This is a genomic window from Myxococcus qinghaiensis, from assembly GCF_024198215.1.
Taxonomy (GTDB): Bacteria; Myxococcota; Myxococcia; order Myxococcales; family Myxococcaceae; genus Myxococcus; species Myxococcus qinghaiensis.
This window is the reverse complement of the sequence record NZ_JAKCFA010000003.1, coordinates 230,687-287,404: the sequence shown is the minus strand read 5'-3', so window position 1 is coordinate 287,404 and position 56,718 is coordinate 230,687. Positions and strand designations below refer to the sequence as shown.

The following is a 56,718-nucleotide window of genomic DNA, read 5'->3' as shown; positions in this document are numbered from 1 at the left end:
CGCTGATGGCGCCGCTGGCCGAGCGGGTGACGCTCGCCGGAGACCCGAAGCAGATTGGCCCCGTGTCGCGCGCGGCCGAGGGCGCTGGACGCGGCACGCAGAAGTGGCTGCGCGCCAGCGGCCTGTCCCACCTGGAGGACGCGGTGAAGGACGCCGCGCGTCCGGACGTCCTGCTGCTGCGCACGCAGCACCGCATGCACCCGGACATCGCCCGCGTCGTGAGCCACTTCTGCTACGGCGGCGCGCTGGAGGACGGCGACATCGTCAAGGCCCGTGCACAGAAGGCCCCACCCGTGCCCGCCTTCGCGGAGGCGCGCGCCGGCTGGGTGGTGCTCGACGGCCTCAGCCGCGACGCGAAGCGCCTCACCCACGGAAGAGGGGAGACGGGTTCCGGCTATCAGCGAGAGCTGTCCGCCGAGCTGGCCGTGTCGCTCGCCCGCGAGGCCGTGCGCGCGGGCCTCAGCGTCCTGTGCGTCACGCCCTACCGCGCCCAGGCTGCGCTCCTGCGAAGGTTGGGCACGTCCGCCGGGTTTCGCGGTGACGCCTTCAGCGCGTCCACCATCCACCGCCAGCAGGGCACCCAGTATGACGTCGTGCTCGTGGACACCGTGGCCGGAGGCCGGCCCTTTCCGCCGCACACGCTGGTGCCCATGCTCAACGTGGCCGCCAGTCGCGCGCGCGACTACCTGCTGGTGCTCGCCTCCCGAGACGAGGCCCGGGGCGCGACGATTCCGCAGCGTTTCCTGTCGCTGCTGCCGCGCCTGAAGGTCCTCCCCGGCACGCCGCTCCGCCTGGAGCCGCTGCCCATGCCGCAGCAACCGGCGCAGCCTCCGCCCCCACCGCCTCCGAGCGCCCCGGCCACCCTGGGTGGCGAAATCGAGGGCGCGCGCCCCACGCGGCCTCTCTTCACCCAAGAGCAGGTGTCCCTCTTCGAGCGGCGCTTCGACGACGGCCACCACCTGGTGCGCGGCGTGGCCGGCAGCGGCAAGACCTACGTCCTGGCCCACTGGGTGGCGCGCTACCTGCTGGAGCACGAGGACACGCGGGTGCTCGTGTCCTTCTTCAACCGTGCGCTCGCGCCGCTGGTGGACAAGTTGCTGGTGGAGGCCATTGTCCAGCGCGCCGGCCGTCAGCGCGCGCGCGAGCTGCGAGGCCGGGTGACGGTGAAGCACGTGGGCGCGCTGCGCCGCGTGGAGCCCGAGTCCTTCGACGGCGTCTTCGTGGACGAGGCGCAGGACATGGACGCTCGCGCGCTGGCGATGCTCCACGCCCTGGTGCGCCCGCACACGCTCGCCGACGGGCGCGAGGTGCGCTGCCTCCAGTTGTTCATGGACGACTCGCAGAACGTCTACGGCCAGGTGCCCATCGACTCCCTCAAGGAGCAGCTCCCAGAGGGGCTGTCCTTCCGGGGCCGCACCCGCGTCCTCAAGGAGACCTTCCGCGCCACCCGCGACATCCTCGACGTCGCCTTCAACGTGGTGCTGGACCCGCTGCGTCAGCACGCCACCAGCGACCCCGGCATGCGCGAGTACATGAAGGCCGGAGAGCTGGCCCGCGAGGGGCTCCTGTGGCTGCCCGAGGAGACGCTGGAGGGCCTGTACCGCGTGCAGTCCACCGAGCGCGGCGGCGTGCTGCCCCAGGTGCGCGGCTTCGCCTCCGGCGCCAGCGAGGCCCGGCAGGTGGCGAAGGAAGTGGCCCGCCTCATTCGCGACGAGGGCGTCCATCCCGGCGACATCCTCGTCGTCGCGCCTGTGATGCCGTCGCAGTACACGGACGCACTCAACCGAGCGGGGGTGCCCGCGCACGCCTACGGTGGCAAGGGAGGCCGCGACGTGACGGACTTCCGGGTGAGCGGCGTGGACCACGTGCGCGCCACCACCGTGTTCTCCTGCAAGGGCCACGAGTGCCCCATCGTCTTCTTCGCGGGCCTGGACGCGCTGGACACCGTGGAGCACTGGATGGCCGGTGCCAAGGAGCGCAACGCCCGGGAGAACGAGCGCATCCGCCGCGCCATGTTCTACGTGGGCGCCACGCGCGCGATGAAGCGCCAGTACCTCACTGGCGTCCGCGGCGCGCGCTTCCTGCGCGTGGCCACCTCCTACGTGGAGACGCTCGGTGGGCTGTCACCCACGGGGGACAACACGGGCGGCAAGCCGGCCTGAAACGACGAAGGCCCCGACACCGCCTCTTCGCGGTGCCAGGGCCTTCTGGAGCTCAAGGGCTCGAGGCTAGCGCTGGACGGGCCCTTCGACGCGGGGCACCGACGTCACGGTGGGAATACCGACATGCCGGGTGGACCAGAAGGCCAGGCCCGCAAGTCGCAGCACCTTCGCCTTGAGGCTCTCGTGGCCCGTGGGGTCGCCGCCGCCGCCTGACACGCCACCCGGGTCCCCGTCGGTCAGGTCCGCCAGGTTCAGACAGCCCTCCTTCTCGTTCTTGGGCTTGCAGTCGGTGAACACCTCGACGGTGCCGATATTCTTCAGCGGGGGGGGCGGGGCCTGCTGCATCGACGACGTGGGTGCGCCTTCCTCGGACGCGGGCGCGTCCTGCGCGCTTCGGGACGAGGCGGGCACCTGGTTTGTCTGGCTGACGATTTCGTTGCGGCTCACATCGACGGTGAAGAGGGTGGCGCGGTTGGGATTCGTCCTGTCCCGCAGGATGACGCGGACGAACGCCCCTTCGGGCGCGCTGCGCTGAATCTGCTGAGTCGAAGGAACCGTTTCGACGTGGCGGCACGCCGCGACGCTCAGCAGCAGGGGAACCAACAGGAGGCTTTTCTTCATGATGACTTGGAGCTCGGGGTCGAAAGGAGACGACTACTCGAAGAGGAGCACCTGGCGGACCCAGACGCTCCCCCGACTGCGAAGCCAGTCCTGACGTGCATCACGCAGGACGAGGGCTGCGGGGATTCCCGTGCGAATGCGCTCCAGCACCGGCTCGAAGAAGGCGGACGCTTCGGTGTCGGGAATCTCCTGGGTGGCGGCGAGCACCGCTCGCGCGCCGGCCTCCACGAATGCCACGGGCAAGCCGAACGTTTCGTGGAAGTAGGTCGTGCTGTGCGCGGCATGGCAGGCCGCGAGCAGCACCACGGGCCGCCCCTGGAGCCGCTGCCCCTGGACGTCGGCGGCCGTCAGTGCATAGCGGCCGCCCTGCTCCTCGGGAGAGAGCACCAGCAGGGAGCCGTCGGCGACATGGGGGTCGACGACGCCGTGGGCGTGAATCTGCACCTCGGTGGCCTCGCGCATCGCCTGGAGCACCTGGGACGGCGTGGCGGAGGCACCCTTCAGGGTGGAGAGCGCGCTGTCCTCGGCATCCGGGGGACTCCAGGCGCGCAGCGATGGCAGGCGCAGCTCCGCGGGCGCATTCACGTCGGCAACGACGAGCCGGCGCTGGGCATGTGGCGAGGACGCCGGGGGCGGCGGGGCCACCCGGTACGTCCAGGCGAGGTCCGGCGGCAGCAACCCGGGCTTGCCCAGGACGGGCGGGCGCGCCAGCACGTCCACGCTGGGACAGTCCCGCAGTGCGTCCACGAGCTTCGCGGGCACCAGGTCCTCGACGGCTTCCAGGCGCTGGCGGCGGTCCGCGTCGTAGTGACCGAGGAGTCGACCCGACGCATCCCGGGCCACCAGGGCCGTGCGCTCGTCATCCACCGTGACGCCCAGCGCGCAGCGCTCGGGCAGCGCCAGCGAGCGCTCCTCGGCGAAGAGAGCGAGCGCCTTCTCCAGCTCTCCGTGGTGGGCTGCGTCCAGGATGAGCGACGTGTAGCTGTAGACCCGCGCCTTTCGCGCGGTCACATCCGAGGCGAGCAGTGGCTCCGCCTCGGTGATGGCCTGACGCAGCAGGGTCTGCCCCCGGCGCCGGTCCTGCTCGACGAAGAAGCGCCCTTCGATGTGGCGCAGCATGGGGCCATCCCCCGCTGCCTCCAGCGATGAGGGCGTCGAGCGAATCGCCGCCAGTCCGCGCGTGAGGAGGTCCGCGTCGACGTCGCGTCGGGCGTGCGTATGCGCGAGGTCCGCGATGACGAAGGCCCTCGCCAGGGACGGGGGACGGCCGCACTTCGCCGCGTGGTCCAACTGCTCCCGGGCGCCCGCGAAGTCGAAGGTGCGGTAGTACGCGAGCGCGAGGTTCGCGTACGGCAGCTCATGGTCCTCGCAGCGCTCCGGCGTGCGCAGGATGGCTTCCTCCATGTACGCGCGGGCCAACGACAGGTCCCCATGGAAGATGGCCACCTGTCCCAGCTCCTGGATGAGCCGGAACTCCTTGGACCACTCCCGGCCAGCACGTGCGCGTGCGAGCGCCGCCAGTCCGTGCGTCCGCGCCTCCACGGGGCGGTGGAGCTGCCGCTCCACCAGGGACAGGTTCCGCAGGAGCTCCAGGCAGCGATAGCTGAATCGCTGCTCGGAGTCGCAGGCGCGCAGGGCCTCGGTCAATCGCGTCAGGGCCCGGGGGGCTTGTCCTCGCTGGAGGTCCGCCTTCGCCTGACGCTCCTCGGCCAGCAGGGCGAACCAGGGGTCCTTCGTGGCCAACGCGAGCGCGCGATACTCCGCCTCGTGCTGACGCGGGTCCGGCACGAAGAGCAGCGCGCCCAGCAGGATGTCCTCTTGCCGTACCTCGCGCAGCTTTGAGATCAGCGTCTCCCGCGCCGCCGGGGCCAGCTCGCCTCGCGTGAGGCGGACGTATTCCTTCGCCAGGGGAGCGCGCGCCTCGAAGTCCACCCGGGCGGCGCGGCGCAGGGCGTCCTCCAGGTGCGTGCCTCCGTCAATGCGGTCCAGCTGGAGGGCGAGCGGGCGCAGCACCTCCACGCGCTCGATGGAGGAGGCGGTGCGCACGGCATCGTAGAAGCACAGGCGGGACAGGCCCGGGTAGCGCTCCACCTCGGCGGGGGAGGGCACGGCGCCTCCGGCCACCATGTCGTCGCAGTGCTGCTTCGCGCCCTTCCAGCCCTTGCGCTGCTCTCCCTCCAGACTTCGCAGCTCCGCGGCGCGCTGAGCGGCCTCCTCGCTCCAGCCCGGCTCCTTCAGCGCGGCCACCTGCTCGAACGCCTCTGCGGCCTGCAGCGACAGGCCGAGGGCCTTGAGCGCCAGCCCCCGGTTCCACAGGGCCTGTGCATGCTGGGGCCGCTGCTTCAGCGCGCGGTCCGCCAGCGTCAGGGCCTCTTCCGGGGCGCCCCGCTGGAGCGCGAGGGCGGCGCGGTCCGAGTCCAGGTCCGGCGACGTCTCCAGCTTGTCCAGGAAGGCACCGGCCTGGGCCGGGTCCCCGCGCAAGAGGTACGCGGAGGCGATGCCCCGCTCGTCTCCGGCCTCCTCCAGCTTCGCCAGCTCCCTCAGTGACAGCGCGCGAGGCTTGTCGCCACCGCTGCGCATCACCTCATAGGGACGGTGCCGGTCCGCGCTCGGATGGGTCAACCGGGCTTCGAGCGTGCGCCCGGGAGTCTGACCCAACCACAGCTCGGAAGAGTCCGCCGACGAAGCCGGCCGCGTCACGAGCACCCACGCCGCCAGGCCCGCGGCCAGCGCCAGCGGCACCACCATCATCCAGGTCCTTCGCCGCTTGAGGGGCGGAGGCGGAACGAAGGCGAGGGTGTCACCAGATGCGTCGTGCAGCGCGTCGTCCGCGAGCAGCTCCAGGGCGAGCAGCTCCTTCATCCGTGTCTCGCACGGGTGGCAGCGGGTCAGGTGGTGGCGGAAGTTCTCCGCGTCCACCGGCGCCAGCTCGCCGTCGATGAAGGTCTCCAGTCTGTCGCACAGCTCATTCATGGTCTGGCCCTGCCCTCACTCGAGGCGGCGCCGGGAGCCAGCAGCCCCCGCAGAGCCTGCCGCGCCTCGCTGAGCCACCGCCCCACCGTTCCCTCGGGTGCATCCAACTGCTTCGCGATGGCCCGATATCGAAGTCCGGCCACGTGCAGCCGGTACGCCTCTCGCAAATGCGGCGGCCGGAGCTGTTCGATGGCGCGCTGGAAGTCGGCCCGCGTGACTTGCTCCCATTGCTCCAGCGGCACCGGCTCCCCGGACACCTCCTGGTCCTGCACCACGCGCAGCGACGGCGCCCCCAATACCTCCGTGCGTCTGCGCCGACAGTGGTCCAGGAAGCGATTGCTCAGCGTGGTGCTCAGCCACACGCTCACCGCGCCCGGGTTCTCCGCCACCAACCGGTCGAAGTTCCGGAAGGCGCGCTCGAGCGTCTCCTGCACCAGGTCTTCCGGGTCGATTCCACCCCCGGAGCACAGGCGCCGGGCAAGACGCAGCAGTCCCGGCCGGCGCGAGCGAGCAAACGCATCGAACTGTCGGTGCTGCCCGTCGTCCATCGTGGCGCGAACCCCTACACCCATCTTCTCATGTCGTTCCACCGGTGGAGCGCCCCCTCCGCTCGATTGAACGGGGCCGGGGGTTTCCCTTCGGGGGTGAGACTGTGACGCGACGCGTTGCGGGTGGGTGCGGGTAGGTTCCCCTGGGTCAATTCCGACAGGACGCGACGATTGCGGGCCAGTCGGTGGTGGCGGGAAGGCGGCCCTCGGCGTGCTCGGGACGTCCTCCGCCCCGGCCCCCGGCGGCCTCGGCGGCGCGCTTGAGGAAGGCCCCGCAGCCGAAGGAGGAGGAGGCGCCCCGGGAGATGAGGACCGCGAGGCCGTCGGCGGTGCGGCCGCCCAGGAACACCACCGCGTCGGGACGGGAGGTGAGGCGGGTGGCCACGGCGCGCAGTTGCTCGGGGCCGGCGCCGTCGAGCACGGCGACGAGGGTCTTGTCGGCGGACGCGTCGAGCTGGGCGGCGAGCTCCACGGCGGTGTGCTCGGCCAGGCGCGCGCGGGCGGCGCCCAGGGCCTCACGGGCCTCGGTCAGCTCGCGGCGCAGCTTCTCCACCACGGTGGGGACCTCCGCGGGGCCGCACGTGAAGGCCCGTCCCATGGCGCGCAGCGTGCCCGCTTCTTCCCACAGCTCGCGCCGCGCGCGCGGACCCGCGGAGAAGAGGACGCGGCCCTTGCCCTTGTAGCGCTCCACGCCCAGCACCCGCACCATGCCCACCTGCCCGGTGCGCGTGCAGTGGGTGCCGCCGCAGGGGGACACGTCGAAGTCACCCACCTGGATGACGCGGATGTTGTCCGTCACCTTGGGCGCGCGGCGCAGGGGCAGCGCGGCCAGCTCCTCGGGCGTGGGGAAGAAGGCCCGGATGGGGAGGTCGGCGTCGATGATGGCGTTGACGTGCGCCTCCGCCTGGGCCACGCGCTCTTCGTCCAGCGTGTCCTGGTCCGTGTCGATGGTGCACGTGGCGCCCAGCCGCGAGGACACGGTGGCCGCGCCCGCGATGTCCAGCAGCGCGCGCGACAGCATGTGCTGGCCGGTGTGCAGCGACATGTGAGCGCGGCGTCGCTCCGCGTCCACCAGGCCCTCGAGCGCCTCGCCGGGGGCGGGCAGGGGCTTCGTGTCCGCTGCGTCCAGCAGGTGGTGCACGGTGCCCGCGTCGTCCACCTGCACGTCGCGCACGGCCCGGCCTCCGAGCACGCCGGCGTCGGCCATCTGCCCGCCGGCCTCTGGATAGAAGGCGGTGCGGTCCAGCACCACGGAGGGCGCTCCGTTCCACGTGCCGTGGGCCACGACACGCGCGGTGAAGCGGTGGAGGAACGGGTCTTCGAAATAAAGGCGCTCGGTGGACATGGTGCGCGGGAAATAACACGCCGCTGAAACTCGCGCGGCCCGGCCGTCACTATCCGTCCGCGAGGGCGACGAGCCCCGCGACGCCCGGTCTCCCAGCAGGAGGCCCGTCGTCCCCACCCATCCACATCCCACGAGGTCCTCCCATGAAGTCCCGGGTCTCCGCATTGATTGCGGCCGCTGTCGCGTTGTCTTCGTTCCATCCCGCCCTCGCCGGTGACGAGCCCAAGCCCGACTGCGACAAGGAGCCCAAGGTCTCCCGAGCCACGAACAAGCTCATCGCCGCCACGCCGCGCGCGGAGGCTCCGGCGCTGGGGCCCCAGAAGGCGGCGGTGACGGTGGAGGTGTGGTCCGACTTCGAGTGCCCCTTCTGTTCGAGGGGCGCGTCGGTCGTCGAGGGCCTGCGCGAGCGGTATGGCGACAAGATTCGCATCGTCTTCCGGCACATGCCGCTGCCCTCCCACGTGGACGCGAAGAAGGCGGCCATCGCGGCGATGGCGGCGCACGAGCAGGGCAAGTTCTGGGAGATGCACGACGTGCTCTTCGACAACCAGCGCGCGTTGGACCGGGCCTCGCTGGAGAAGTACGCGAAGGGGCTGGGGCTTGACCTGGAGCGCTTCAAGAAGTCGCTCGACACCAAGGCCTGGGACAACTACGTGGAGGCCGACTTGGTGGAGGCGCAGCGCCGGGGCATCGCCGGCACGCCCACGTTCTTCATCAACGGCACCGGGGTGACGGGGGCCCAGCCCCTGGAGGTCTTCGCCGGGCACATCGACGCCGCGCTGAAGCGCTGAGGCCCGGCTTCAGGCCGCGTCCGAGCGGGACTTCGTCGTCGAGGCGGAGGGCGGCGGAGCCCCGGGGAGGTTGGGGAGGTCCAGGTCCAGCGGGATTCGCGGCAGGCGGACGGTGAAGCAGGTGCCGCCCTCGGGGGAGCTCTCCACGTCGATGCGGCCCTGGTGCGAGGTGATGATGCCGTGCACCACGGCCAGCCCCATGCCCGTGCCTTCGCCCGCGGGCTTGGTGGTGAAGAAGGGCTGGAAGAGCCGGGCCTGCACCTCGGGTGTCATGCCGAGGCCCGAGTCGCGCACGCACAGCACCGCCTCGTCGGCCTCCATGCGCGTGGACAGGTGGATGCGGCCTCCGCCGGGCATGGCCTGCGCCGCGTTCATGAGCAGGTTCACCACCACCTGCGCGAGCTGGCCGGGGCGTCCCAACAGGCGCGGCAGGTCCGCCAGCGTCACCTCCACCTCGCAGTGGGACTGCACCTGGGTGCGGGTGATGCGCAGCGCGACGGCGATCTCCTCGTTGAGGTCGTACTCCTCCAGCGCCCCCGGGTCCCCGCGCGCGAAGCGTCGCAGGTCCGCGACGATGGCGACGACGCGGCGGATGCCATCCGCGGTAGCGGGGAGCACGTCGTCCACGTACTCGTTCAGCTCCGGCGGCAGGTGCTTCAGGGCGCGCAGGTCCATGAGCAGCGCGTTCACGTTGCTCTTCACGTAGCTCATGGGGTTGTTGATTTCGTGCGCCACGCCCGCCGCGAGCATGCCCAGGCTGGACAGCCGCTCCTGCTCCCGCGCGCGGCGGTGGGCCAGCTCCAGCTGCGCGTGCGCCTGCGCCAACTCCTCGTGCTGGCGCGCCAGGCCCCGCAGGGCGTGGTGGGTGAGGAACACCCGTCCCTCGGAGATGAAGTACGTGAGCAGCGACAGCAGCACGAAGCAGGCGGGGAGGAAGGGCGGACACCCGTCCACCAGCGCCGCGCCCGCCACGAGCACCAGCAGCAGGATCAACCGCGCCCGCGCGCTCGAGTCCGCGAAGTAGTCCACCCACAGCGCGTTGAGCGGCAGGTACAGCCAGACAGGCAGGGCCCAGTCGCTCGCCATGCCGTAGAAGATGGTGGCCAGCATGTTCATCGTGAAGCGCACGGCCTCCACGAGACGGGTGTGGCGCGAGAAGAAATCCCGCGCGAGCACCAGGTTGGCCGAGGTCACCGCGACGAAGCCCACCGTCACCAGGACGACGAGGGTCCACTGTCCCCAGAGGCTGGAGACAAGCAGGCCGTGGATGAGGAGGCACGCCAGGAGGGTGAAGCGCTTGAGGCGGCTGTTCACCCAGTCCGCGTCGATTTCCGTCTCCGGGGCTTCCGTGGACGGAGGCGGCGTCATGCCTCGCCTACCCCTTGTCGGACCGCGGGGGTCGGCTCCGCGCGCACCGGCAGCTCCAACCTCAGCCGCTGCGGCCCGCCCACCTCCGCGACGAAGGACAGCCGTCCTCCGAAGCGCTCCAGCAGGCCCCCGACGACCTTCAGGCTGTCATCGGCCAGCAGGCCCGCGAAGCGCTCGATGATCTTGACGGCCTGGTCCGCGGGGAACGCGGGGTCGGCCACCTGCACCTTCAGCACGAGCGCCGCGTCCGTCGGGCTCACCTCCGCGCTGACGCCCTGGGGCGCGGCGCGGAACGGCGCGTAGAGCTGCGCGAGCGTCTCGCGGTGGCGCAAGAGGCCGGACAGGTACGTCACCAGCTCCGCGTCATCCCACGGCTTGCTGATGAAGCGACAGATTTCGCCTTCGTTCACCGAGGCGACCACCGACTTGAAGTCGGCGTAGCCGGAGATGATGAGCCGCAGCGCGAGCGGGTGACTGCGTTTGATTCGCTGCAACAGCTCGCTGCCCGTCATCCCTGGCATCCGGAAGTCCGTCAGGACGATATCCGGGCTGAAGGTCTTGAGCCGCTCGAGCGCTTCTTCTCCGTTGAACGCGAGCTGGACGTCGAAACCCTCGCGCCGCAGCAGCCGCCTCAAGGCGTGTGCCACCTGCGGCTCGTCGTCCACCACCAGCACCTTGTATGCTTCCATGACGCCTTGGCTCCTCTGACGCGGCACTCTAGTACGGGGTCCCGGAGAAAGTGTCAGGACCTGAATACTGGGTCAGGCCTGCATCTGCTACAGAGTGGGAGTCCTCGGAATGAATGTGAGTGCGGTGTGGCGCGGCGCCGGTGCCTTGCTGGTGCTCTCGGTGCTGATGACATCCTGCGTCCAGCGGCGGGAGGTGGGGCTGGAGCGGGTGCGGAGAGCAGGCGAGCTCCGGTGGGGCGCGGATGCGCAAGGCGGCGAGCCCTACGCCATGGAGGACCCGGACGTACCGGGACGCATGCGCGGGTTCGAGGTGGAGCTGGCGGACGCGCTGGCGCGGGAGCTGGGGGTGCGCGCCCGCTTCGTGCAGAACGACTGGTCCAGCCTGATTCCCTCCTTGGAGCGCGGCTCGTTCGACGTGGCGCTCAACGGCATCGAAATCACGCCCGCGCGCAGCGGTCGCATCCTCTTCACGCGGCCGTACTTCATCTTCCAGCTCCGGCTGATGGCCCGGCGCGACGACGACTCCGTCACGGGTCTGGCGTCGTTGAAGGGCCGGCGCGTGGGGACGCTGGCCAACTCCCAGGCGTGGGATTTGCTCCAGCGCGAGGGCATCCACGCGGTGCCGTACGAGGGCGTGCAGGAGCCCTACATCGACCTGGAGCAGGGGCGGGTGGACGCGGTGCTGATGGATGACCTCATCGCCCAGCGCTACGGCCAGCCGCGAGCGGTGCTGCGCGTGGTGGGAGACGTGGGGGAGGGCTACTACGCGATTGCGGTGCGGCCCGGGGACGAGGACCTGCGCGCGGCGCTGGACGTGGCGCTGGGGCACATCGCGCGCTCGGGAGAGCTGAGGCAGATTTTCGCTCGGTGGAACATCGACAGCGCGGCCCAGCAGCGGATGGTGGAGTGGTCCGACGCGCAGACGCGCGAGGTGCTCGCGCAGACTCAGACGCCGCACCTGGGCTGGGCGCAGTGGGTGATGTTCCTCCAGGCGGCGCTGGTGACGCTGGTGGTCTCCGTGCTGGCCATGGCGCTCGCGGTGCCACTGGGCGTGGGCCTGGCGCTCGCGCGGCTGTTCGGCCCGCGCTGGCTGGGCCGGCTGGCCTCGCTGTACGTGGAGCTGTTTCGGGGCACGCCGGTGCTGCTCCAGCTCTATGTTCTCTACTACGGCCTGGCGGGCGTGCTGCGGCTGGACGCGCTCAGCGCCGCGGTGCTGGGGCTGGGGTTGAACTACGCGGCCTACGAGGCGGAGGTGTACCGGGCGGGAGTGCTGGCGGTGCCGCGCGGGCAAATGGAGGCGGCGCTCGCGCTGGGCATGTCCATGCGGCTGGCGCTGCGGCGGGTCGTCTTTCCCCAGGCCTTCCGCGTGGCGCTGCCGAGCGCCACCAACGACTTCATCGCGCTGCTCAAGGACAGCTCCCTGGTGTCCGTCATCTCCGTTGTCGAGCTCACCAAACGGATGACGATTACCGCGGTGGATGTTCGCGGTTGGTTGTTGCCGGGTGCGCTGTGCGCGGCGCTCTACCTGGCGATGAGCTACCCTCTGTCGCTCCTGGCGAGGCGGTTGGAAGCGAGGTTGGAACGCGGATGATTGAAGTGAAGGACCTGTGCAAGCGCTACGACGGGCGCGCGGTGCTGGACGGCATCAACGCGTCCTTCGCCCCCGGCGAGGTGGTGGCGCTGGTAGGCCCCTCGGGCGGGGGCAAGAGCACGCTCTTGCGTTGCCTGAATGGACTGGAGCCCTTCGACTCAGGCTCCATCCGCGTGGGGGATGACGTGCTGGAGCCTGGAGCGCTGCGCGCGAGCGGGGCGCGGGTGTCCAACATCCGGCGCCGCGTGGGCTTCGTCTTCCAGCAGTGGCACCTGTTCGCGCACCGCACCGCGCTGGGCAACATCACCGAGGCTCCCCGGTATGTGAGGGGCCTGGACGCGAAGGCGGCCACGGAGCTGGGGCGCGCGCTCCTGGAGAAGGTGGGTCTGTCCCATCGCGAGGGGGCCTACCCGTCGGAGCTGTCCGGTGGCGAGCAGCAGCGGGTGGCGATTGCCCGGGCGCTGGCGATGGAGCCCGAGGCGTTGCTGCTGGACGAGCCCACCAGCGCGCTGGACCCCGAGCGGGTGGGCGAGCTCGTGGAGCTGCTCTCACGGCTGCGCGAGGACGGCCTGGCCCTGGTGACGGTGACGCACGAGATGCGCTTCGCGCGGGAGCTGTGCTCGCGGATGCTGGTGCTGCATGGGGGGCGCATCCTGGAGGAGGGCACTCCCGCGCAGGTGTTGGAGCGGCCCCGACATGAGCGCACCCGGGCCTTCCTCGGGCTGGAGCGTGTCGTCCGGCAGGAGGCCCCGGTCGGTTTAGAGCCGGGCACAACCGGCATCGCCACGGTGTTCCCCGCCGCGACCGCGAGGGAGTGACATGCGCGCAGAGGTACAGCTCACGGAAATAGGGCGGGGCAAGGGGCCAAGGGTGCTCCTGCTGCCTGGACTGGGGGCCCGGGGCTCGGGCTTCAGTGCGCTCGCGGAGGCGCTGTCGTCGGTGGCCCGCCCGGTGCTGGTCGAGTACCCGGAGGGGGAGCATGCGGCCCTGGGCGCGGGCGCGCTGGCGCGGCAGGTATCGCGGGCCGCGGGGGAGATGGACGCGGTGGTGGCCAGCTCGTTCGGCGGCATGGTGGCCGCGCACCTGGCAGCGGCGGGAGTGGTGCGGGGCGTGGCCTTCCTGGGGTCCTTCACGCGCACCGCGCACCTGGGCGCGCGCGGCCTGCTCATCGGGATGATGGGCCCGGTGGCCCTGTGGGGTCGGCCCGGTGTTGTCGCGGCGGGACTCGCGGCGTGGCGGCCCGTGCCCTTCGCGCGGGTGCCGGAGGTGGTGCCCACCACCGCGCTGGAGCGCAGCACCACGTGGCATCGCGCGCTGGCCATTCACGGCGAAGCGCCTCCGCCGGAGCTGCGCCGGCTGGATGTCTCCTGTGTCTGCATCCAGGGAGACAGGGACGTGCTGGTGCCGCCGTCCACGCTGGAGAAGCTGGTGGAGTCGCTTCCTCCGGGGACGCCCCGGCATCTCTTGAAGGGGGCGGGACACGTGCCGTACTTCACCCACCCGGAGGCGTGCGCGGAGCTGTTGGGGCCGTGGCTCGCGGGGCTGTCGTTCGCGCGGAGTGCGTCAGCGGCCTGACGCGGCGCGAGGCTCCTGTCCAGGGGTGGATGGAGTCAAAGGGGGATGTACCTGACGGCGGCCTGCCGCTACCGTGCGTCCCGAATGCAGAACCGTTTCACGCGTTGGCTCGTCGTCCTCGTCGTCTTCTCCACCGGGTTCGCGTGGGCTCTTCCGTCCGGACAGGACGCGGGCTCCGTGGCCGACGCCGTGCGCGCGGCGCCCGTGCTCCCGACGCCTCCCGGGGCTGTGACTCCAGAGCCGCCCGCGGCGGAGCGTCCGCGCTCCGTGTTGCTGTTGGGAGACAGTCTCATCGCCACGGGGTTTGGGGACTACCTGCTGGCCCGGCTGGAGGCGCACCCGGAGATTCGCGCCTCGCGTCGTGCCCGGTCCTCGACGGGGCTGGCGCGCCCGGACTTCTTCGATTGGATGGAGGTGGGCGAGGAGGAGGTGAAGCGCCACCAGCCGGACGTGGTGGTGGTGATTCTGGGCGGCAATGATGGACAGGCCCTGCAGGAGCGGAGCGGCGGCAAGCCCGTCCACTGGGGCAAGCCGGAGTGGGAGGACGCGTACCGTCGACGCATCGATTCCTTCGCGAGTGTCATCGCCGCGCCGGGGCGGAAGATTGTCTGGCTGGAGCTGCCCGCGACGGGGCGCAAGCGCTTCGAGCAGAAGCTGGGCCTCATCCGGGGACTTCAGCGCGAGGTCATCAGCTCCCGTGCGGATGCGCGCTATGTCGACACGCGCGAGTACTTCACCGATGCGCAGGGCAAGGCGCTGCTCCAGGCGCGCGTCGAGGGCTTCCGCAAGCCGATGAAGCTGCGCATGAGCGACGGTGTGCACTTCACCGTCGCCGGTGGCCGCTACTTCGCCAGCAAGGTGTACCCCGAGGTACTTGGCGCCCTAGGGCTGCTCCAGGGCTAGGCTCGGCGTCCTGGGGTTTGCTCCAGGGCTGGTCCGAGGGGCTTGGACCTTGGGCTCCTCCAGGGCTGGTCCGAAGTGCCCGGTGCCCTGGGCTTGCACCAGGGCTGGTCCGAGGGGCTTGGACCTTGGGCTCCTCCAGGGCTGAACCGAAGTGCCCGGTGCCCTGGGCTTGCTCCAGGGCTGGTCCGAGGGGCTTGGACCTTGGGCTCCTCCAGGGCTGGTCCGAAGTGCCCGGTGCCCTGGGCTTGCTCCAGGGCTGGTCCGAGGGGCTTGGACCTTGGGGCTCCTCCAGGGCCAGGTCGAAGTGCCCGGCGCGTGGGGCCGCACCTGTCGCGGGTGACGGCACGCAACGGGCCGCGTGTCGGTGGGCCGTGGCGGAGTGCTTCCATGCGCCGCGGAGGTGGTGACGCGCGACATGCCGCGCGTCGGTTGCTCCGTGCCGGAGGGGCGAGCCCAGGCGCCGCGAGGTTTCGCGACGCTCAGGGCACGCCAAGGTCAGTGCGGCGCGAGCGCCGTGACGAGCCGGTCCGCCTGCTCGCGGATGTTCTTGTCCTGGCTGGCCTGCGCGCGCCGGGCGTGGGTGAGCGCCGTCGCCGCGTCGTTGTCCGCCAGCGCGAGCGCCAGGTTGAGGTGCAGGCCCGGGTCGTCCGGATGCGACTTCAGCGCCTCGGAGAGCACCTTGCGAGCCGCATGCGCCCCACCGGGCTTGGACAGGTGAAGCACTGCGAGGTCATTGGCCGCGCCCACGTCGCCTGGGGCGAACGTCAGCGTCTCCTCCAGAAGCTTCTTCGCCTCCGCGTCATCGCCAAGCCTGCGCCGGACCTTCGCCAGCGCCACTCGGACCTGGGCGTTGCCCGGGGCCTTCTCCAGCGCCTCGCGAAGGATGCGGTCCGCGTCCTCGTCCTTGCCCGCGACGAAGGCGGACAGGCCGTGCAGGTAGATGGCGTCCGCGCTCTCCGGCAGCTTCAGCCGCAGCTCGATGGCCGCGCGCATCGCCGCGTCGGGCGCGCCCGCGAAGAGGCACAGCGACGCGAACTCGCGGAACAGCGACGGCTCCGTGGGCTTGCGCAGGATGGCCTGCCGCAGCGTCACCAGCGCCGGGCCAATCTGGCCCTGGAGCACCTGGACCCGCGAGGCCAGCAGGAAGGGCAGGTGCTCGGTGCGAGTCGCCTCGGCCGCTTCCTGGTAGGCCTTCAGCGCCGCGTCCAGGTTGCCCGTCCCCTGCTGCGCCTTGCCCAGGTACGTAAGCGTCTGCGCATTGCCCGGCTGCATCGCCAGCGCATGCTCCAGCGGACTGATGGCCTGCGCGTACTTCTCATGCGCGAGCAGGCCCCGGCCGTGGTTGAGGACCTCGAAGAAGCCCGCGGTGGGCTGCGAGGCGAGCGTCGCGAGCAATTCCAGCGCGCTCGCATCGCCCTTCTCGGCGTTCAGCCGCGCCAGGTGGCTGAGCGCCTCGGGGTGGGTGGGGTGGAGGGCGAGCAGTGAGTCCAGGAAGCCGCGCGCGCCTTCATCGTCGTGCTGCGCGAGGCGCAGGCGCGCGAGGCCGAGCAGCGCGCTCGCGTCCTGGGGGTCCTGTTCGAGCGCGCGCTGGAACTCACGGGCCGCCTCCTTGAGGAGGCCCTGCTTCATCAGACGCGCAGCGGAGGTAGCCAGCTTGGAGACGGCCATGGGGTCGCCGACTCTAGCCCAGCCCCGGGGGGCCAGGCATCGCCGGAATGCTCCGGTTTTGCATTACAGGCCGAGGAAGTCGCCAACGCCCTCGATGATGTCCTTGCCCTTGTCCACCGCGCCGGAGAAGACGTCGCCGGCCGCGTCCACCACCGCGCCGCCCGCGTTGATGGCGCCCTCGGCCACGTTCTCCAGAATCTCGCCACCCGCGGCGGCCGCCGTCTCACCCACGGCCTTCAGCACGTTGCCCGCGTTGACCGAGCCCTCGATGTCCACACCCAGGCCCAGGCCCGCGGTGGCCTCGACGCCCACGTCGAACTCCAGGTTGCCGTTGTCCAGACCGATGTTGGCGTGCGCGTCGCCGCTCACACCCGCGCTGGCGCTGGCGGTGACGCTGGCGGAGGCCAGGGTGTCGCCCTCGTGCTTCAGCTCGATGGAACCGGTGAGGCTCGCCTGGGCGCCCGCGAAGCCCGACGCGGAGGCGTTGATGGACAGGTTGCCGTCCGTGCCCACGTGCAGGTCCAGGTTGATGTGGCCGTCGGCGCCAATCCTGCCCATGGCCTCCAGGTCCAACTCCACCGAGTACTTCTCACCGGCGATCTCGAAGTCCACCGTCTTGGAGGCCCCGGCGCCCGCTTCCACCGCCGTGGCGTCGATGTCCACCGCGAGATTCACGTCGATGCCGGACAGGCCCACGTCCGCGTCCACCCGGGCATCCGCCGTGAAGGACGGGCCCTGCGCGTACGCGTGGGTGTCGATGCCGCCAGGACCCTTGCCCTTCGCCTCGGCGCGCGCGCCACCCGCCTCGAAGCTGGACTGGCCACTCACCAGGTTGCCGCGCGGCTGCTCCACGCTGCCCTGCGTCTGCGTGTCCACGCGCGGGTTGCGCGCCTGCGTCCCATTGCGAGGAGCCTGCTCGTCGCGCACGGGCGGGGGCGGCTCACGACGAGGAGGGGGCGGAGGCGGAGGCGGGCGGTAGGCAATGCGCGGGGGGGACATGAAGGGCTCCGGCTGGATTTCCGCGACGCCCAAAGGGGCGCCATGTGCCTTCATTCTCTGAACCCGCCGCTACGAGTTTCCTCGCAGACTTCATTTTTTGAGAATCAAGTGGAGGCGCGGCCTGGAGGTGTGGCCCCCTCGCACGGACAGTCGCGCTCCACGCCCGTGGCTGGGGCGCGGAATACCCAGGGGGACTTGCGTCAGTGGGAGTGGTGGGGGGAGCCCGGATCTCCGGACAGGGATGAGGGGCCGCCGGGACGCAGGCGGCGCACGGCGCGCAGCAGGAGCTGCTCGTCGCGGGGATTGGCGAGGAAGCCCCGGGCGCCGAGCTGACGCGCCCGCTCGAAGCCCTCGTCGTCCGAAGTGCCGTGGACGATGAGGGAGCCCTCGATGTGGACCTCGCCTGCGAGGAGCCCCTCCATGGCCTGGATGGGGGCGAGCACCACGTCTCCAGGGCCGGTGTGGAGGACGTCCAGGGGCGTGGCGACGCGGGCCTGGTGGCCGTGGCGCGCGAGCTGCCGGGAGATGAGGACGGCCGTCACGGGGGGCCAGCCGTAGAGCAGCAGGGGGCCTCCAGGGGAGGGGGAGGGAGTGGCGGCGGGCTCGGCGGGCTCCTCGATGCCGTACAGCTCCGACAGGGCGCGGGTGATGGCGGTGTCGGAGGCGACGTGGGCCTCCACGCGCGGCTTGCCGGTGACGGCGCGCACGGCGTCCACGGCCTCCAAGGAGACGGGGGCGGGCAGGGCGATGTGGAGGACCTCGCGCTCACCCTGCTCCAGGGGCACCAGCTCCACGCGCAGGGGCACGGCGCGGTGCTGTCGCGCGATGCGGGAGGGGAGGAGGTCCGCCATGCCGCGCTCGGGAGGTGTCCGGTCCAGATCCACGGCCTCCACGCCGAGCTGCGCCGCGAGGCCACGCAACACGTCTGCTTCGGAGCACACGCCTTCCCGCACCAGGGCGCGCCCCAATGGGACGTGCGTCTCATGGTGGTGGACCAGACCGACCCGGAGCTGGGCGCGGTTGAGCACTCCCATCTCCAGGAGAATCTCTCCGAGCGGACGCCTGGCACTGGATTCCATACAGAGGAATCTTCACGCGACCGCGCGCTTCGCGAGGCTCGGGCGTGTGTGCGCTCGCCCGCCCGCCCGGCCTTCAACCTCCCGAGGGGAACACTCGCGCCCAGCTCTCCGGCTGGAAGCCCACGAGGACGACGGTGGGCGTGACGAGCACGGGCCGCTTGACGAGCTTGCCGTCGGCGGCGAGCCACGTGTGCAGCTCCGCGTCACTCGCCGCGTCCACCTTGGGCTTGCCCAGGGCGCGATAGCTCTGCCCGCTGGTGTTGAGCCACTTGCGCACGGACACCCCGCTACGGGGTATCCACTGCGCCAGCTCCGCGACAGTGGGCGGGCTGTCGACGATGGGGCGCACGCGGTGGGGCACCCCCTGGGCCTCCAGCCACTTCAGCGCCTTCTTGCAGGTGGAACAGCCGGAGTAGGAGAGGACGAGGACCTCGTTCGACATGGCGCGCGCTTCTACCAGTCCGGACGCGGTTTGCGAGCGGCCACGACGCCGTGCTAGCGCGCCGGGTATGGACACGTCCGCCTCCGAGAGTGTGAAGCGCTTGCTCATGACGGTGTTGACGCTGGGGGTGCTCGTCACGGCCTGCTCGTCGACGCCTGAGAAGCCCGGAGTCGTCCCCGAGGGTGACGGTGGCACACCGGACGCGGGAGACGGGGGGCCCATCGATGCGGGACCCATCATCGAGGTTCCCGAGGACGGAGGCACCGTCATCACCGGCACGCTGTCCGGGACGCTGACGGAGGCGGGCTCGCCGTACCGCGTGCTCGGCGACGCGCAGGGCGTCGTCACCATCCCCAAGGGACAGGTGCTCACGGTGCAGCCGGGCGTCATCCTCGACTTCAAGGGGCGCCCGGAGGTGACGGAGGCCGACGTGGAGTCAGGCGCGCCCGACAGTGTGGTGAACCACCATGACGGGCGCGTGGAGGTGCGCGTCTACGGCGGCATCCAGGTGCGCGGCACCGCGGAGAAGCCCGTGCTGCTCACGTCCACCAATCGCTACGGCTGGTGGGGGATGAACTTCTTCGGAGAGAACTCCGTGGGCGATGGAGACCCTGTCTTCGAGCACATGGTCTTCGAGAAGGTCCGCAAGAATGACTACAACGGCAACCGCGACAAGACGCGCGGCGCGCTGTGGGCCTACTACCCGGGGCCGGTGACGATTCGCCACGCCGTGTTTCGCGACAACCAGGCCTCGGCCAAGTGTGGCGCGCTGGACTTGATGTTCACCGTGGGCTCGCGCGTGGAGGACTCGCTGTTCGAGGGCAATCGCACGTCGGACATCGACCGCTTCGCGCAGGCGGGCACGTCGTCCATGGCGGGAGGCGGAGCCATGTGCGTGACGCATGGGCGCGACTCCGTGGTGCGGGGCAATACCTTCCGAGACAACGGCCTGGAGGCCTTCCGGGGCGCCGTCACCAGCGCGCTCGAGCCGCGCCCGCTCCTCGCGTGGCCCAACGCGCAGAACATCTATGATTTGGGCGGCGGTGGCGTGCTGCACTACTTCCAGCCGAACAACGACCTGGTCGAGAACAACACCTTCGAGAACAACTTCGTGACGCAGGGGCCGGGCGCGGCCATCTACCTGGAGGACATGGGCACCCGCGCCCTCACGCTGCGCGGCAACCGCTTCCTGCGCAACCGCGCGGGCGCGGGCGGCGTGGTGGTGTGCAACCGGGGCGGCGGCGCGGTGGAGCTGGTGGTGGCCACCGACAACGTCTTCACCGACAACACGGTGAACGGGCGCGCGGCGCCGAACGTGACGGGAGACTGCACCACCGCCGCGCAGTAGTCCCGGACGCGGCCCCGCCTCACACCCGCGCGGACGTTGCTGAGGAGGCTGCCCCGTGAGTGTCTTCACCACACGGCGGGGGTCCACGCCTCACGCCCGCGGGGCCGTCACCGAGGAAGCTGTGCTCCGGAGAGTGTCTTCACCACGCGGCGCGTTCCCTCCTCACACCCACGCGGACGTCACTGCGGAGGCTCCGTCCCGGTGAGCGTCTTCACCACGCGGCGCGCGGCGCGGCCCAGCCTCACGCCCGCGCGGTGGTGGAGCTTGGGGAGGAACGCATGGGTGGAGCCGCTCGCCGGCTTCAGGAGCTTCAGCTCGCCCCGGCGCAGCTCGCGCGAGGCCAGGTGCTCCGGCAGCCACCCGTAGCCCAGGCCCTCCAGGATGGCCGCCTTCTTCGCCGCGAAGTCATTGAGGTGCACCGTGGAGCGCATCTCCAGGGAGACGGTGCTGAGCTGGAGCCGGGGGTCGGAGCCCCGCACCGTGAGCAGCAGGTGCTCCGCCAACTCCTCTTCCTGGAGCGTCCCGCGCCGCCGCCGCGCCAGCGGATGGGAGCGATGCGCGACGAGCAGCGCCTTCAGCTCCGGCAGCGCATAGCCCCGGAGGCCCGGCAGCGAGGGCGGCAGCACGGACACCATCAGGTCCGCCTCGTCCCGCACGAAGGCTGCTTCCACTCCCGCGAGAAATTCCGATGACACATGGAATCGCGTGCCCGCACCCTCCGCCCTGAGCGCCTTCACCACGCGTAACAATGGCTCTGCCGGGAAGACGCCGTCGAAGACGATGCGCAGCGTGGGCTCCCAGCCGGCGCGAATCTCCGCGCACGTCGCCTCCAGCTCCCGCTCCGCCGCGAGCAGCTTGCGACAGTGCTCCAGCACTCGCTCTCCCGCAGGCGTCAGCCGCGTGCGATAGCCACGCCTGTCGAGCAGCTCCAGCTCCGTCTGCCCCTCCAGCGTGCGCAGGGTGTAGAGCACCGCCGTGTGCCCTTTTCCCAGCGCCTGCGCCGCGGCGGCGAAGGTGCCGTGGCGGGCGAGCGCATCCAAGGCGCGGGCCTGCTCCAAGGTGACGTTCATCGCCCGCATTGTGCACGGTGCTGACAGTCAGTGCTGACCCACCGTCACAATCGTAGTCGTGACGCGGCGCGGCTTACTTGTGTGATGGCTGCTGTTCTAGAGTCAACTCTCCATTCTATGGAGGGGTTTATGACGGGAAGGCTGAGTTGGGCCCTGGCAGCGGCGGTCGCATTGGGTTCCGCGGGCGCGAGCGCTCAGGAAGTCGCGACGTACAGCGCGCCGACGGGACTGGAAGTCACGGTCGGCCTCGGGTTTCAGGCGGGAGCGGGATACGTCTACAAGAACGGTATGCGGCTGGACCGCACCGTGGGTGATGTGAAGTTGAGCGACGCCGCGAACGGCGCGGTGCCCTTCCTGGTGGAGCTGGGCTACCGCGTGACGCCGAACTGGTTCGTCGGCGCCTACGGGAGCTACTCGTACATCCTCGCCAAGGAGAACCCGTACTCCTGCTTCGAGGGTTGGGAGTGCGCGGCCTCGCAGCTGCGGTTCGGTCCTCAGGTGCAGTATCACTTCTCTCCCACGGCCTCGTTCGACCCCTTCGTCGGCGTCGGCTTCGGCATGGTGATCCTCAACAACAAGAACTCCGGCCCCACGCAGATTCCGACGCAGGCCGGTCCGGTGACGGCGAACCTGGAGCTGAAGAGCCAGACGCGCGGCCCCGAGTTCGTGAACGTCACCGTGGGTGGCAAGTGGCGGCTGGGGCACTCGCTGTCCTTCGGCCCCTACCTCACCGGCACCTACGCGCGGTACACGACGCGCTCCGGCGACACCACGCTGACGGCCCCCGTGTTGCCGGCGCCCCAGAAGACGCCGCTGGGCTTCGCCGAGGACGGCCCGTACGGCCTCATCATGCTGGGCATCCGAGGTAGCTGGAACATCTGAGCTGTCGAGCTGTTGAACCGGGGGCCTGCTTCGGGCTGGCCCCTGGTGTGACGCGGAGTGCCCAACGCTCCGCGTCGCCCCTTTCCGAACAGAGGGGCTCTCCTTCCGAGATGCTTCGCGCCCGGGACACACGTCAGAGTGCGGGCGGAAACTTTCATCTCGATAGGAGTCCCCATGATTCGGAAGTGGTGGAGTGGAGCGTGTGGTGTCGCGAGCGCGGTGGCCATCCTGGGAACACTGCCCGCGAGTGCCCAGGCCCTGACGCCGCCTGACTGGCAACGACAACTGGGAAGCACCGCGGACGAGCTGGCGCTGTCCGTGTCCTCCGTGGGCGACGCCGTCTATGTGGCGGGCCACACCGGTGGACAGCTCGGCTCCACGCCGTCGTCGGGTGGCCAGGACGTCTTCGTCGCGAAGTATGGCTTGGACGGCGCGCTTGCGTGGGTCCGGCAGGTGGGCACGGCGATGAATGACCGGGCGCTGGCGGTGACAGCGGACCTGGCGGGCAACGTCTACGTCGCGGGCTACACGTGGGGCAGCTTCCTGCCGTTCGTGAACGCGGGGGGCACGGACTTCTTCGTGCTGAAGCTCGACGCGACGGGCGCGCTGGCCTGGGTGCAGCAGTTCGGAACGGAGACGGACGACTTCGCCACGGGCATCGCCGTCACGCGCCGCGCGGGGCAGGACGGCCTCTTCATCTCCGGCTACTCGCTGGGGCGAATCGACGGGACGCCCTCGCCGGGCAACTACGACGTGGTGGTGGCCAAGTTCGACACCGGCGGCAACCCGTACTGGACGCGGCAGTTCGGCTCAGGCCGGAGCGACGTGGCCCTGGGCGTGGCGGTGGGCCCGAGCGAGGACGTCTACGTCGCCGGCTACACGATGGGCAGCCTGGACGGTGTCACCCTTCCGGGAACGACGGTGGACCTCTTCCTGGCGAAGTACGACGTGCTCGGCGCCGCGCAGTGGGTCCGCCAGCTGGGCTCCGCGAGCGACGAGTACGGCACGGGTGTGGCGGTGGACGAGGACGGCGCGGCCTACGTGTCCGGCTACACCTTCGGCGCGCTCGACGGGAATGTCCGCGTGGGCACGTACGACGCGGTGCTGGTGAAGTACGACGCGGCGGGCGGCAGGAAGTGGACGCGGCAGCTGGGCACGACGACGACGGACTACGCGCAGGGCGTGGCGGTGGACACGAACGGCGCGGTCCACCTGGTGGGCCACACCTCGGGCGCGCTGGACGGCAACGTGTCGCTGGGCAGCGGCGACGTGTTCCTGTCCACGTACGACACCGCGGGCAACCGGCTCGGCACGCGGCAGGTGGGCTCCAGCGCGGCGGACCGCGGGCAGGCCGTCACCGTGGGCGCTGACGGGGCCGCGTACGCGGTGGGCTACACCTGGGGCAGCCTGCCTGGAAGCACCAGCGCGGGCGGCTACGACTCCATCCTCTTCCGCTTCTAGGCGGAGCCGAGCCTTCGAGCTCTCGCTGGGGGCGCGTGTCGGGTGGCGAGCGTCGACACCCGTTCCCCGCGAGGCGATGTACCTTTCCCTCACGCGGCAGGATGGACGAAGGAGCGGGGTGATGGAGTTCGACTCGAGCGCGCGGACGGGCCGCTACAAGCGAGCGGCGGCCGAGGCGGCGGTGGACCGGTTCTTCCTGCCGGGGATGCGCGTGGGCCTGGGCACTGGCAGCACCGCGGCCTTCGCAGTGAGGCGGCTGGCGGCGCTGCGCGCGCAGGGCCACCTGCTCGACGTCGTGGGTGTCCCCACGTCGCATGCCACCGAGGCGCTGGCGCTGGAGCTGAGCATTCCCCTCACCACGCTGGAGGAGCACCCGGAGCTGGACGTCACCATCGACGGCGCCGACGAGGTGGCGCCGGACCTGTCCGTCATCAAGGGCGGTGGTGGCGCGCTCCTGCGCGAGAAGATTGTCGCCCAGGCCAGCCGCCGCGTCGTCATCATCGCGGACGTAGCGAAGCTGTCACCGAAGCTCGGCACCCACTGGCCCGTGCCGGTGGAGGTGCTGTCGTTCGGCTGGCGCTCGCAGCAGCTCTTCCTGGAGTCGCTCGGCGCGCGCGTGACGCCACGCCGGGGCACCGACGGCGTGCCCTTCCTCACGGACCAGGGCAACCTCGTGCTCGACTGCGCCTTCGGTCCCCTCGACGCGCCGTCGGAGCTGGCCGCGCGACTGGGCGCGCGCGCGGGCATCGTCGGTCATGGCCTGTTCCTCGGCGTGGCCACGGACCTGATGGTCGCGGGCCCCGGCGGTGTCGAGCACCGCGTGCGCACCGTGTGAGCACTGACAAGCGCTGTGCGCGCGTGAGGGCTCGTCTGCTCGGATGAAGGGCGGGCATTCGCGGGTGGGCGAGTGTCGCGTGGGTCAGCTCCACTCCACTGCTGCGGGGCTCGCGCACGTGGGGCGCGCGACGTGGACGTAGGCGACTGTCGGGCGCGTGCGCTGACGTTTCTCGCGGGCTTGGAAGAGCGTGGAGCGCGGCCCTCACATGGTGCGTCAAAAAGTGCCGAGGCCGCGACAGCGCGCGCGGTTACACTCGCCTGCGTACCGGCGCTTCAGAGGGGGTTTCTGGGGGCTGCTGGGCCAGAGGGTGCCTTTCGCATGAGAATCGTTCGTTACTGCCTCCCCGCGGCACTGCTGTTGGTGACCGCATCCTGCTCAGGCGACACATCCGGCGGAGACCCTCCCGAGGTATCGGAGGCAGCCCCCGCGCGCGTGCGTCGCATCACCCGGGCCGAATACGACAACAGCGTCTACAGCATCGTGAAGAACCCCACGCTGGTGCCCATGGCGCAGCTCTTCGCGCCCGAAGACGCCATCCTCGGCTACACCACGCATGACCGGCTCCAGGTGACGCCGCTGCTCGCCGACCAGCTCGACTCCGCGGCGGAGCGCAACTGGGGCCCTGTCGCCGTCAACAACCTGGCCAGCGAGTACGCCTGCGCCGCGGGGCAGAACGAGGACGACTGCGCGAAGGCGTTCATCCGCGCGCTGGGCGCTCGGGCCTTCCGCCGGCCGGTGACGGCCGAGGACGAAGCGGACCTGCTCGCGCTGTGGAAGGCGGTGCTCAAGGACTCGGACCCGAAGACGGCGGCGGAGACGGTCATCCAGGCCGTGCTGACGTCGGCGTCGTTCCTGTACCGCACGGAGCTGGGCGAGTCGGGTGGACCCGCGAACAAGGTGGTGTGGTTGACGCAGCAGGAGATCGCGACGGCGCTGTCGTTCGCGGTGACGGGCGCGCCTCCCGACGCGGAGCTGAAAGACGCCGCCGCCGCGGGGCGGCTCAAGACGGCCGATGCGCGCGAGGCCCAGGTGCGTCGCCTGCTGAAGACCGAGGCCTCCCAGAAGTACCTCGAGCGCTTCGTCGTGGAGTGGCTCGGGTTGTCCGGCCTGGACAGCCTCAACAAGAACAACCAGGTGTTCCCGGACTTCAGCCAGGTCTTCAAGATCTCCGCGCGCGCTGAGACGATGGCCTTCATCAACCACGTCCTCGCCAACGAGGGGGGCTCCGTGAAGGAGCTGTTGAGCGCGAACTACACCTTCGCCAACGGCCTGATGTCGGAGTTCTACGGCACGTCGCTGACGCCGGATGGCAGCCTCGGCCGGGTGCCGCTGCCGGCCAACCGGGTGGGCATCCTCACGCACGCGAGCGTGCTGACGACGTACGCGCTGTTCGACTCCAGCTCGCCCATCCGCCGCGGCAAGTTCGTCCTCACGCGCCTCTTGTGCCGTGACGTCCCGCCGCCCCCGCCGTCCGTCATCATCATCCCGCCCGCCGTCACGCCGGACAGCACCACCCGCGCGCGCTTCGCCGCCCACACCGACAACCCCACCTGCGCGGGCTGCCACCGACAGCTGGACCCCATCGGCTTCGGCATGGAGGACTACGACGGCGTGGGCAAGTACCGCACGAAGGAGAACGGCCTGGACGTGGATGCCAGCGGCTCCGTCGAGTACGCCGAAGGCAAGTTCACCTTCACGGGCGGCGCCGAGCTCGCGCGCTGGCTCGCCAGCAGCGAGGACGTGGCCAACTGCGTGCCGCTGCAGCTCTTCCGCTACGTCATGGGGCGGGACGAGGACACCGTCGATGGGCCGGTGCTCACCGACATGCGCTCGCGCTTCCGCGCGGACCCGAAGCTGAAGCTGGGCGATGCCCTCGTCGGCCTCGTCCGCTCACCGTATTTCGTCCACCGGCGCACCCCTTCCCCCGAGTAGCCACCATGCTCCGCGAACTCTCACGACGCTCCCTGATAAAGACCCTGGCGGGCTCGGCGGCGGCGCTGCCCCTGGCCAACCTGCTCGGCACCACGGACGCGTATGCCCAGGGCACCACGCCCCCCATGCGCTTCATCGCCATCTTCACCTCCCACGGGTGCCTGCCGGAGTACTGGAACCCGCAGGGCGGCGAGACGGACTTCACCCTCGACTTCCCCAACTCCATGCTGTCGCCGCTCCAGGCCCACCGCTCCAAGCTGCTGGTGCTGGATGGCCTGGACTACCAGGTGCTCTACGAGCACGGCTTGACGGGCCACGAGGGCGGCCCCCTCACGTTCCTCACCGGCAGCAAGGTCAACACCGCCAGCGGTGACGACCTGCCGGAGAACGCCTCGCTGGACCAGGTCCTCGCGGCGCAGATTGGCGGCGCCACGCGCTTCCGCTCCCTCCAGCTCAACGCGTGGGAGCAGTTCGGCGGCCAGCACGTCTACAACAGCATCAGCTTCACGCCGAACGGCGGGCGCGTGCCCTTCGAGAGAGACCCGGCGGGCGTCTACCAGCGCCTGTTCGGCAACGCGCCGTCGCCCACGTCGGACCCGGGGGAGAACGCGCGCGCGGTCGCGCGTCGCAGGAGCCTCCTGGACTACCTGGTCAAGGACGCCACCCGGCTGCGCAACCGCCTGGCGGGCCCGGAGCGGCAGAAGCTGGAGACGCATCTGGAGTCGCTGCGTGACATCGAGCGCCGGCTGGGCTCGCTGGGCACGTCCCCCACGCCCTCGCAGGAGCCGGTGCCGGCGGAGGCCGCGTGCAGCGGCGGCACGGCGCCTCCGGGGTACGATTTGGGCCAGCTCGGCAACCTGGAGAACATGCCGACGCTGACCAAGCTCCACATGGACCTCATCGTCCGGGCCTTCGCGTGTGACTTGACGCGCGTGGTGACGATGACGATTCCGGGCCCGTCGATGCCGTGGCTCGGCATCAATGAGGACACGCACAACGACCTGGCGCACCGCCTGGACGTGACGGCGGAGCCCTTGCGCTCGGAGATTCGCGGGAAGATGGTGAAGGTGCAGCGCTGGTACGCCGAGCAGGTGGCGTACCTCATGAACGGCCTGGCCTCCGTGCAGGAGGGCAGCGGCACCGCGCTGGACAACACCCTCATCCTCTGGGGCAACGAGCTGGGAGATGCGTCCGGCCACATGAACGTGCGCGTGCCCACGGTGCTCGCGGGCGGCGCGGCCGGGAAGTTCCGCATGGGCCGCTTCCTGCGCCTGCGTCCCGCCGGCTCCAACCCTCTGAACAACTGGGGCGGGCCCGGGACGCCGCTGACGGGCGCGGTCGCCCACAACAAGCTGCTGGTGTCCATCGCCCAGGCCTTCGGGGTGAACGTGAACACCTTCGGCCACCCGGACTTCAAGGGCCCGCTGTCGGGCCTCACCTGAGCTGAGTCCGTCGTCTCGCGGCGGGGCGCTCTCGTCCCGCCGCGAGGTTCCCTTCGGGTCCGAGCCTGGGGCTCGAAGGGCAGCAGACTCCGCGCCGCCGCGTCAGGGCGCTCTCGTCCCGCAGCGAGGTCCCCTTCGGGTCCGAGCCTGGGGCTCGAAGGGCAGCAGACTCCGCGCCGCCGCGTCAGGGCGCTCTCGTCCCGCCGCGAGGTCCCCTTTGGACCCGGGCATGTGACTCGAAGGGTAGCACCCTCGCCGTCCGTGTCAGGGAGCTTCGGGCTTCGGCTCGGCGTCTCCACCGCGCCACCGGCGCAGCAGCTCGGAGGCGCTGCCGCCTCGCTCCAGCCTCGCGTCCGTCACCGTCCCCGCTGTGTCCACGCGCACCACGAAGGTGAGCGTGGGCTCGCCATTCAGGTGGTAGCGCAGGTCCGCGACGCGCACCTCGCGTCCCCCCTCCACCGGCGTCACCGTCACCACCGGGAAGCGCGCCCAGGCCAGGGCCTCGCGCACGGTGGGCACCTCGCGCAGTTCCACGGGCAGCACATCCAGGGGGGCCTCCACCCTGCGGGCCTCCCTTGGCGCGCCGAGCAACGTCACGTCCCCCGCGGCCAGGACTTCGCCGGGAAGGCGCGCCACGTACCTCCACGTGTTGAAGGAGAGGGGCGCGGGGAAGACGCGGACGGCCTGGGCGCCAGGGTATGTGCCGTCCACCCGCCGCGTCAGCACGCCCCAGGACGCGACGCGCGCGCCCACATAGGCCGTGGCGCAGGCGAGCCCCACCAGCAGCGCGCGCCGCCACACCGTGCGCCGTCGCCACGCCACCACCGTCCCCGCCACCAGCGGCAGCGTCACCCACGGGTCCACCACCACCGTCCAGTCCAGGCTCAGCCGCGCATCGGAGAAGGGCAGCAGCACCCGCGTGCCCCAGCCGGTCCACAAGTCGGGGAGCAGGTGCGCGAAGAGCACGGACGTCAGGCTGGAGAGGAACACCGGGAGCGGCCGCGTGCCCTGGCGGAACACGGCCCAGGCCATGAGCGTGGCGATGAGGGCGACGACGGGCGCGAAGACAAGCGAGTGGGACAGGCCCCGGTGCGCATGCAGCGCCACCGTCACCGCGTCACCGCGTGCCAGGAGGGTGTCCAGGTCCGGCAGCTCGGCGGCCAGCACGCTCGCCAGCAGCACCGCGCGGTCCGTGGATGAAGAGCGCTCCGGTGAGTCGGGGCGTACGTCGGGCCGGCGCAGCGCGCCGACAGCCAGTCCCAAGAGCCCGTGCGTGAGGTTGTCCATGGCGCGGTGTGGCTCTAGCGCCTTCTTCGCACGGGGGCCAGCGGCGGGACGCAAGACAACGCCTTGCGTCCCGTCGCCAGCGATACGGCTGGTGCAGCGACTGCTTCAGCCGGTGGGCCGGTGAACTACCCGCCCAGCGCGCCGTTGATGAGCGGCGCGACGATGCCCATGCCCGGGTCCTCGGCGTTGTAGCCGTTGGCGGGCTCGTAGATGCGCACGCGCTGGTTGTTGCCCACGAAGCGCGTGAGGAACGTGTCCATGCCCACGAACTCGCTGCGGCACTTCCACGACTGCCACGGCGCTTCGATGTACTCGTACCACTTCTTCTTCTCCATCTGCTGGCAGGCGTGCGAGCCGATGAAGGTGATGATGGTGCTGCAGTGGCTGGAGTTGATGGCGCGCTCGTGCGGGATGAAGTAGCTGAAGTTGTTGTACTTGTTCAGCTCCGCCACCATCGCGGCCTCGTCCGCCTTCCAGTACGCGTGCACGGACTCCTTGTCGTTCGGCGTGTGGAAGCGCTCATAGGAGAAGCGCGAGTAGTTGTAGTCACGCGTGTAGCCCGTGTACGCGAGCTGGTCATTCGGGAACTCCGTGGCCACCATGCGGTTGATGGTGCCGAAGTCGTTCTGGCTGAACGACGCGGGCAGCAGGCCGAACACGGAGTTCAGGTTCCACGACTCGCGAATCTTGTCGTGCAGGGCGCGCGACTTGAAGTTGGCGTTGGGCGCCAGGAAGATGGGGCCGGAGTCGTTGAGCAGGTAGCCCCGCGCCGGGTTGATGATGCGACGCGCGAAGTAGTAGCCCGCCGACGTCGCCGTGCCGCCCGCGCTGTAGCCCGTCATCAGGAACTTCTGCACGTTGGGGAACTGCGACTTCGTGTAGTTCGCCACCGCCAGGGTGTTGGTGTAGCCGCTGTGGTGCCACGTGAGCGGCGGGTTCGCGCCCGTCGGGTCCACGTACGTCTTCGAGTTGTTGCCGATGTGCACGTCGCCGGTGCAGTACGGCACGTAGACGATGTTCCAGCCGTTCGTCACCAGCGTCGTCTTGCTGCGGCCCGGCAGGCCCGGGTCGGCGCCGTTGACGAGCGGCGAGACGTACTTCGCCGTGAACTGGGTGATGTAGTCGTCGGCGATGCCGTTGGGGTTCGCCGCGCCAAGGAGGCCCGCGCGGCCGCTACAGGTGTCGTAGTCCCAGCACGCGCCGCCGCCCTCGAGGAGCATCAGCACGTTGGGCGAGTTCGTCTTGTGGACGAAGAACTTGAACTGGGAGCCATTGCCACACTTCGTCCCAGGCAGCTCCACCTTCTGCCAGTTGTAGTTGTTGCCGCCATCCACCAGCACGCTGACGATGGATGAGACGATGACTTCCGAGCGGGCGGCGCTGGGGACCATCAGCGCAGCGACAGCGAGGCACGCCACGAGTACGCGCTTCATGCAGGCTCCTCCGGGTTTGGGGGGAAACCGGTTCTAGCTCACGTTGACCCGGGAGTCAGTGCTGAATGTGTTGTTTCATGTTTCGAGCACCCCGGTGGATTGTGATGCATTGCGGCATGACAAGGGTTGGTTGCCAGGTGCGCGAGGCACGCGGTATTCGGACGTCATGTCCGACAAAGCTGGGTCGAAGCGGCTGGGCTGGCTGGCGGGGCTCGCGGGTGTGGCGCTGGTGGCCGCGCTCGTGTTCGCCCTGAGCGGAGGAGAGGCGCCGCCCCCGGTGCCCGAGCCAGAGACGGCCACCGCGCCCACCTCGCCGCCCCCCGTCGCGCCCGTGCCCTCGCGGCCCGCCGCGCCCACCCCTCCGCCGGGAATGACAAGCAGCGTCATTCCGGAGGCGTACCGGGCGCCGGAGCCCGGGCCTGACGTGGATGGCGAGCCCGCGGCCTATCCCTTGGATTTGGAGGTGCTGCGCGCGAAGCTGCCGGACAACCTGTACTGGGAGCTGGGCGCGCCGACGAAGGACCCGGAGCTGCTGCGCAAGCGCGAGGAGGAGACGCGCAAGTGGAATGAAGTCTTTGGCCGGGTGCAGTCGGGTGACGCCACCGAGTCGGAGATTCGCGGGTACTACGACCGACGACGCAAGGTGTCAGAGGACATGTTGCAGTTCGCGACCACGGTGCTCACGGAGCAGGGCGACAAGCTGCCCGAGCGTGACAAGGGTTTGTACGAGCTGAGCATCAACATGCACCGCACGCGGCTGTCGGAGTACTCGCGCCAGGAGGAGGAGTCGCTGGCGCACCGCCGCGCGGCGGAGCAGCGCCGCGAGCAGTGGCGGCAGAGCCAGCAGGGGCAGCAGCAGCCGTGAGCGCGGGGCCCGCGCGTGTTGGATAGTGGAAGCTTGCGGGGAGCCCTGGCCAGGCGCCGGATTGGTGCGGGCCGCCTGCTCCGCTAGAGACGCGGGGCATGGCGGTGGAGACGAGTCGGAAGGGTTCGCCCGTCGAGGGCGAGCACGCGGCGGGCTCTCCGGATGAGTCGCGCCGGCCCGCGGGGGCGCTGGAGCAACGGGTGGCGGAGCGGACGGCCGCCCTGGAGGCCGCGCTGCGGGTGCGCGACGAGTTCCTGTCCGTGGCCTCCCACGAGCTGCGCACGCCCCTGACGTCGCTGCGGCTCTACGTGGACGGCCTGGTGCACTCCGCGGGGCTTGGCGCGCTGGAGCCCTCGGACGTCCCCAGGCGACTGGCCCGGGTCCAGGACCAGTGCCGGCGGCTGGACAGGCTCATCGCCACGCTCCTGGACGTGTCGCTCCTTTCCACCCAGCGCCCGGTGCTGGACCTGGAGGAGGTGGACCTGGGGCAGCTCGTCCGCCACACCGTGGAGCGGATGGAGGAGGACGTGCGGCGCGCGGGGTGTGATTTGTGCCTGCGCGCCCCGCTCGGAATCGTGGGCGCGTGGGACCGCACGCGCGTGGAGCAGGTCTTCACCAACCTGCTCACCAATGCCCTGCGGCACGCGGCGGGGACGGCGATTGAAGTGGCGCTCCGCGAGGAGGGCCAGGCCGTGCTGTTGTGGGTGAAGGACGGGGGAGCGGGCATCTCCCCGGAGGACCAGGAGCGGCTGTTCCAGCGCTTCTCGCGCCTGGACTCGAGGCGCCCCGGCTTCGGGTTGGGGCTGTGGATCTCCCGGCAGCTCGTCGAGCTCCACGGGGGCACCCTGTCCGTGACGAGCACCCCGGGCCAGGGAGCCTGTTTCACCGTGCGCTTGCCGCTGCCTGCTCCCGCTCCGCCCCCAAGCCCCTGAGGACTTGCCCCACGAGGCCGTCGAGTGTTGTGTGACGAGCAGACGTGTGGGAGGTAGCGGTGGGCTGCATGAGGGAAGTGGTAAGCGGAGTCCGGGGGCCTTGACCCGCATCCGCACCGAGCGCGTGGACCATCACTTGACCGGACAGGGGCTTTCCAGCGTCGACGCGCCCGCCGTGGGCGTGGAGGGACTCGACACCGCTCTGTGGGACCAGTTCCCGGAGAGTGTCTCCATCTGCGCGACGGAAGGGGCGTGTCTCTACGCGAACCCGGCGATGGAGCGCGCCTTCGGAAGTCCTCGGGAGGAGATGCTCGGCCGCTTCCTGTGGGAGCTGTATCCGGAGGCCCTTCGGGAGCAGCTCCAGCAGCGCTTCGTGCGCGTGGCGGCGGCGGGCGCGCCAGAGGACTTCGAGTGGCACTTCGCCTCCCAGGAGCGCTGGTTCATGCTGCGCCTGTTCCGGGGGCAGGGGCGCGTCTACGTCTTCTCGCGGGAGAACACGTCGGAGAAGAAGCAGGAGGCCATCCTCCGGGGCCTCTACGACGAGACGCGCCGCGCGCAGCGCCACGCGGCCTTCCTGGCGCAGGCCAGCGAGGTGATGACGTCGTCGCTGGAGCATGACGAAATCCTCACGCGCCTCACCGTCCTCGCGGTGCCACCGCTGGCGGATGGGTGCAGCGTGGACGTGCCGCTGCCCGACGGGCGCGTGCGGCGCGTGGCCATGGCGCACGTGCGGCCGGAGCTGGTGGAGCGTGCGCGGGCGTTCCACGAGCGCTACCCCATCCTGATGGACCAGACCCACGGGGTGGGCAAGGTGCTGCGCACGGGCGCCACGGAGTTCGTCGCGGAGATGCGGCCCGAGATGCTCGCACAGTCCATTCCGGACGAGACGCGGCGCCAGGCGACGCAGGCGCTGGGCGTGACGGCGTACATCATCGTGCCCCTGATGAGCCGGGGCCGCGTGCTCGGGGCGCTGTCGCTCGTCAACACCGAGGGTGGCCGGCGCTACACGCAGGCGGACGTGCGGCTCGCCGAGGACCTGGCGCGGCGCGCGGCCACGTCGCTGGACAACGGGCGGCTGTACACGGAGGCGCAGGAGGCGGTGCGCGCCCGGGACTCGTTCCTCTCCGTCGCCTCGCACGAGCTCAACACGCCGCTCACCTCGCTGACGCTCAATGTCCAGGCGCTGCGCCGGCAGCTGGAGTCTCCCGCCGCGAGCCCCGGGGACGTGGCGTCCGAGTCCGTCTCCAACAAGGTGACGGCCGTGCAGCGACAGCTCTCCCGGCTGTCCAGCCTGGTGCGCGAGCTGTTGGACGTGTCGCGCATCACCGCGGGCAAGCTGCGGCTGGAGCGCGAGCCGTTGGACCTGGCCGCGCTCACGCGGGAGCTGGTGCCTCGCTACGCGGAGGAGCTGTCGCGGGCGGGGTGCGCGCTGCGGCTGGAGGCACCGGGACCCGCGACGGGGGTGTGGGACCGGCTGCGGATCGAGCAGGTGCTCCAGAACCTCTTGTCCAACGCCATCAAGTACGGGCGGGGGCACCCCATCGAGGTGCACGTGGGCGGGGACGCGCAGCGGGTCTGGCTGTCCGTGCGCGACGAGGGCGTGGGCATCGCCGAGGATGCGCAGCCGCGCCTGTTCCATCGCTTCGAGCGGCTCGCCAGCGAGCGGCACTACGGCGGCCTGGGCCTGGGCCTGTGGATTGTCCGGCAGATTGTGGACGCCATGGACGGACGCATCCTGGTGCGCAGCGCGCCCGGCCAGGGCTCCACCTTCACCGTGGAGCTGCCGCGACAGCCTCCGGAATGAGGCGCGAGCGCGCGCCGGAGGACACCACCCAGAGCTGATGGGAGGTGCGGGTTATCGCCACGTGCAGGCGGCGGCGGGACTCGTCATCCACGGGCCAGGCGCGCGCGGTGACGTCCGGGAGGATGACGTAGTCGAACTCCAGGCCCTTCACGCTGCCCACGTCCGTCACGTCCACGCCGGGCTCGAAGGAGAACTCCCCGTCCTTCACCCGGCGCGCCCAGGCCTGGTCCGCCACGACGCGGTAGACGGCGTCGGCCGACTCGGGGCTGCTGGCGATGACGCCCACGGAGGCATGGGGCTCGCGCGCGACGAGGTCCCTCAGGGCCTCGCCGACGAAGAGCTGGGCCTGCGCCTCCACGGGGAAGTGGTGGAAGCCCACCGGCGCGCCCGCGCGGGGCCGCTGCGCTGACGACTCCGCGGGGGCCTGGGTGCCCAGCACCTGGCGCGCCAGCTCGACGACGGGCGCGGGGCAGCGGTAGGAGACCTGCAGCCTGCAGGTGGACGCATCGCGGATGCCCAGCTCGTCGAGCGCCTGGGGCCAGCCGGCGAAGCCCGACTCCGTCTGCTGCATCTCATCGCCCGCGAGCGTGCAGCTGCGGCCCTTGCCCAACAGCTTGCGCACGACGAACAGCTCGAAGAGGGAGAAGTCCTCCGCTTCGTCCAGGACGATGTGGGCCAGTCGCTCCAGCCCGAGCGGGCCGTGCTGGGCCTTGAGGAACATGAGGATGGGCAGGTCCTCCAGGTCCACCGTGCCGGCCAGCGCATAGGGCGTGTCCTCCTCGATGGCCTTGCCGTCCACGGTGATGAGCCGCTCAGGCTCGGTGATGTCCTTGAGCTCCTTGTCCAGCGGGGTGGAGCGCTGCAGCCGCGTGTGCTCCAGCACCTCGTCGATGGCGGTGCGCGGCAGCTCTCCCTTCGCCTGGCTCACCACGTTGTCGAGGAAGTGCCGGTCCAGGTACGCGTCCGCCAGCCGCCGGTGCAGCCGCTCCAGCGTGGTGCCCGCCTGCGTCTTCGGCGCGCCGATGCGGCCGAGGAGCAGGGGCCGCAGCGCGGGGTGCCGCTTGAAGCGCGACACGAGCGGCGACGTCTCCGGACTCAGCTTGATGCCCGGCAGGTTGAACGCGGAGCGCGCCGTCGCGAGCAGCCAGTGGTCCAGCGTGTCCACCGAGACGCGGCCCAGGCCCAGGGGCGCCAGCAGCCGGCGCGACAGCCGGGCCAGGCCCTCCTCGGGGACGATGAGCTTCATGCGCGCCTGCGGGTACGTGTTCGGGTCGTCGAAGGCGATTTTCGCCAGCCGGTGCAGGGCCACCGTCGTCTTCCCGCTGCCCGCGCTGCCCAGCACCAGCAGGGGATGGGAGGCCGCCACGCTGACGGCGTCGTACTGCTCGGCGTCCAGCATGGCCGTGACGCCGAAGGCATCTTCGACGCGCCTGGCGCCCTTGCCGGTGCCCATGGCCCCGGGCCTCGCCGCCGAGCCCGCGCCTCCCTCGCGCAACGCGCTGACGTCGCGGCCCACGCCGTGCCACGTGCCGTCCTGCGCGCGCTCCAGGACCAGGGCGCCGGAGATGATGCGCGTCAGCACGCCGCGCTCGATGACCACCAGGCGCCGCACCTCCACGGTGCCCTCCGCCAGTCGCTCTCCGAACTGCTCCTCGTACGCGTCGCCCTCCTCGTACGAGTAGAAGACGCGGGCGATGGGGGCGAAGCGCCAGTCGATGACGCGCACCCCGGCGCCCACGTCCGCGAAGGTGGTGCGCCCCAGCAGGTAGTCACGGGGGCCCGCGTCGCCATGCAGGCGCAGGTGCGCGAAGTAGGGCGCCTGCGAGTCCGGGAGCTGGGCGCTCTCCTGTCTGTCCAACAGGGCCCGCGTCTGGTCCATCTGGAAGAAGAGGTGGGGCAGGTCGGCCTCGGCCGCGCTCGTCGCCTCGTCGCGCAGCGCCTGGAGCTGGTCGACGAGCGCCTGGTTCTCCAGCGCCCGTCCTGCCTTGCGGCGCGCGAGCTCCAGTGTCGCCTGGACGCGCGAGAGCAGCGCTTCCTCCTCGGCGATGATGGCCCGGGCGTCTTCGGAGAGGTGTCCCTGCTCATGCGTCATGCGCGCCAAGGTGAACTTCGCGACGGTGCTCGTCAACCCATTGGTTTTCCTGGCGGAAGTGCTACTTTGAATGGCGGTCGGAAGGAGCGGACATGCGGCGCTTCAGCTCTCGGTTGGCGCTGCTGGTGTTGGCCTTCCTCTCGTGTGCGTCCTCGGGGCAGCGCACCGTCCTCCACCAGAAGCAGTCGCCCTACACGCTCATCGCGGTGACGGAGGACGCGGAGGGTCGGCGCTACCTCCAGTTCGACGAATCCGGCGCGCTCCAGAGCGTGGTGCGGCCGGGGCAGCCCTTGAAGCTGGAGCTGCCCTACACGCGCGTGGCGATGGTGGGACTGGCCTTCGTCCCCAAGCCCCAGCGCATCCTCGTCGTAGGCCTGGGCGGCGGGGCCATGCCCATGTTCCTGCGCGCGGTGGTGCCCCAGGCGCGCATCGACGTGGTGGACATCGACCCGGACGTGGTGGACGTGGCGCGCGAGTACTTCGGCTTCCGCGAGGATGAACGCCTGAAGGCGCACGTGGCGGACGGCCGGGCCTTCATCGAGGCGAAGCGGCCCGCGTATGACCTCATCTTCCTGGACGCGTACGGCCCGGAGAGCATCCCCGAGCACCTGGGCACGGTGGAGTTCCTCGCGTCGGTGCGAGCGAGGCTGACGGCCAGGGGCGCGGTGGTGGGCAACGTCTGGGAGGACCCGCCCAACCCGCTCTTCTCCTCCATGCTCCGCACGTGGCAGGCGGGCTTCCGCCAGCTCTACACCTTCGAGGTGGAGGCCAACGCCAACCGCATCTTCGTGGGCGTGCCCTTCCCAGACAAACAGTCGCGCGAAGTGCTGGCCTCCCGAGCCCAGTCGCTGGAGAAGCAGCGGGGCGTGCCGTTCGACTTGAGCGAGATGGTGATGCGAGGATTTGCCGACGTCACTGGACGCGAGGAGCCGTCGGGCCAGGTGTTGAAGGACAAGCCCGTCGCGCCCGTGGAGTCCAGGCCCCCGACTCCGGTGCCCTGACGCCCACCAGCGCGGGCGTCGATTGTCATTCGAAGACGGGCAGGAGGTAGACTCCGCCGGCCTCAGGCAGCGTTGTGGACCCGTTTCTTTTCGGAGGCCGCGATGTCCCCGTCTCACGTCGGGCCGCCCTCGCTGTCGCGTCGAGGGCTGCTCAAGCGAGGAGTCTTTGGCGGCGCCCTGCTCGCGCTGGGAGGCGGCGGAGCCTTGTTCCTGCGCGAAGGGCTGTCATTGCCCCTTCCCGAAGGACTCCAAGTGTTCGGGCCTCGCGAGTACGCCACGTTCCAGGCCATCGCCCGCCGGGCCTTCCCGCCTCGCGAGGGCTGGCCGGACGCGGACACCGCGCGCGTGGCCTTGCTGGCGGACCAGGTGCTCGCGCGCGGAGACCCGCTGGTCGCGCAGGAGGTCCGGACCGTGCTGGGAATCTTCGACAACGCGCTGGCGGGGCTGTTGTTCTCGGGCCGCGTCACGCCCTTCTCGCGGCTGTCCCCCGAGGCGCAGGACGCCGCGCTGGAGGACTGGCGGACGTCGCGGCTGGTGTTCCGTCGCGGCGCCTTTCATGCGCTGCGCTCACTGGCCCATGCCGCGTATTACTCACATCCGGCGGCCATCGCGGCCACGGGCTACGTGGCGCCGCAGGGCTTCCATGTCGCGGACGCGCCCGTCTGGAGGGGCCCCGCGGATGGCTCCTTCGCGGGCACCGGAGGGTCCACGCCATGAGCGGTCGCATCCGGACGGGAGACGAGCTGACCGAGGACCAGACCCTCACGTGTGACGTCTGCGTGGTGGGCAGCGGCGCGGGCGGCGGAGTGCTCGGGCTGGAGCTGGCGAAGCGCGGGCTGGACGTGGTGATGCTGGAGGAGGGCGGCTACCACACCCGTCGCGACTTCGATTTGAACGAGGCGAAGGCGTACTCGACCTTCTACCAGGAGGCCGGCAACCGGGCGACGGATGACCTGTCCATCGGCATCTTCCAGGGCCGCACCGTGGGCGGTGGCACCGCCATCAACTGGTGTGCCTGCTTCCGCACGCCGCCGGAAATCCTGGAGCGCTGGCGTGACACGCACGGCGTGAAGGGGTTGGACGCCACCACGCTCGCGCCGCACTGGGATTGGCTGGAGGAGCGGCTGAACATCCGCGAGTGGCCGCTGGAGCAGTCCAATCGCAACAACCGGATTCTGTGGGAGGGACTGGGTGCGCTGGGCTACAGCCGGGGCACGGTGAAGCGCAACGTGCGCTCGTGCGCGGCGCTGGGCACGTGTGGCCTGGGCTGTCCCACCAACGCCAAGCAGTCCCTGCTGGTGACGCTGATTCCCGAGGCGGTGGAGCAGGGGATGCGGCTGTTCGCCAACGTCAGCGCCCGGAAGCTGGAGACCCAGGGCGGGCGCGTGGTGGCGGTCCACGCGGACGTGTTGAACCCGGGCACGAACCAGCCCACCGGCAAGCGGCTCACGGTGAAGGCGAAGGTGACGGCCGTGTGTGGCGGAGCCATCAACTCGCCGGGCCTGCTCTTGCGCAGCGGACTCACCGGACGGGGCCGGGTGGGCAAGCGCCTCTTCCTTCACCCCGTGGTCGTCTCCAACGCCCGCTTCCAGGAGCCGGTGGAGGCCTACCGCGGCGCGCCCATCAGCGTGTACTCGCGGCAGTTCATCAACCGGGGGGAGGGCAGGCTGGGGTGGCTGTTGGAGGTGCCTCCGCTCTTGCCCATCCTCAACTCGCTGGCGCTGACCGGCCTGGGCCCGGCGCACCAGGACCAGATGGCGCGGCTGCCGTATGCCAATGCCCTCATCTCCATCTGTCTGGATGGCGTGCACCCCGGGGACGAAGGCGGCACGGTGGCCCTGCGCGGCGAGCGCGAATACTCGCGCTTCAAGGTCGACTACCCGCTCAACGACTTTCACTGGGAGGCATTCCGCGAGGCCCTCAAGGTGTCCGCGCGCATCCAGTTCGCCGCTGGCGCGGAGCAGGTGTCGAGCCCGCACTCGCGGCCCGTGGTCATGCGAAGCGAGAAGGACCTCTCCCTGCTGGACGACGCGCCCTATGGCCCGCTCCAGCTCTCCGTCCTCAGCGCGCACCAGATGGGCGGGTGCGCCATGGGCGGCAGTCCCGAGACGAGCGTGGTGGACAGCACGCTGCGCTATTGGGACACGGACAACCTCTTCGTCGTGGACGGCTCCGTCTTTCCCACCGCACTGGGCGTCAATCCCATGGAGTCCATCCTCGGCATCGCCCACTGGGGGAGCCAGCACGTCGCCGCCGCTGTGTGACATTCCATGACGGAACGATGATGGTGTTTTCGCCATCAGTTGTTCTATGCAGTCCACCCCGTGTCCGCGGGGCGCGCATGGCAGTCCTTGCCGTGCACGCAGTCCCCCACGAGTCCATTTCGTATGAGCTCCCTGTTTCTGTCCCAGCCTTCTCCGCGCGCGCGGAAGATGACGGCGGCCGTCGTCGTCCTCTCCGCCGTGTTGGGTGCGTGTTCGACCTTGCCGCAGCGTGGCCAGGTGGTGATGCGCGACGTGTCCTTCCCCTTGCGAGACTTCCGCATGCCCTCGGGGCTGCGGGTGGTGGTGGAGCAGGACTCACGCGCACCGGTGGTGGCGGTGGTGGCCCTGGTGGGCACGGGCGGCTCCAGCGACCCGGTGGGCAAGGAAGGCCTGGCGCACGTCGTGGAGCACCTGGCGTTCCGCTCGCGCCATGCGGGCAGCCCCTCGGTGTGGACGCGGCTGGAGGACCTGGGCGCGGGCCGCTTCAATGCCTTCACCAGCCTGGACCACACGCTGTACCAGACGATGGCGCCCAAGGAGTCGCTGGCCGGGCTCTTGAAGATGGAGGGACAGCGGATGTCCGCGCCGCTCGCCGGTGTCACGCCGGAGGTTTTCGCGGTGGAGCGCGAGGTGGTGCGCAATGAATTGCGTCAGCGCAACGAGACGGGCTACGTGGGCCAGGTCTTCAGCTGGATGCACGCGGCGGCCTATCCGCCGGAGCACCCGTACTCGCGGCCCATCATCGGCACCCACGAGTCGCTCACGGCGCTCGCCCTGGCGGATGCCCAGCGCTTCGCGCGCAACCACTACCGTCCGGACAACGTCACCCTGGTCATCGCGGGCGACGTGGACCTGGCCGCCGTGGAGGCGGTGTTGATGCAGAGCCTGCCCCCCGCGTGGGTGGGCACTGGCGCGCCGCTCGCCGTGGACCCGCGCCTGCCGCAGGTGACGGAGCCGCCGCTGAAGGCCGCCGCGTCGTCCATTCCGGAGTTCAAGGCATCTGTCGGCTCGCCGGAGCTGTACATCTCCTGGGTGCTGCCGCGCTCGTTCGACGAGGCCAGCGCCATCCATGACTTCGTCCGGGTGAACCTGAGCCGGAGCCTGTCGGGGGCGCAGCTCACCGACGGTGATATCGCCGGAGTCGGCACGCAGGTGATTCCCGGCACGCGCGCCTCGCTGCTGGTGGTCCGCGTGCCGCTCACCACGGGCGCCAACCCACGCAGGTCCGCGGACAAGGTGCTGGACCGGGTCTACGAGACGTGGACGCAGAGCATCAGCGCGGGAGCGGTGCTCGGCCGCGAGTTCGACTTCCAGTCCATGCGCCGCAACGTCATCACCGGCATGGTGCTGGAGTCCGAAGATTTGATGTCGCGCACCGTGCGCCGCGCGGAGCTGACCCACTTCATGCTCGACGTGCGGGGCTACACGCGCGCGCAGATGGCGCTGATGACCATCGACGGCGGCAAGGTGACGGACTTCGCCTACAAGTGGCTGCAGCGGGAGCGGGCCCGCATCATCCTGGTGCGGCCGGGAGAGAGCGGTGGCGCCACTGTCGCCGCGCCCGCCACCCTGCCGGAGGAGACCTCCCCGGTGACGGCCGAGCAGCGCATCACCCCGTCCATGCTGACGGCCCTGTCCGCGCCCGTGCAGACGCTGAAGCTCGACAACGGCATGGAGGTGCTGCTCGCGCCCCGTCCCGGGCTGCCCGTGGTGCGGGTGGGCGCGGTGCTGGGCGGCGGCTCCACGTACGGCGCGAAGCCGGGCGCGGCGGCCATGGCCAGCTACGGCTCCTTCCGCGAGTCGTGGTTCGAGGGCCATGCCAGCCACTGGGGGCTGCATGTGTACGGAGACATGCGCAAGGACCACGAGCGCATCGAGGTCGCCGGCACCGCCGGCAACATCGGCAACATGCTGGCGCTGCTGTCCGAGCAGCTCGCCACCACGCGGACCTCGCTGGAGGTGGTGAAGTACCTCCAGGAGCAGGTGGTGCCGTGGCGGCGCGCGGTGGACGGGCACCCGGAGGTCCGGGCCGAGCGTGAGCTGATGAAGGCCCTCTACGGGACGCATGCCTACTCGCGAGATGCCACGGGCGAGGAGATGGCGCAGGTGTCCTGGGAGGAGGTCCAGGCCTGGATTGGGGATGTGTACCGTCCGGCCAACACCGTGGTGGTCATCGCCGGCGAGTTCGACGTGAAGACGGTGGAGCCGCTGGTGCGTGAGTACCTGGGCGGCTGGAAGCACGGGCCCGCCACGGCGGTGAGCGTGCCTGCCGCGCCGTCGCTGCCGGAGCCCTCCGCGAAGGCCCGCACGCTCGTCACGCCGCGCCCGGGTGCGAGCCAGGGCCATCTGCAGCTGGCCTGCCGGCTCCCCACGGCCACCCCCGAGGCCGAGGCGCGCTACTCGCTGATGGCGGAGCTGGTGTCGGCGCGTGCGTTCCACGAGGTGCGCTCGCAGCGCGGAGCCTCCTATGGCTTCAGCGCGAGCACCTGGGTGGCGCGCGGAGGGGCCTCCCACCTGGTGGTGGAGGGCGTGGTGGATGCGCAGCGCATGACGGAAGGCGCGAAGTACGTGCAGGACCTGCTCTCCACCTTCGCCACGCGCCTGGATGAGGGAGAGGTGGCGCGCTCGCGCTCGCGGCTGCTCGCGAGTCAGGCGGTGTCGTTCATCTCCTCGGAGTCGTGGGTGCAGGCGCTCCTGGATGTCCGGGTGCGGGGCTTCTCGCCGGAGTCGCTGGCCCAGCGTCCCGCCCACCTCCAGGCCGTGACAGCCGCCGCGTTGAAGCAGGAGTTCGACGGCTGCCTGAAGCGGCTCGTCGTCGGGGTGGTCGCCGACGAGGCTCAAGCCCGCGCCGCGCTCCAGGCGCTGTCCGTGCCGTAGTCGCTCGTGTGCTCCCTCGCCTGGTGCACTGTCGACCAGGCGAGGGACGGGTGCCGGGCGTCCCTCCGCTCCGGCGCTGACTACCTTGCCCCGACGGAGAATCCGTCCAGGAGGGGGCAGGCATGCGGTGGCAGGGTGGTCGTCGCAGCTCCAATGTAGAAGACCGGCGAGGCAGTGGTTTCGGGCGTCCCCTGGCGGTGGGCGGTGGTATCGGCTCCATCGTCGTGGCGCTGGTGGTGATGCTGCTGGGCGGAGACCCGTCCGTCATCACCTCCGGGAGCGGGCAGGACCCGTCAGGAGGCTACGGCACGGGCGGCTCGGGAGTGCCCGACGACCCGCGTCAGGCGGAGCTGAAGGACTTCGTGTCCGTCATCCTCGCGGACACGGAGGACACGTGGCCAGGCCTGCTGGAGCCCCAAGGGGTGAGCTACGTGGACCCCCGGCTGGTGCTCTTCACCGGAGCGGTCCAATCCGCCTGCGGGCAACAGGAGAGCGCGGTGGGCCCCTTCTACTGCCCGCCGGACCAGCGCGTGTATCTGGACCTGGACTTCTTCGACGAGTTGGATCGCCGCTTCGGCGCGCCGGGTGACTTCGCCCAGGCCTACGTGGTGGCGCACGAGGTGGGGCACCACGTGCAGAATCTGATGGGCATCTCCGAGCAGGTGCAGGCCGCGCGGCGCCGCGTCTCGCCCGAGCAGGCCAACGCGCTGTCGGTGCTCCAGGAGCTGCAGGCGGACTGCTTCGCCGGCATCTGGGCCCACCATGCGCAGCGCGAGCGCCAGGTGCTGGAGGAGGGCGACGTGGAGGAGGGGCTGGGCGCCGCGTCCGCCATTGGAGACGACACGCTCCAACGGCGCACCCGGGGCCATGTCGTCCCCGAGTCCTTCACCCATGGCTCCTCGGAGCAACGCGTCGCGTGGTTCAAGGAGGGCCTGTCGCAGGGCACCCTGGAGGCGTGTGACACGTTCTCCGACGCGTCCTCGCCGTCGCGCCGTCGTCGCTGACCCACGGGCGATTGGCGTCCAGGCCCCTTCCCGCGTTTGAATGGCCCCTCGTGGAACTGTTCCACGGCCATCGACGTCGGAGGGGGCGTGCCTTCATTTCAAGCAAGCTGGTGCGCGGGGCTGCTCGTCGGCCTGTTGCTGGCCGCGCCAGCCGAGGCCCGCTTCGGCAAGCGCTCCAAGCCGAGCGATTCGAAGTCGGACACCCACGAGGCCACCGCCATCGGTCAGGACGACGACGATGACGATGACGACGACAAGGACTCCGACTCCGACAAGGGCTCGTCCGACTCGGGGAGCGACGACTGCTGTTCGGACTCCCTGGAGGAGCTGGGCGGCGAGGTGGTGGGGAGCCTGTTCGGGTGGATGCTCCAGGGCATGGTCGAAGCGATTGCCTCCACGGGCACGCACCTGCCCCGGCGGGCCAACGTGAGCCTCGAGCCGGGCGTGGCCCCGGAGGTCACCCCGGAGGTGAGCACAGAGCGTCGGCACGCGGTGCCAGTGTCCTTCCGCATGGGGATGCAGAACCTGCTCCTGCGAGACGACGCGAAGGGCGCCGACATGTTCGTGGGGTTGGAGTTCCGCCGCTTCGGCGTGGAGGGCCACGTGCTGCGGCTGTCGCTCCCCGCCGATGACGGCACGGACGGACGCGACAGGCTCACGCTGTCGGAGGTGCACCTGACGCATGCGTTCCTCGTGCGCGAGCAACTGCGGCTGCGCGCGGAGGCGGGCGTGAGCACGGCGTATGCGCCGGATGTCACCCTCGTGGGGCCCAGCGTGGGCGTGTCCTTCGAGGCCTGCATCCTGGGCCCCCTGGACTTCGAGGCCCGCACGCAAGTGACACCGTGGCCGTACCTCCAGTTCGACGGCACGGTGGGGCTGGCCCTGCACCTGGGCAGCCTCATGGTTCGAGGCGGCTGGCGGGGCCTGTACCTGGACGACCTGGGCACGGTGGACGGCGTGGCCCACCAGGACCGGCTCCATGGCCCGTACCTGGGCGGAGGCTTCACCTTCTAGCGTCGCGGGCTAGCGACGCCCCTTCACCTTCCACCAGAGCATGCCGAGGAAGCCCTCCGGCGGAGGCTCTGGAGGAAGCATCGACTCCTCGTCATCCGGGCGTCTCGCGGGAGGAGGTGGCGTGGCCCTTCGCGGTGAGGGCGAGGGCAGGGGCTCCGTGCTGTGAAGCCCTCGCGAGGCGCGGTCCAGGGCCTCCGAGAAGGAGCGCCTCGTGACGTCGCGACCCTCGATGCGCTCGGGACGGGAGACGCGCTCCAGCGCGCTGACCCGGACGACACCGTCGGCGCCTTCGACACGGCGCAGGCCACCGACGCGTCCGATGGGACCCCTGGGTTTTCGTCCGTGCATGACGTGTCTCCCGTGGAGGCGAATCGCTCAGGGCTTGGTTTCAGCGGACAGGGCCGTCTTGAGCGGGATGAACTCCTCACGCCGCAGCAGCAGCCTCGCGTCGTTCTTGGGGAGGATGCGCAGCTGGAAGCGGCGCTCATAGGAGTCCGCGGACGCGAAGACGCCCTTGTCGCTCACCAGCAGCAGCGCGGTGGGGACGGAGAGCTTGGGCGAGCGGTGCCCGTAGAAGTGCACCACGACGTGGTAGGGCCCGGGGGCGACCTTGCGCGCGTGATACAGCTCCGGGCCCAGGCCGTCGGTGATGTCCCAGTAGAGCCGTCCGCCCAGCCGCGTCTCCTTGTGCTGGTAGTAGCAGCGCTCGCCGTTGGGCTCGATGACCCACAGGTCGATGTCCGTCGAGTCCGAGTTCCAGTGGGTGGTGAGCTGGTAGTCGATGGGCGTGGAGGACACGCCACCGTACCAGGCCGTGCTGGCCTCCTGGATTTCGCCGAGGCGCGCCTTCAGCACGGACGCGAAGGCCTCCGCGCGGGGATGCCGTGCCAGCGCGGAGAGCAGGCGCCCGTAGTGGTACGCCGCGACCAGGCGCAGCTCCGTGACGTGTCGCCACTGCGCGCCCGCGAGGACGATTTCGTAGTTGCGCGCGGCCTCTGCATGGCGCCCTGAGGCATCCAGCGCGAGGGCTTCCTCCAGGTACGCCTGGCCCTCGAAGGGGCGGTTGAGCCGGACGTGCTCGAACAGCTCCGAGGCGGCGGGGAACTGGCCCATGGCGAGCAGGCCGTAGCCGACCAGGCGCAGGGCCTCCGCGTCCTTGGGCCTCAGCTCCACGGGAGAGGACAGGGCGCGCAGTGCGCCCCCGGTGTCTCCGGCGAAGGCGCGCTGGCGGGCGATGCCCTCATACAGCGTCACGTCGTCGCGATTGTCCCGGCGCGCCTTGCGGTAGGCCAGCTCCGCGGTGAGTCGAGGCTCGCCGCCCGCATAGGGCTCGTCGCGCAGCGGCTGACGCTTCATCAGGGGGGCCAGGGCCGAGCGGTTTTCCGTCAGGGTCCGCACCACGGCGAGCCCGGACTTGGGCACCTGGTCCAGGTCGAGCCCCTGGAGCTTGTCCTTGCGCTGGTCCTGCTCGCGCTTGCGCAGCGTCTCCAGGTCATCCAGCTCCACGCGCTCATCGCGGATGGCGAAGCGCTGGTAGTCCGACTCGGACTCGAGCACGAGCATGGACGCGCGCGCGTTGGCCAGCCGGTAGTGCTGACTGAGGGCCACCACCATGCGGTCCAGTCGCACGTCATCCAGGGCCACCATCCGCGTGACGAAGAGGTCCGCCCAGGCGCGCGGCGCGAAGGTGCTGTCGTCCTCCGAGGACAGCGGCACGCTGAGCGTCTGCTCCACGTCGCCCGCGCGCGTCGCCACCACCAGCTCCGCGGTGCCCTTCTCCGGCAGCCGTCCCGCCACCAGCAGCTCCTGGCCCGGGAAGACGAGGTGCGGTCGGCCCGCGATGACCAGGTCCTTCACGGCGGCGCCCTTCACCTCCACGCGGGAGAGCACCACGGACATGGCCCGGTGGGCCTTCGCCGCGGCCTCCACCTGGCCTCCGGAGAGCACCGTCACGCTCCGGCCGCCGCTGGCCCGCGAGAGCGCGTCGAACAGGTCCGTGTTCACCGCCGCCTCGCCGAAGCGATACGTCACCCAGCGCAGGGCCTCGGCGCTGCCGTGGCGGGAGATGAGCGACTCGACGGTGCTCTGGCCCCAGGTGACGTTGCCGTCGGAGAGGAGGAAGGCCGTCACGCGCTCGCCGGGCTTGCCGGGCTTGAGCCACTCACCCGCGGCCCGGTCCAGCTCCGCCAGCATGCCATCCACGTGGGAGGCGCCCTCCAGGTACACGCGCTCCAGCTCGGAGAACGTCTCCTGGCGCCGCGCGGCGTCGTTGGTGCGCCAGCCCGAGCCATGCAGCCAGCGGGGTCGCACGTCGAAGAGCAGCACCGCGTACTCCTTCAGCGTGGAGTCCTTCTCCAGGAGCGCGCGCAACGTCGCCGCCTGGAGCGCCCAGGCGTTGCCGTCCTCCGTGGCCAGCGACGTGTCCACCACGAGCACGGCGCGACCGGTGGGCGGCCCCTCCGCTTCCGACGTCAGCCGCGCGGGCAGGCGCACGCGGGCATGGAACGCCTGGCCCGGAAGGCCCGCGTCGTCGCGTCCCACCAGGACATCCGCTTCGGTGTTCTTCGGCGTGAGGGCCACCGACAGCGCGCCGTCACCCTTGAGCTCGGGCAAGTCGTACGTCCGCCACGTGCCCAGCTCACGGGGCTTCCCCTTCACTTCGGGAGCCACCAGCACCTCTTTCGTGTGGCGCGGGTCCACGTGCACGCGCGCGGACACCTGGAGGTCCTTGCCCGCGCCGACGGGCAGGGGCCACGTGTAGCGCAGGCGCTCGCCGTCATGGAGCAGCGTCTGCTCGTAGGCGATGACCACGCGCTTGAGGGAGCGGGGCGGCAGCGGGAAGACGCGGGCGCTGAAGGTGGAAGCGCCGGCCCACTCCAGCAGCGCCGGGTCGATGTTGTCGCGGACGATGTCCTCGTACACCTCGCGCGCGCGCTTCTGCTCGACGACCCGGGCCTCCTGGGGAGCGCCCCAGGAGCGCTTCGCACCCGGAGGGCTGGGGGGCGCGGCGGCGGTGAGCTGTTCCACGTCCGAGGTGCCATCGCCGAGGGGAGGCAGCAGGTCCGAGGACTGGAAGAGGGACGGGGCATTCACCGCCACGGAGCCCGAGTAGAGCGCGAAGCCCGCCACGGACGCGCCACCGGGCAGCGGGTAGTAGAAGGTGCCTTCCAGGTTGTGGGGCGTGTCGTTCTCGAAGAGGTGGTCCACCACCGTGCGCGCGCGGGCGCCCTGGATGTACGTCACCACGCGAATCGCTCGCGTCTTCAGGGGCTGATAGCGACCGGACTCGTCGCGCACCAGCACCTTCGCGGCGCGGGGCGCGGTGTCCACCTTGGGCAGCACGGGAGTGGGCGGCGCGTCGTCATGCCCCTTGCCGTTCTTCATCGCCGGCTTCGCGGGTGCCGGCTCGGCCTCCGCTCCTCCGCCCCCGCCCCGGATGACCTGCATGATTTCGCGGCGCTTGGCCTCCAGGACCCTGCCACTTGACGAGGCAGGCGCCTCCCGGGCGGCGTCCATGGGACGCGGCGCGGAGGCGGGCGAGGGAGGAGGGGGGGGCGGAGGCGGAGCGGCTCCGAGCATCACATCCCCTGCGACGCGCTCTTCCTCCATCGGCGCCGGGCTTCCTTCCACCGGCTCCAGCTCCCCCGTGGGGCCGGAGGGCTTCTGGAGGCCACTCCGAAGCAACTTCTGGAGGTCCTCCTCGCTGAGGATTCGCGGGTCCGCCAGGCCATCGCGCAGCTCCGCGACGTTCACCTCGCCGGGGTCGTTGACACCGGGGGCGGTGACGGGCGCGGCGAGGCCCGCCTTGAGGAAGCTCTCCGGAGGCGCTTGCGGCTTCGGCGCGGGGGCCGCGGGCGGTGGCGTCGAGCCCCGCTCACAACCCGCCATGACGAGGCACAGCAGCAGCACGGCGGGGGAAAGGCGCGTGAGGTGCATTCGCGGGACGTTAGCCCAAGACGGAGTCCTCCGTGCATGCCCCCGGGACACAGGGTCCTCAGTCCAGATAACCCCAGCGGTCTTCCTCGAGGACATAGAAGGGGCGTCCGAAGGGAATCCGTTCCGTCCAGCCGAGCACGTGTCGCCCGGGGCTCACGTCGTAGGTGAAGCCGAAGTGGGGGCCGGAGTACTTCGCGGGTGGCAGCTCGGGAAGGAACTCGGGGACCAGCTCGGTGAGTGCCTGGGGCAGTCGGCCATGTCGCGTCTGGAAGGCCCGGCACGCGGCGATGAGGCGTTCGGCGTTGCGCCGGGCCCGCTCGCTTCCCGCGCGGTTGGGGCGCAGGACGACGATGGCGGTCATCGCCAGGGCGGCCGTGTTCTGGACGAGCCGGCTGGCGCCGTCGCGCCACTGGCGAAGGGTGCTCCCGAGGAACGTGGCCATGCAGCCTCCCGTAGTCCTCGCATCATCGCCCAGGCGCCATCCTCCCGGGCCGTCACTGCCTATCTTTTTCGAGAACAGGAGGCGGTGATGCCAGACATCGACACGCGACAGCGAGCAGGTGAGCCCTTGGAGGATGGGAGGGCTCGCGAGCAGGACTATGAGGATGAGATTCCCGGCCACACGCCAGGAGTGGCCGAGGGAGACGACGAAGCCGTTCCCCAGCGTGCCCACGCTTTTCCGGACCCGGACAAGACGCCCGGTTGTGCGGAGGGTTGACCGGTCGGCGACCCAATCGGGCATGGCATGCTTGGATTTGCCGACCCGGCCTGACAGTCTCCCGCGTCATCGTTCACAGTGAGGGCGCGTCACCATGGGGATGGAAGGCCGGTCGGTGCCGGAGGTGGACCAGGTTGCGCCCGTTCCGGTGGGACCGTCCGTCCAGGCCGATGAGGCCACTTCCGACAAGACAGCTGTCGGAGGCCGTCTGCTCGCGACGCTGGGGAGCCGGCACGTCCGGCTGTTCCTGGCGCTCATCTGGGGCGTGCTGCTGTTCGTGGCCTTCCAGCCCGGGCTGATGTCGAGTGACTCGCTCAACATGCTGTGGCAGGGTCAGACCGGAGAGTACTCGGACTGGCATTCGCCCTTCTTCGCCTTCCTGTTGGGCAAGGCCTTCCTGCTGACAGGCTCGACGTGGCCGGTATTGGCTCTCCAACTCCTGGGGTTGGCGCTGGGACCGGTCGCGCTGGTCGGGGGCGTCGCTGGGCGACGCGGGCTGGCCGCGCTCGCGTTGCTGGGCGTGTACTGGGTCATCCCCAGCACCTGGGCTGTGGGAGTGACGCTCTGGAAGGACGTGCTCAACGCGGTGGCCCTGCTGTGGGCGGTGGTGTTGCTCACCCGGGGGCGACCGGGCTGGGCTTTCGTGTGCCTCATCGCCGCGACGCTGACGCGGCACAACGCCATCACCGCCAGCATGCTGCTGGTGCCCATGGTGGTGGCGCGTGTGCCGGCGCTGATGAAGGAGCGGGGCCGCCCCGTCATCGCTGGCGTGTTGCTCCTCGCGGTGCTTGCGATTGCACCGGGCTTCGTCGAGCGTGTCGTGGGCGCGCAGAAGACGTGGATTGGAGGCGCGCTGCTGGTGTTCGACGTGGCGGGCGTCTATTCGCGCGAGCCCTTGGCGATGGAGGGCTCACCGCTCGTGGAGCGGTGGAAGTGGGATGCGGCCAAGCTGAGCTCCATCTATGACACGCGCGGGGTGTCGCCGATGTTGTGGGGAGACCCGGCGCGGGGCGCCATCTCCCCGGTGGAGGTCCTCGCGGCGAAGGAGCCCCTGACGCGAGAGTGGCTCCGCGTCGTGCGCACCTACCCGGGGGCCTATCTGCGGCATCGGTGGGCGTCGTTTGTCGCGACCCTCGGCCTCGTCGGCTTCTCCGACATCTACTACCGGGAGACCGGGGCCTATCATCGGCAAATCGACCGGAACGACCTGGGCCTGAAGCTGCGAACGCACACCGCGGTCCACCGGGGCCTGGTGTCCATGCGAGACGCCTGGCCCGATGTCGTCGCGCGTGGAGGGTTGTGGCTGCTGCTGGCGGTGGTCCTGGCCGGCGTGGGCTGGAGACGTCGCGCGCGGGATGGCGGGCTGATGTTCTGCGTGGCCGCGTCCGGAGTCACCTACGCGTTGGCGTACCTCCCCGTCAGCGTGAGCGCCGAGTACCGCTTCTTTTACTGGACCGCCATCTCCGTGTTTGCCGCCGCCGCGCTGTGGCTGGCGCGGCCCGCGTCGCGCACGGCGTAGCGCTGCGTACGCCGTGTGTGGCGCATCGGGCCATTCCTCCGAGGAAGCGTGTGACTCGGGGTGTGGCTCCGTGCGGGCAGGGGTGGCCCGGCTGAATAGACGGGAGGGAGCCCCGTCAGACTGTACAGAACGCGGCGCAACCCGCTGCGAAGGAGGTCGTCATGTACAGCAAGCTGAAGCGAGTCTTGGTGGTGTGCTCCCTCACGGTGGCTTCTCCTGTCCTCGCGCAGTCGGTGCATGGTGCCTCCCCCGTCACGACCTCGGGCGTCACCGAGTGGGTTCGCGACCAGCGCATCGAATCGCGCTCGAGCGCGGAGCGGGCGCGGCTGGAGCGTGAGCGGGCCGAGCGCGAGCGGCAGGCCCGGCTGGAGCGCGAGCGGCAGGCGCGGTTGGAGCGGGAGCGGCAGGCCCGGCTGGAGCGCGAGCGGCAGGCGCGGGTGGAGCGCGAGCGCATCGAGCGTGAGCGGGCCCGCATCGAGCGTGAGCGTCTGGCGCGGCTGGAGCGGGAGCGGGCCGAGCGTGAGCGGCAGGCGCGGGTGGAGCGGGAGCGTCGTGAGCGGGCGGAGTGCGCACGCTACGGGCATGCGCGCTGCGGCACGTACTCCCGGCATGGCTAGGCAGCACCGCGTCATGAAGACCGGGGGCTGAAGTCGACAGCCCTCGGTTGACGCACGGAAGCAGCGGGCGTCTGCTGGATGGATGTCAGATTCTGCTGCTCCCGTGCACGTCGCCGATGCCCGCCCGGTGGATGCCTCCGAGCGGGTGACGCTGCTGGATGCGCTGCGTGGTTTCGCGCTGTGCGGCGTCTTCGTTTCCAACAGCATGTCCTGGTTCAGCGGCAGGGTGATGATGCCGCGAGAGCAGGCCCAGGCCCTCTCAGCGCCCCTCTTCGAGACGGTGGTCGCGGGCCTCTACCAGTTCTTCGTGAACCAGAAGTTCGTGACGCTGTTCTCGTTCCTCTTCGGGCTGGGCTTCAGCATCCAGCTCGCCCGTGCGGAGGCGCGAGGCTCCTCGATTGTCCCGCTCTACGCGCGGCGCCTGCTGGTGCTGCTGGGGATAGGGCTGACGCACCAGTACGCCATCTGGTCCGGGGACATCCTCCACACCTACGCGATGGTGGGCTTCGCGCTGCTGTTGTTCCGGAGCCGCTCGAACACGACGGTGCTCATCTGGGCGGTGGCGATGATGGCGGTGGTGCCGCTGGTGATTCCGGCGCTGGAGCGCTTCATCCCCATCTGGCTTCACGGCGCGGAGGCCGCGGGAGAAGCGGCGAAGGCGACCCGGGCCGTGGAGACGGCGGTTCGCGCGCGGCTGTTCGAAGCGCTCTCCAGCGACTCGTTCTGGACGGCGCTCGGGGGGACGGCTCGCTTCAACAACGAGTCGTTCCTGCGCCTCAACCGGCTCGTCTGGATGAGCCTCATCCTGGGGCGGTTCTTGTTCGGCTTGCTGGCGGGCCGCCTCTTGGTGCTCCAGGACATCGAAGGCAACCGTCGCCTGCACCAGCGACTGCTGTTCTGGGGGCTGTTCCTGGGCGTGATTGGCAACGGGCTGGGGCTGGTCGTGTGGCGGCTGCGCGCGATGGGGATGGGGGACCTCATCGACCGTGACTGGATGATGGTGCTGACCGTGGTGCAGGAGCTGGGCTGCTTGACGCTGGCCGGCGCCTACGTCGCCCTGTTCGCGCTGCTGTCCCGACGTGGCTGGGTGCAGCGTGTCTTCAACGTGCTGATGCCCGTGGGTCGGATGGCGCTCTCGAACTACCTGCTGCAGTCGGTGGTGAGCGTCTGGCTCTACAACGGCTGGGGGCTGGGGCTCATCGGGAAGGCGCCTCCTTCGACGAGCATCTTCCTGGCCCTGGGCATCTTCGCCGTGCAGATTGTCCTCAGCCATCTGTGGATGGCCCGCTTCCGCTTCGGTCCCGCCGAGTGGCTGTGGCGCTCGCTCACCTATGGCAAGGCCCAGCCCATGCGACTGCCGACGAGCAGTGGCGGAGTGGGAGCCGCGCCTGCCCCCGGCTCGCTCCCATGAGGGGCGCCCACCGTCGAGGCTTCCTCCTTCCCTGGGTGCTGTCGGAAGGGCGTGGTGACCCAAGGCGCTTTCCTGGCGTGTCCGGGAGCTTCCGGCGCGCCCTGACGTGGAGGTCGTGTCATGACGCTGCGAACGAGAGGCGTGGTGCTGCTGCTGTCCGCCGTGGGGCTCGGTGCATGTGAAGGCTCGACGGAAGAGCCCTCCTCGCTACCCCCCGAGTCACCTGGAGTCATGGCCTCCGCCGTGGTGCCACCCTGCACGGGCACCAATGCGTGGGCAACGATGGGACATGATGGACGCCGCTCCTTCACCTCGGACGGCTGTGCGTGGCATCCGCTGCGCAAGCTCTGGGAGTTCGCGCCCATCGCGGGAGCGGGTCGCTCCGTGCAAGGCGTGGAGCGGGCGGTGGCGGACACCGACGGCGTCTATCTGGCATGGAACTCCAATCCCAACTACGTCGGCTCTGGGGGAAGCCCCGCCCTGGAGAAAATCGCCCCGGCCACGGGCGCCAGCGTGTGGAGCGTCGACCGGCAGCTCAATGACAACCGGGGCCACTGGCCCTCGTTCTTCGCGTACGAAAAGCTCGTTGGCGGCGGTGTCTACGAGGCGCGCGACGGCGTCGTCCGCAATGACGACGGCATCCGGACCTGGAGCAAGCAGTTCGGCGCCAATTACTACTCGGGTGGCACCATTCCCTATGCGGAGTACGAGCAGGCGAACAACGACAGCTGGGGCCAGTCGCTGTCGGACGGCACGCGCCTGTGGGTCTACAACCAGCTCCACTACCACGGCCCCAAGCTGGGCCTGCGCTCGTTTGACAAGCGCGGCAACCTCCTGCTGGAGCTGAACACCTACGGGTACTACGGCGGCACGCGAGTCTTCCCTCAGCACCAGTGGGACACCGCGGAAGACCGCCTGGGCTCCATCGCCACGGACAACGGCTTCATCTACCTGGCGGCCATCTACAACTTCCAGTGCTCCACGAACTGCTCCGCGACCGAGCCGCGTCCCTTCGCGTCGGGCCTGTTCGGCTGGGACCTCGCCACCGGGACACCTCGCTGGCCGCGCGTCGCGCTGGAGCCCGCGAGCAACATCAGCGTGGCGGGCAATCGCATCTACCTGCTGGAGCGGGACCTGGCCACCGGCACGGTGACGTTCAATATCCGCAATGCCGGTTACAACGGCGCCAGCCTCTTCCGCTCTCCGCCGTTTCCCAGCTCGCAAGTCACCGGGTATCAGGCGCCCGTGCTGGTGGGCGGCCGAGCCATCATCGCGGTGCAGGAGAGCTCCGGTCCCAACGCGGGCACCGTGCTCTATTCCTTCGACGCCCTCTCTGGTGGCACGCCGCTGACAGCGGCGCTTCCGGGCGTCTACGATGTCATCGTCCCGTACTACGGAAGAGACCTCCTGGATTTTTCCACCACGCCCTTCGCGGGCAAGCGCAGCACGTCCATCGCCGCCGCGTCGGGGACGAAGGACGACTCGGGAGTGAGCGTCCCCACGCTGGTCATCACCTCGCGCACGGGGCTGCACGTCGTCGCCGTCTCGACACTCGCTCCGCTGTGGAGCGCGACCAAGCTCGCGTTGGTGGGGACCTCGGACGGAGGCTCGCTCAGGGACCCCGTCATCGTGAAGGACCGGGTCTATGTGGTGGACCGGAACAAGGTATACGCCCTGGGGCTGTAGCCGAGGCGATGTCGCCCGGCTGGATGAGAGGAAGCATGATGCGACGGTGGGTGTTGCTGGTGTTCTGTGTCTCCACTCGCGTGTGGGCGCAGGACTATCGGGCTTGCAAGGAGCTGTTCGTGTCCCCGCTGGCGGTGAAGGTCGGGACGACGAACCCCAGTGGCTCGTCCTGGGACGAGGGCTCCGCGGCGGACCCGGAGCTGTCGGCGATGGCCGTCGACGTCGAAGGTGCTTCCCCCGTCGTCATCGGCCCGAAGCAGGAGGACACCGGCAGCTTGCAGTGGAACAGCCTCTTCCTCGAAGAGACGCGCTCGGGAGCCTGGCTTCCGGTGGGAGTGGGAGGCTCGCTGAGCCTGCTGCTCACCGACGCGGATGAAGGCATGTCGGACTTCATCGGCGCCTTCGCCGTCACCGTGCCGGAGTCGCTCGCGAGCACGGGCACGGCGTTCCTCTCGGTTCCCTCCAGCGGCGTGCCGCAGGTGCCGCTCGCGCTGCGCATCTCCGCGACGGATGGCAAGAGGCCCTGCGCGGGGCTGGAGAAGGTGGGCCCGGCCCGCTACGAGCTCCCCTCTCCCTCCTTCACCGCGCGGGTGGATTCAGCCCTGCTGGAGAAGCTTCGCGCGGCCCAGCGCTGCAAGGGGGGGAGCACCCAGGCCGGGTGCAAGGCGGAGAGCTACGAGGTGCTCTACACGCAGGAGCTGCTCAAGGACACCTGGGTGACGGTGGTGTCCGGAGGGCCGTTCGAAGGTGGCGCGGGCAAGACCTTCGCGGTGGCGCTGGGCATCGAGCCCGCGCGTCGACAGGTGGCACACGTGGGCCGCTGTGATGCGCTGAAGAAGGCGCCCTCCTTGGGGGAAGCGCTGCTCTGTCGGCAGGGCAACAAGGGGACGCTCATCCTCGTGGAGAAGGGCAAGGCCCGGACGCGGCCCGCCACGGCTCGCGAACTGGATGCGTTGAAGGATGACGAGCCCGCGCCCGCTGAGCCCGCGCCTGCTGCTCCCGCTCCTTGAGGGGTGCCGGACGGACGAGACGGCCGGAGCGGAAGGCTCCGGTCGTCGACTCCGGGCATCAGGCTTGCGGCCTCATCGTGGCGAGCACCGCGCCGATGCCGATGAGCGCCAGGCCTGACAGGCGCTCACGCCAGACCAGGGCACGAGGTGAGCTGGAGACGCGACCTCCGGCCACACCCAGCCAAGCGTAGACGGCGAGCACCGGCACCTCCACGACGATGCAGGAGATGCCATACACGGCGAACTGCAAGCCCGCGTGAGGACCCGGGTGGATGAACTGCGGGAGCAGTGAGCCGAAGAACAGGATGGACTTGGGGTTGGCCAGCTGCTTCGCGAAGCCCTGCACGAAGGCCCCGCGCCACAGGGGCGGCTTCGGACGCTGCTCCAGCGACAGGGTGTGCTTCGCGGCGAGCAGCGTCCTCACGCCCAGGTAGACGAGGTAGGCCGCGCCCGCATAGCGGATGCCATAGAACGCGAAGGGGGAGGCCGCCAGCGCCGCGCCGAGGCCCGCGACGGAGATGAGGAAGTACACGGCGTTGCCGGCCTGGATGCCCAGCGCGGCGCTCATCCCGGCGCGAAAGCCCCGCGACATCGCTTGGGAGACCACCAGCAACACGGCGGGGCCGGGAGTGATGGCGAAGAGGGTCATGGTCAGGGTGAACGTTGCCCAGAGGGTGAGGTCCATGGCGTGGCGGCGTGGCCGGAAGGGGCTCCGGACCGGACGCGGCACCCTAGGGACGCGGAGCGCCCACTTCAAATGACGCGTGCGCGACGCCTGCCCCCGGGGGCCACCTCGCCGCTGGAATGGCGACGTTTCGAGGAGTGTCACCCGCGTGGGCCGCGGAGCTCCCTGGCGCAAACCAGGCGTTGCATCAGGCCGCGCCCGTGGTCTGCTCCATCGCTGGATGGGCCGGGCTCCTGAGGAGCGTCACACGTGAAGAAGACGTACGTTGGAAGCTGTCACTGCGGGGCCGTCCGCTACGAAGCGGACGTCGACCTGAGCCAGGGCACCTACAAGTGCAACTGCTCCATCTGCACCAAGGCGCGGCTGTGGCACGTCGTCATCGGTCCCGAGGACTTCCGCCTCCTGTCGGGTGAGTCCGAGCTCACCGAGTACCAGTTCCACACCAAGCAGCTCCATCACCTGTTCTGCAAGCGCTGCGGGGTGCACTCCTTTGGCTGGGGTGACGACACGGACCTGGGGAAGTTCTACACCGTCAAGGTCAACTGCCTCGACGACATGGACCTCGACGAGCTGGCGCGCGCTCCCATCACCTACGTCAACGGACGGGAAGGCCGAGGACTCCAAGTGGCCGCAGGCCGAGGTCCATCACCGCTGAACCCGTCGGTACGAACGGAGCGCTGACCATGAAGCTCTATGACGAACTGGCCGAGTGGTGGCCCCTGGTCTCTCCCCCGAGCGACTACGCGGAGGAGGCGTCCGAGTACCTCCGCCTGCTGCGGGCGGGCGCGACGGGCCCGTTGGTGACGCTGCTGGAGCTGGGCAGCGGGGGTGGCAAC

The 56,718-nt window shown here is 70.4% G+C and carries 47 protein-coding genes (2 of these 47 only partly in view); 29 read left to right on the top strand and 18 right to left on the bottom strand.

The features are described from left to right. Positions 1-2,162: the 3' portion of an AAA family ATPase gene (locus LZ199_RS06235; protein ID WP_256568890.1), read on the top strand. It extends 1,072 nt beyond the left edge of the window; the window shows 2,162 of its 3,234 coding nt (coding positions 1,073-3,234); the start codon falls outside the window, past its left edge; its stop codon occupies positions 2,160-2,162. A 66-nt stretch (positions 2,163-2,228) separates the two neighbouring features. Here the strand turns inward: LZ199_RS06235 and LZ199_RS06230 are convergent, their stop codons facing one another. From LZ199_RS06230 to LZ199_RS06215, 4 genes are all read right to left on the bottom strand, one after another. Continuing rightward, positions 2,229-2,783 (bottom strand): hypothetical protein, encoded by a 555-nt coding sequence (locus LZ199_RS06230; RefSeq protein WP_253992719.1) that lies wholly within the window; start codon positions 2,781-2,783, stop codon positions 2,229-2,231. 33 nt (positions 2,784-2,816) lie between these two features. Then, on the bottom strand, positions 2,817-5,756 hold the full coding sequence (locus tag LZ199_RS06225) for a CHAT domain-containing protein (protein ID WP_253992718.1): 2,940 nt from the start codon (positions 5,754-5,756) through the stop codon (positions 2,817-2,819). Further along, entirely contained in the window at positions 5,753-6,328 is a 576-nt protein-coding gene (locus LZ199_RS06220) for an RNA polymerase sigma factor (RefSeq protein WP_253992717.1), read from the bottom strand. The genes LZ199_RS06225 and LZ199_RS06220 overlap by 4 nt, the downstream gene beginning before the upstream one ends. A 124-nt stretch (positions 6,329-6,452) precedes the next feature. Further along, on the bottom strand, positions 6,453-7,649 hold the full coding sequence (locus tag LZ199_RS06215; protein ID WP_253992716.1) for an alanyl-tRNA editing protein: 1,197 nt from the start codon (positions 7,647-7,649) through the stop codon (positions 6,453-6,455). A 143-nt stretch (positions 7,650-7,792) separates the two neighbouring features. Here LZ199_RS06215 and LZ199_RS06210 point away from each other — a divergent pair, with 143 nt between their 5' ends. Beyond that, positions 7,793-8,440, top strand: a complete 648-nt coding sequence (locus LZ199_RS06210; RefSeq protein ID WP_267145139.1) for a DsbA family protein — start codon at positions 7,793-7,795, stop codon at positions 8,438-8,440. A gap of 9 nt (positions 8,441-8,449) precedes the next feature. Here LZ199_RS06210 and LZ199_RS06205 read toward each other — a convergent pair whose 3' ends face one another. Together LZ199_RS06205 and LZ199_RS06200 are read right to left on the bottom strand one after the other, a co-directional pair. Next, positions 8,450-9,808, bottom strand: coding sequence for a sensor histidine kinase (locus LZ199_RS06205; protein WP_253992715.1), 1,359 nt, complete (start codon positions 9,806-9,808; stop codon positions 8,450-8,452). Continuing rightward, complete coding sequence (locus tag LZ199_RS06200; RefSeq protein ID WP_253992714.1) at positions 9,805-10,497, bottom strand: response regulator; 693 nt, start codon at positions 10,495-10,497, stop codon at positions 9,805-9,807. Before LZ199_RS06200 ends, LZ199_RS06205 begins: the two co-directional genes overlap by 4 nt. Positions 10,498-10,606: 109 nt before the next feature. On the opposite strand from LZ199_RS06200, the gene LZ199_RS06195 reads away from it, so the two are divergent. The 4 genes from LZ199_RS06195 to LZ199_RS06180 are packed head-to-tail and all read left to right on the top strand — an operon-like array spanning position 10,607 to position 14,566. Next, positions 10,607-12,088, top strand: a complete 1,482-nt coding sequence (locus LZ199_RS06195; RefSeq protein WP_253992713.1) for an ABC transporter substrate-binding protein/permease — start codon at positions 10,607-10,609, stop codon at positions 12,086-12,088. Beyond that, complete coding sequence (locus LZ199_RS06190) at positions 12,085-12,906, top strand: amino acid ABC transporter ATP-binding protein (protein WP_253992712.1); 822 nt, start codon at positions 12,085-12,087, stop codon at positions 12,904-12,906. The genes LZ199_RS06195 and LZ199_RS06190 overlap by 4 nt, the downstream gene beginning before the upstream one ends. Position 12,907: 1 nt before the next feature. After that, positions 12,908-13,663 carry an alpha/beta fold hydrolase gene (locus LZ199_RS06185; RefSeq protein ID WP_253992711.1) on the top strand — a complete coding sequence of 252 codons (756 nt, stop codon included), beginning with the start codon at positions 12,908-12,910 and terminating at the stop codon, positions 13,661-13,663. A 45-nt stretch (positions 13,664-13,708) separates the two neighbouring features. After that, positions 13,709-14,566, top strand: a complete 858-nt coding sequence (locus tag LZ199_RS06180) for an SGNH/GDSL hydrolase family protein (RefSeq protein WP_253992710.1) — start codon at positions 13,709-13,711, stop codon at positions 14,564-14,566. Between the two features lie 495 nt (positions 14,567-15,061). Here the strand turns inward: LZ199_RS06180 and LZ199_RS06175 are convergent, their stop codons facing one another. The 4 genes from LZ199_RS06175 to LZ199_RS06160 form a co-directional block, all read right to left on the bottom strand. Further along, on the bottom strand, positions 15,062-16,234 hold the full coding sequence (locus tag LZ199_RS06175) for a tetratricopeptide repeat protein (protein WP_253992709.1): 1,173 nt from the start codon (positions 16,232-16,234) through the stop codon (positions 15,062-15,064). A 63-nt stretch (positions 16,235-16,297) separates the two neighbouring features. Beyond that, complete coding sequence (locus tag LZ199_RS06170) at positions 16,298-17,233, bottom strand: Circumsporozoite protein (RefSeq protein ID WP_253992708.1); 936 nt, start codon at positions 17,231-17,233, stop codon at positions 16,298-16,300. Positions 17,234-17,433: 200 nt separating this feature from the next. Continuing rightward, complete coding sequence (locus tag LZ199_RS06165) at positions 17,434-18,312, bottom strand: GspE/PulE/PilB domain-containing protein (protein ID WP_253992707.1); 879 nt, start codon at positions 18,310-18,312, stop codon at positions 17,434-17,436. 73 nt (positions 18,313-18,385) lie between these two features. Beyond that, positions 18,386-18,754 carry a Spx/MgsR family RNA polymerase-binding regulatory protein gene (locus LZ199_RS06160; protein WP_253992706.1) on the bottom strand — a complete coding sequence of 123 codons (369 nt, stop codon included), beginning with the start codon at positions 18,752-18,754 and terminating at the stop codon, positions 18,386-18,388. Positions 18,755-18,860: 106 nt separating this feature from the next. Between LZ199_RS06160 and LZ199_RS06155 the strand changes: the two genes are divergently transcribed. After that, positions 18,861-20,102, top strand: a complete 1,242-nt coding sequence (locus tag LZ199_RS06155) for a right-handed parallel beta-helix repeat-containing protein (RefSeq protein WP_253992705.1) — start codon at positions 18,861-18,863, stop codon at positions 20,100-20,102. A 179-nt stretch (positions 20,103-20,281) separates the two neighbouring features. Here LZ199_RS06155 and LZ199_RS06150 read toward each other — a convergent pair whose 3' ends face one another. Continuing rightward, positions 20,282-21,172, bottom strand: coding sequence for a LysR family transcriptional regulator (locus LZ199_RS06150; protein WP_253992704.1), 891 nt, complete (start codon positions 21,170-21,172; stop codon positions 20,282-20,284). Between the two features lie 129 nt (positions 21,173-21,301). On the opposite strand from LZ199_RS06150, the gene LZ199_RS06145 reads away from it, so the two are divergent. From LZ199_RS06145 to LZ199_RS06125, 5 genes are all read left to right on the top strand, one after another. Next, positions 21,302-22,054 (top strand): outer membrane beta-barrel protein, encoded by a 753-nt coding sequence (locus LZ199_RS06145; protein ID WP_253992703.1) that lies wholly within the window; start codon positions 21,302-21,304, stop codon positions 22,052-22,054. Positions 22,055-22,228: 174 nt separating this feature from the next. Beyond that, positions 22,229-23,515, top strand: coding sequence for an SBBP repeat-containing protein (locus tag LZ199_RS06140; protein ID WP_253992702.1), 1,287 nt, complete (start codon positions 22,229-22,231; stop codon positions 23,513-23,515). Positions 23,516-23,636: 121 nt separating this feature from the next. After that, positions 23,637-24,350 carry a ribose-5-phosphate isomerase RpiA gene (gene rpiA / locus LZ199_RS06135; protein WP_253992701.1) on the top strand — a complete coding sequence of 238 codons (714 nt, stop codon included), beginning with the start codon at positions 23,637-23,639 and terminating at the stop codon, positions 24,348-24,350. A gap of 321 nt (positions 24,351-24,671) precedes the next feature. Continuing rightward, the gene (locus tag LZ199_RS06130) at positions 24,672-26,285 is read left to right on the top strand and encodes a DUF1592 domain-containing protein (protein ID WP_253992700.1); all 1,614 of its coding nucleotides are present in this window, start codon (positions 24,672-24,674) and stop codon (positions 26,283-26,285) included. A gap of 5 nt (positions 26,286-26,290) precedes the next feature. Next, on the top strand, positions 26,291-27,727 hold the full coding sequence (locus LZ199_RS06125; RefSeq protein WP_253992699.1) for a DUF1552 domain-containing protein: 1,437 nt from the start codon (positions 26,291-26,293) through the stop codon (positions 27,725-27,727). Between the two features lie 264 nt (positions 27,728-27,991). On the opposite strand, the gene LZ199_RS06120 is transcribed toward LZ199_RS06125, so the two are convergent. Continuing rightward, entirely contained in the window at positions 27,992-29,014 is a 1,023-nt protein-coding gene (locus LZ199_RS06120) for a metal-dependent hydrolase (RefSeq protein ID WP_253992698.1), read from the bottom strand. 125 nt (positions 29,015-29,139) lie between these two features. After that, positions 29,140-30,447, bottom strand: coding sequence for a pectinacetylesterase family protein (locus tag LZ199_RS06115; protein WP_253992697.1), 1,308 nt, complete (start codon positions 30,445-30,447; stop codon positions 29,140-29,142). 166 nt (positions 30,448-30,613) lie between these two features. Between LZ199_RS06115 and LZ199_RS06110 the strand changes: the two genes are divergently transcribed. The 3 genes from LZ199_RS06110 to LZ199_RS06100 all read left to right on the top strand — a co-directional run bounded on the left by LZ199_RS06110 (position 30,614) and on the right by LZ199_RS06100 (position 34,048). After that, positions 30,614-31,312: a hypothetical protein gene (locus LZ199_RS06110; protein ID WP_253992990.1), complete on the top strand. Its 699-nt coding sequence runs from the start codon at positions 30,614-30,616 to the stop codon at positions 31,310-31,312. A gap of 98 nt (positions 31,313-31,410) precedes the next feature. Next, on the top strand, positions 31,411-32,244 hold the full coding sequence (locus tag LZ199_RS06105) for a sensor histidine kinase (protein ID WP_253992696.1): 834 nt from the start codon (positions 31,411-31,413) through the stop codon (positions 32,242-32,244). Positions 32,245-32,344: 100 nt separating this feature from the next. Beyond that, entirely contained in the window at positions 32,345-34,048 is a 1,704-nt protein-coding gene (locus LZ199_RS06100; RefSeq protein ID WP_253992695.1) for a PAS domain-containing sensor histidine kinase, read from the top strand. Here LZ199_RS06100 and LZ199_RS06095 read toward each other — a convergent pair. Then, positions 34,014-36,140, bottom strand: coding sequence for an ATP-binding domain-containing protein (locus tag LZ199_RS06095; RefSeq protein WP_253992978.1), 2,127 nt, complete (start codon positions 36,138-36,140; stop codon positions 34,014-34,016). The two genes, LZ199_RS06100 and LZ199_RS06095, sit on opposite strands and share 35 nt — an antisense overlap. 92 nt (positions 36,141-36,232) lie before the next feature. On the opposite strand from LZ199_RS06095, the gene LZ199_RS06090 reads away from it, so the two are divergent. From LZ199_RS06090 to LZ199_RS06065, 6 genes are all read left to right on the top strand, one after another. Beyond that, positions 36,233-37,141, top strand: a complete 909-nt coding sequence (locus tag LZ199_RS06090) for a spermidine synthase (protein WP_253992694.1) — start codon at positions 36,233-36,235, stop codon at positions 37,139-37,141. Positions 37,142-37,243: 102 nt separating this feature from the next. Beyond that, on the top strand, positions 37,244-37,858 hold the full coding sequence (locus LZ199_RS06085) for a gluconate 2-dehydrogenase subunit 3 family protein (protein ID WP_253992693.1): 615 nt from the start codon (positions 37,244-37,246) through the stop codon (positions 37,856-37,858). Next, positions 37,855-39,405 carry a GMC family oxidoreductase gene (locus LZ199_RS06080; protein WP_253992692.1) on the top strand — a complete coding sequence of 517 codons (1,551 nt, stop codon included), beginning with the start codon at positions 37,855-37,857 and terminating at the stop codon, positions 39,403-39,405. Before LZ199_RS06085 ends, LZ199_RS06080 begins: the two co-directional genes overlap by 4 nt. Before the next feature lie 123 nt (positions 39,406-39,528). Then, the gene (locus LZ199_RS06075) at positions 39,529-42,282 is read left to right on the top strand and encodes a M16 family metallopeptidase (RefSeq protein ID WP_253992691.1); all 2,754 of its coding nucleotides are present in this window, start codon (positions 39,529-39,531) and stop codon (positions 42,280-42,282) included. A 122-nt stretch (positions 42,283-42,404) separates the two neighbouring features. Further along, entirely contained in the window at positions 42,405-43,286 is an 882-nt protein-coding gene (gene ypfJ / locus LZ199_RS06070) for a KPN_02809 family neutral zinc metallopeptidase (RefSeq protein ID WP_253992690.1), read from the top strand. Positions 43,287-43,373: 87 nt separating this feature from the next. Further along, the gene (locus LZ199_RS06065; protein ID WP_253992689.1) at positions 43,374-44,300 is read left to right on the top strand and encodes a hypothetical protein; all 927 of its coding nucleotides are present in this window, start codon (positions 43,374-43,376) and stop codon (positions 44,298-44,300) included. Positions 44,301-44,309: 9 nt separating this feature from the next. Here LZ199_RS06065 and LZ199_RS06060 read toward each other — a convergent pair whose 3' ends face one another. Genes LZ199_RS06060 through LZ199_RS06050 form a run of 3 tightly spaced genes read right to left on the bottom strand, consistent with a single transcriptional unit; the run spans position 44,310 to position 48,678 of the window. After that, complete coding sequence (locus tag LZ199_RS06060; RefSeq protein ID WP_253992688.1) at positions 44,310-44,648, bottom strand: hypothetical protein; 339 nt, start codon at positions 44,646-44,648, stop codon at positions 44,310-44,312. A 27-nt stretch (positions 44,649-44,675) separates the two neighbouring features. After that, a complete protein-coding gene (locus LZ199_RS06055) occupies positions 44,676-48,236 on the bottom strand; it encodes a hypothetical protein (RefSeq protein WP_253992687.1) in 3,561 nt (1,186 codons plus the stop codon). Positions 48,237-48,294: 58 nt separating this feature from the next. After that, positions 48,295-48,678 (bottom strand): hypothetical protein, encoded by a 384-nt coding sequence (locus LZ199_RS06050; protein ID WP_253992686.1) that lies wholly within the window; start codon positions 48,676-48,678, stop codon positions 48,295-48,297. Positions 48,679-48,765: 87 nt separating this feature from the next. Here LZ199_RS06050 and LZ199_RS06045 point away from each other — a divergent pair, with 87 nt between their 5' ends. From LZ199_RS06045 to LZ199_RS06020, 6 genes are all read left to right on the top strand, one after another. Further along, positions 48,766-48,954: a hypothetical protein gene (locus tag LZ199_RS06045; protein WP_253992685.1), complete on the top strand. Its 189-nt coding sequence runs from the start codon at positions 48,766-48,768 to the stop codon at positions 48,952-48,954. Between the two features lie 94 nt (positions 48,955-49,048). Further along, a complete protein-coding gene (locus tag LZ199_RS06040; protein ID WP_253992684.1) occupies positions 49,049-50,473 on the top strand; it encodes a hypothetical protein in 1,425 nt (474 codons plus the stop codon). Positions 50,474-50,634: 161 nt separating this feature from the next. Beyond that, the gene (locus LZ199_RS06035; protein WP_253992683.1) at positions 50,635-51,090 is read left to right on the top strand and encodes an ATP-dependent DNA helicase; all 456 of its coding nucleotides are present in this window, start codon (positions 50,635-50,637) and stop codon (positions 51,088-51,090) included. A gap of 82 nt (positions 51,091-51,172) precedes the next feature. Then, entirely contained in the window at positions 51,173-52,501 is a 1,329-nt protein-coding gene (locus LZ199_RS06030) for a DUF418 domain-containing protein (protein ID WP_253992682.1), read from the top strand. A 120-nt stretch (positions 52,502-52,621) separates the two neighbouring features. After that, positions 52,622-54,187, top strand: coding sequence for a hypothetical protein (locus LZ199_RS06025; RefSeq protein WP_253992681.1), 1,566 nt, complete (start codon positions 52,622-52,624; stop codon positions 54,185-54,187). 35 nt (positions 54,188-54,222) lie between these two features. Continuing rightward, on the top strand, positions 54,223-55,197 hold the full coding sequence (locus LZ199_RS06020; RefSeq protein WP_253992680.1) for a hypothetical protein: 975 nt from the start codon (positions 54,223-54,225) through the stop codon (positions 55,195-55,197). Positions 55,198-55,255: 58 nt separating this feature from the next. Here LZ199_RS06020 and LZ199_RS06015 read toward each other — a convergent pair whose 3' ends face one another. After that, positions 55,256-55,882 (bottom strand): LysE family translocator, encoded by a 627-nt coding sequence (locus LZ199_RS06015; protein WP_253992679.1) that lies wholly within the window; start codon positions 55,880-55,882, stop codon positions 55,256-55,258. Positions 55,883-56,131: 249 nt separating this feature from the next. Between LZ199_RS06015 and LZ199_RS06010 the strand changes: the two genes are divergently transcribed. After that, positions 56,132-56,563, top strand: coding sequence for a GFA family protein (locus LZ199_RS06010; RefSeq protein WP_253992678.1), 432 nt, complete (start codon positions 56,132-56,134; stop codon positions 56,561-56,563). Between the two features lie 2 nt (positions 56,564-56,565). After that, a protein-coding gene (locus LZ199_RS06005) for a class I SAM-dependent methyltransferase (protein WP_253992677.1) crosses the window boundary here: on the top strand, positions 56,566-56,718 show its beginning. The gene runs 588 nt beyond the window's last position; the window shows 153 of its 741 coding nt (coding positions 1-153); its start codon is at positions 56,566-56,568; its stop codon lies off the right edge, out of view.

Coding starts and splice junctions, on each gene's coding strand:
- LZ199_RS06110 (WP_253992990.1), top strand. CDS start 30,614: ATGTCCGACAAAGCTGGGTCGAAGCGGCTGGGCTGGCTGGCGGGGCTC.
- LZ199_RS06185 (WP_253992711.1), top strand. CDS start 12,908: ATGCGCGCAGAGGTACAGCTCACGGAAATAGGGCGGGGCAAGGGGCCA.
- LZ199_RS06155 (WP_253992705.1), top strand. CDS start 18,861: ATGACGGTGTTGACGCTGGGGGTGCTCGTCACGGCCTGCTCGTCGACG.
- LZ199_RS06020 (WP_253992680.1), top strand. CDS start 54,223: ATGATGCGACGGTGGGTGTTGCTGGTGTTCTGTGTCTCCACTCGCGTG.
- LZ199_RS06215 (WP_253992716.1), bottom strand. CDS start 7,649: ATGTCCACCGAGCGCCTTTATTTCGAAGACCCGTTCCTCCACCGCTTC.
- LZ199_RS06145 (WP_253992703.1), top strand. CDS start 21,302: ATGACGGGAAGGCTGAGTTGGGCCCTGGCAGCGGCGGTCGCATTGGGT.
- ypfJ (WP_253992690.1), top strand. CDS start 42,405: ATGCGGTGGCAGGGTGGTCGTCGCAGCTCCAATGTAGAAGACCGGCGA.
- LZ199_RS06025 (WP_253992681.1), top strand. CDS start 52,622: ATGACGCTGCGAACGAGAGGCGTGGTGCTGCTGCTGTCCGCCGTGGGG.
- LZ199_RS06230 (WP_253992719.1), bottom strand. CDS start 2,783: ATGAAGAAAAGCCTCCTGTTGGTTCCCCTGCTGCTGAGCGTCGCGGCG.
- LZ199_RS06130 (WP_253992700.1), top strand. CDS start 24,672: ATGAGAATCGTTCGTTACTGCCTCCCCGCGGCACTGCTGTTGGTGACC.
- LZ199_RS06075 (WP_253992691.1), top strand. CDS start 39,529: ATGAGCTCCCTGTTTCTGTCCCAGCCTTCTCCGCGCGCGCGGAAGATG.
- LZ199_RS06085 (WP_253992693.1), top strand. CDS start 37,244: ATGTCCCCGTCTCACGTCGGGCCGCCCTCGCTGTCGCGTCGAGGGCTG.
- LZ199_RS06170 (WP_253992708.1), bottom strand. CDS start 17,233: ATGTCCCCCCCGCGCATTGCCTACCGCCCGCCTCCGCCTCCGCCCCCT.
- LZ199_RS06015 (WP_253992679.1), bottom strand. CDS start 55,882: ATGGACCTCACCCTCTGGGCAACGTTCACCCTGACCATGACCCTCTTC.
- LZ199_RS06035 (WP_253992683.1), top strand. CDS start 50,635: ATGTACAGCAAGCTGAAGCGAGTCTTGGTGGTGTGCTCCCTCACGGTG.
- LZ199_RS06190 (WP_253992712.1), top strand. CDS start 12,085: ATGATTGAAGTGAAGGACCTGTGCAAGCGCTACGACGGGCGCGCGGTG.
- LZ199_RS06165 (WP_253992707.1), bottom strand. CDS start 18,312: ATGGAATCCAGTGCCAGGCGTCCGCTCGGAGAGATTCTCCTGGAGATG.
- LZ199_RS06150 (WP_253992704.1), bottom strand. CDS start 21,172: ATGAACGTCACCTTGGAGCAGGCCCGCGCCTTGGATGCGCTCGCCCGC.
- LZ199_RS06180 (WP_253992710.1), top strand. CDS start 13,709: ATGTACCTGACGGCGGCCTGCCGCTACCGTGCGTCCCGAATGCAGAAC.
- LZ199_RS06225 (WP_253992718.1), bottom strand. CDS start 5,756: ATGAATGAGCTGTGCGACAGACTGGAGACCTTCATCGACGGCGAGCTG.
- LZ199_RS06200 (WP_253992714.1), bottom strand. CDS start 10,497: ATGGAAGCATACAAGGTGCTGGTGGTGGACGACGAGCCGCAGGTGGCA.
- LZ199_RS06120 (WP_253992698.1), bottom strand. CDS start 29,014: ATGGACAACCTCACGCACGGGCTCTTGGGACTGGCTGTCGGCGCGCTG.
- LZ199_RS06090 (WP_253992694.1), top strand. CDS start 36,233: ATGCGGCGCTTCAGCTCTCGGTTGGCGCTGCTGGTGTTGGCCTTCCTC.
- LZ199_RS06030 (WP_253992682.1), top strand. CDS start 51,173: ATGTCAGATTCTGCTGCTCCCGTGCACGTCGCCGATGCCCGCCCGGTG.
- LZ199_RS06055 (WP_253992687.1), bottom strand. CDS start 48,236: ATGCACCTCACGCGCCTTTCCCCCGCCGTGCTGCTGCTGTGCCTCGTC.
- LZ199_RS06210 (WP_267145139.1), top strand. CDS start 7,793: ATGAAGTCCCGGGTCTCCGCATTGATTGCGGCCGCTGTCGCGTTGTCT.
- LZ199_RS06175 (WP_253992709.1), bottom strand. CDS start 16,234: ATGGCCGTCTCCAAGCTGGCTACCTCCGCTGCGCGTCTGATGAAGCAG.
- LZ199_RS06205 (WP_253992715.1), bottom strand. CDS start 9,808: ATGACGCCGCCTCCGTCCACGGAAGCCCCGGAGACGGAAATCGACGCG.
- LZ199_RS06095 (WP_253992978.1), bottom strand. CDS start 36,140: ATGACGCATGAGCAGGGACACCTCTCCGAAGACGCCCGGGCCATCATC.
- LZ199_RS06105 (WP_253992696.1), top strand. CDS start 31,411: ATGGCGGTGGAGACGAGTCGGAAGGGTTCGCCCGTCGAGGGCGAGCAC.
- rpiA (WP_253992701.1), top strand. CDS start 23,637: ATGGAGTTCGACTCGAGCGCGCGGACGGGCCGCTACAAGCGAGCGGCG.
- LZ199_RS06195 (WP_253992713.1), top strand. CDS start 10,607: ATGAATGTGAGTGCGGTGTGGCGCGGCGCCGGTGCCTTGCTGGTGCTC.
- LZ199_RS06045 (WP_253992685.1), top strand. CDS start 48,766: ATGCCAGACATCGACACGCGACAGCGAGCAGGTGAGCCCTTGGAGGAT.
- LZ199_RS06140 (WP_253992702.1), top strand. CDS start 22,229: ATGATTCGGAAGTGGTGGAGTGGAGCGTGTGGTGTCGCGAGCGCGGTG.
- LZ199_RS06125 (WP_253992699.1), top strand. CDS start 26,291: ATGCTCCGCGAACTCTCACGACGCTCCCTGATAAAGACCCTGGCGGGC.
- LZ199_RS06160 (WP_253992706.1), bottom strand. CDS start 18,754: ATGTCGAACGAGGTCCTCGTCCTCTCCTACTCCGGCTGTTCCACCTGC.
- LZ199_RS06050 (WP_253992686.1), bottom strand. CDS start 48,678: ATGGCCACGTTCCTCGGGAGCACCCTTCGCCAGTGGCGCGACGGCGCC.
- LZ199_RS06220 (WP_253992717.1), bottom strand. CDS start 6,328: ATGGGTGTAGGGGTTCGCGCCACGATGGACGACGGGCAGCACCGACAG.
- LZ199_RS06040 (WP_253992684.1), top strand. CDS start 49,049: ATGGGGATGGAAGGCCGGTCGGTGCCGGAGGTGGACCAGGTTGCGCCC.
- LZ199_RS06115 (WP_253992697.1), bottom strand. CDS start 30,447: ATGAAGCGCGTACTCGTGGCGTGCCTCGCTGTCGCTGCGCTGATGGTC.
- LZ199_RS06060 (WP_253992688.1), bottom strand. CDS start 44,648: ATGCACGGACGAAAACCCAGGGGTCCCATCGGACGCGTCGGTGGCCTG.
- LZ199_RS06080 (WP_253992692.1), top strand. CDS start 37,855: ATGAGCGGTCGCATCCGGACGGGAGACGAGCTGACCGAGGACCAGACC.